The sequence below is a fragment of the Ulvibacterium sp. genome (assembly GCF_028285715.1).
Classification (GTDB): domain Bacteria; phylum Bacteroidota; class Bacteroidia; order Flavobacteriales; family Flavobacteriaceae; genus Ulvibacterium.
The window spans coordinates 346029-403699 of the sequence record NZ_JANQOO010000021.1 but is presented as its reverse complement, the minus strand read 5'-3'; the positions used below and the strand labels follow the sequence as shown (position 1 = coordinate 403699).

Annotated in this window: 44 protein-coding genes and 1 pseudogene (1 of these 45 only partly in view); 22 read left to right on the top strand and 23 right to left on the bottom strand. The window is 39.2% G+C overall.

All coding sequences use genetic code 11. The features are described 5' to 3' along the window. The 4 genes from Q0993_RS15790 to Q0993_RS15775 form a co-directional block, all read left to right on the top strand. Positions 1 to 4016, top strand: partial view of a translocation/assembly module TamB domain-containing protein gene (locus Q0993_RS15790; RefSeq protein ID WP_299534810.1) — the 3' portion only. It extends 391 nt beyond the left edge of the window; 4016 of the gene's 4407 nt are visible here — the last part of the coding sequence; its start codon lies off the left edge, out of view; its stop codon occupies positions 4014 to 4016. A 156-nt stretch (positions 4017 to 4172) separates the two neighbouring features. Further along, positions 4173 to 5159 (top strand): 6-phosphofructokinase, encoded by a 987-nt coding sequence (gene pfkA, locus Q0993_RS15785; RefSeq protein WP_299534808.1) that lies wholly within the window; start codon positions 4173 to 4175, stop codon positions 5157 to 5159. A 23-nt stretch (positions 5160 to 5182) separates the two neighbouring features. Next, positions 5183 to 6184, top strand: coding sequence for a type I glyceraldehyde-3-phosphate dehydrogenase (gene gap / locus Q0993_RS15780; protein WP_299534806.1), 1002 nt, complete (start codon positions 5183 to 5185; stop codon positions 6182 to 6184). A 79-nt stretch (positions 6185 to 6263) separates the two neighbouring features. Then, entirely contained in the window at positions 6264 to 7115 is an 852-nt protein-coding gene (locus Q0993_RS15775) for an N-acetylglucosamine kinase (RefSeq protein ID WP_299534804.1), read from the top strand. On the opposite strand, the gene Q0993_RS15770 is transcribed toward Q0993_RS15775, so the two are convergent. Together Q0993_RS15770 and Q0993_RS15765 are read right to left on the bottom strand one after the other, a co-directional pair. Continuing rightward, the gene (locus tag Q0993_RS15770) at positions 7108 to 7488 is read right to left on the bottom strand and encodes a RidA family protein (protein ID WP_299534801.1); all 381 of its coding nucleotides are present in this window, start codon (positions 7486 to 7488) and stop codon (positions 7108 to 7110) included. The genes Q0993_RS15775 and Q0993_RS15770 overlap by 8 nt on opposite strands. Before the next feature lie 47 nt (positions 7489 to 7535). Then, positions 7536 to 10253: a putative LPS assembly protein LptD gene (locus Q0993_RS15765; RefSeq protein ID WP_299534798.1), complete on the bottom strand. Its 2718-nt coding sequence runs from the start codon at positions 10251 to 10253 to the stop codon at positions 7536 to 7538. A gap of 142 nt (positions 10254 to 10395) precedes the next feature. Here Q0993_RS15765 and Q0993_RS15760 point away from each other — a divergent pair, with 142 nt between their 5' ends. From Q0993_RS15760 to Q0993_RS15705, 12 genes are all read left to right on the top strand, one after another. Then, on the top strand, positions 10396 to 11754 hold the full coding sequence (locus tag Q0993_RS15760) for an N-acetylmuramoyl-L-alanine amidase (RefSeq protein WP_299534795.1): 1359 nt from the start codon (positions 10396 to 10398) through the stop codon (positions 11752 to 11754). A gap of 54 nt (positions 11755 to 11808) precedes the next feature. After that, a complete protein-coding gene (locus Q0993_RS15755) occupies positions 11809 to 12777 on the top strand; it encodes an MlaD family protein (RefSeq protein ID WP_299534792.1) in 969 nt (322 codons plus the stop codon). Continuing rightward, entirely contained in the window at positions 12778 to 14109 is a 1332-nt protein-coding gene (locus Q0993_RS15750; RefSeq protein WP_299534790.1) for a (Fe-S)-binding protein, read from the top strand. It begins immediately after the preceding gene. A 1-nt stretch (position 14110) separates the two neighbouring features. Then, positions 14111 to 14902 carry a (Fe-S)-binding protein gene (locus Q0993_RS15745; protein ID WP_299534788.1) on the top strand — a complete coding sequence of 264 codons (792 nt, stop codon included), beginning with the start codon at positions 14111 to 14113 and terminating at the stop codon, positions 14900 to 14902. Between the two features lie 73 nt (positions 14903 to 14975). Next, entirely contained in the window at positions 14976 to 15458 is a 483-nt protein-coding gene (locus Q0993_RS15740) for an ABC transporter ATPase (RefSeq protein ID WP_299534786.1), read from the top strand. A 109-nt stretch (positions 15459 to 15567) separates the two neighbouring features. Further along, positions 15568 to 18480, top strand: coding sequence for a glycoside hydrolase family 3 N-terminal domain-containing protein (locus Q0993_RS15735; protein ID WP_299534784.1), 2913 nt, complete (start codon positions 15568 to 15570; stop codon positions 18478 to 18480). 120 nt (positions 18481 to 18600) lie between these two features. Next, a complete protein-coding gene (gene bshA, locus Q0993_RS15730) occupies positions 18601 to 19746 on the top strand; it encodes an N-acetyl-alpha-D-glucosaminyl L-malate synthase BshA (RefSeq protein ID WP_299534782.1) in 1146 nt (381 codons plus the stop codon). After that, positions 19703 to 20215, top strand: coding sequence for a hypothetical protein (locus tag Q0993_RS15725; protein ID WP_299534780.1), 513 nt, complete (start codon positions 19703 to 19705; stop codon positions 20213 to 20215). The genes bshA and Q0993_RS15725 overlap by 44 nt, the downstream gene beginning before the upstream one ends. Before the next feature lie 113 nt (positions 20216 to 20328). After that, positions 20329 to 21501 (top strand): OmpA family protein, encoded by a 1173-nt coding sequence (locus Q0993_RS15720; protein ID WP_299534777.1) that lies wholly within the window; start codon positions 20329 to 20331, stop codon positions 21499 to 21501. A gap of 103 nt (positions 21502 to 21604) precedes the next feature. Beyond that, positions 21605 to 22567: an ATP-grasp domain-containing protein gene (locus Q0993_RS15715; RefSeq protein ID WP_299534774.1), complete on the top strand. Its 963-nt coding sequence runs from the start codon at positions 21605 to 21607 to the stop codon at positions 22565 to 22567. Further along, positions 22564 to 23241 (top strand): metallophosphoesterase family protein, encoded by a 678-nt coding sequence (locus tag Q0993_RS15710; protein ID WP_299534772.1) that lies wholly within the window; start codon positions 22564 to 22566, stop codon positions 23239 to 23241. Before Q0993_RS15715 ends, Q0993_RS15710 begins: the two co-directional genes overlap by 4 nt. 149 nt (positions 23242 to 23390) lie before the next feature. Continuing rightward, entirely contained in the window at positions 23391 to 23780 is a 390-nt protein-coding gene (locus Q0993_RS15705; protein WP_299534770.1) for a transposase, read from the top strand. A 74-nt stretch (positions 23781 to 23854) separates the two neighbouring features. Here Q0993_RS15705 and Q0993_RS15700 read toward each other — a convergent pair whose 3' ends face one another. Next, a complete protein-coding gene (locus Q0993_RS15700) occupies positions 23855 to 24133 on the bottom strand; it encodes a hypothetical protein (RefSeq protein WP_299534992.1) in 279 nt (92 codons plus the stop codon). On the opposite strand from Q0993_RS15700, the pseudogene Q0993_RS15695 reads away from it, so the two are divergent. After that, positions 24044 to 24532 (top strand): annotated as a pseudogene (locus Q0993_RS15695) (integrase core domain-containing protein); the annotation flags it as partial. The gene Q0993_RS15700 and the pseudogene Q0993_RS15695 overlap by 90 nt on opposite strands. Positions 24533 to 24801: 269 nt before the next feature. Here Q0993_RS15695 and Q0993_RS15690 read toward each other — a convergent pair. The 16 genes from Q0993_RS15690 to Q0993_RS15615 form a co-directional block, all read right to left on the bottom strand. Continuing rightward, positions 24802 to 25272 carry a hypothetical protein gene (locus tag Q0993_RS15690; RefSeq protein WP_299534768.1) on the bottom strand — a complete coding sequence of 157 codons (471 nt, stop codon included), beginning with the start codon at positions 25270 to 25272 and terminating at the stop codon, positions 24802 to 24804. A 65-nt stretch (positions 25273 to 25337) separates the two neighbouring features. Next, complete coding sequence (locus tag Q0993_RS15685) at positions 25338 to 25997, bottom strand: acetyltransferase (RefSeq protein WP_299534766.1); 660 nt, start codon at positions 25995 to 25997, stop codon at positions 25338 to 25340. A gap of 85 nt (positions 25998 to 26082) precedes the next feature. Further along, the gene (locus Q0993_RS15680; RefSeq protein ID WP_299534763.1) at positions 26083 to 26298 is read right to left on the bottom strand and encodes a phosphopantetheine-binding protein; all 216 of its coding nucleotides are present in this window, start codon (positions 26296 to 26298) and stop codon (positions 26083 to 26085) included. A 4-nt stretch (positions 26299 to 26302) separates the two neighbouring features. Beyond that, on the bottom strand, positions 26303 to 27367 hold the full coding sequence (locus Q0993_RS15675) for a 3-oxoacyl-ACP synthase III family protein (RefSeq protein ID WP_299534761.1): 1065 nt from the start codon (positions 27365 to 27367) through the stop codon (positions 26303 to 26305). After that, positions 27364 to 27606, bottom strand: a complete 243-nt coding sequence (locus Q0993_RS15670) for an acyl carrier protein (protein ID WP_299534758.1) — start codon at positions 27604 to 27606, stop codon at positions 27364 to 27366. The genes Q0993_RS15675 and Q0993_RS15670 overlap by 4 nt, the downstream gene beginning before the upstream one ends. Positions 27607 to 27615: 9 nt before the next feature. After that, positions 27616 to 29142 (bottom strand): amino acid adenylation domain-containing protein, encoded by a 1527-nt coding sequence (locus Q0993_RS15665; RefSeq protein ID WP_299534755.1) that lies wholly within the window; start codon positions 29140 to 29142, stop codon positions 27616 to 27618. A 232-nt stretch (positions 29143 to 29374) separates the two neighbouring features. Then, positions 29375 to 30586 (bottom strand): UDP-N-acetyl-D-mannosamine dehydrogenase, encoded by a 1212-nt coding sequence (gene wecC, locus Q0993_RS15660; protein ID WP_299534752.1) that lies wholly within the window; start codon positions 30584 to 30586, stop codon positions 29375 to 29377. Beyond that, positions 30586 to 31707 (bottom strand): non-hydrolyzing UDP-N-acetylglucosamine 2-epimerase, encoded by a 1122-nt coding sequence (gene wecB / locus Q0993_RS15655; RefSeq protein ID WP_299534750.1) that lies wholly within the window; start codon positions 31705 to 31707, stop codon positions 30586 to 30588. Before wecB ends, wecC begins: the two co-directional genes overlap by 1 nt. Before the next feature lie 88 nt (positions 31708 to 31795). Further along, positions 31796 to 33037, bottom strand: a complete 1242-nt coding sequence (locus tag Q0993_RS15650) for a glycosyltransferase family 4 protein (RefSeq protein ID WP_299534748.1) — start codon at positions 33035 to 33037, stop codon at positions 31796 to 31798. 2 nt (positions 33038 to 33039) lie between these two features. Further along, complete coding sequence (locus tag Q0993_RS15645) at positions 33040 to 34833, bottom strand: alginate lyase family protein (RefSeq protein WP_299534746.1); 1794 nt, start codon at positions 34831 to 34833, stop codon at positions 33040 to 33042. Between the two features lie 263 nt (positions 34834 to 35096). Beyond that, positions 35097 to 37217 carry a bi-domain-containing oxidoreductase gene (locus Q0993_RS15640; protein ID WP_299534744.1) on the bottom strand — a complete coding sequence of 707 codons (2121 nt, stop codon included), beginning with the start codon at positions 37215 to 37217 and terminating at the stop codon, positions 35097 to 35099. A gap of 104 nt (positions 37218 to 37321) precedes the next feature. Next, the gene (locus tag Q0993_RS15635; protein WP_299534742.1) at positions 37322 to 38446 is read right to left on the bottom strand and encodes a glycosyltransferase; all 1125 of its coding nucleotides are present in this window, start codon (positions 38444 to 38446) and stop codon (positions 37322 to 37324) included. Between the two features lie 927 nt (positions 38447 to 39373). Continuing rightward, positions 39374 to 40651, bottom strand: coding sequence for a nucleotide sugar dehydrogenase (locus Q0993_RS15630; RefSeq protein ID WP_299534739.1), 1278 nt, complete (start codon positions 40649 to 40651; stop codon positions 39374 to 39376). A 45-nt stretch (positions 40652 to 40696) separates the two neighbouring features. Then, positions 40697 to 41695 (bottom strand): SDR family oxidoreductase, encoded by a 999-nt coding sequence (locus Q0993_RS15625; protein ID WP_299534737.1) that lies wholly within the window; start codon positions 41693 to 41695, stop codon positions 40697 to 40699. Positions 41696 to 42184: 489 nt separating this feature from the next. After that, positions 42185 to 43210 carry an NAD-dependent epimerase gene (locus Q0993_RS15620; RefSeq protein ID WP_299534734.1) on the bottom strand — a complete coding sequence of 342 codons (1026 nt, stop codon included), beginning with the start codon at positions 43208 to 43210 and terminating at the stop codon, positions 42185 to 42187. Further along, positions 43207 to 44604, bottom strand: coding sequence for a nucleotide sugar dehydrogenase (locus tag Q0993_RS15615; RefSeq protein ID WP_299534731.1), 1398 nt, complete (start codon positions 44602 to 44604; stop codon positions 43207 to 43209). The genes Q0993_RS15620 and Q0993_RS15615 overlap by 4 nt, the downstream gene beginning before the upstream one ends. 259 nt (positions 44605 to 44863) lie before the next feature. On the opposite strand from Q0993_RS15615, the gene Q0993_RS15610 reads away from it, so the two are divergent. From Q0993_RS15610 to Q0993_RS15590, 5 genes are all read left to right on the top strand, one after another. Then, positions 44864 to 45991, top strand: a complete 1128-nt coding sequence (locus tag Q0993_RS15610) for an aminotransferase class I/II-fold pyridoxal phosphate-dependent enzyme (protein ID WP_299534729.1) — start codon at positions 44864 to 44866, stop codon at positions 45989 to 45991. Further along, positions 45988 to 47928: an SDR family NAD(P)-dependent oxidoreductase gene (locus tag Q0993_RS15605; RefSeq protein ID WP_299534727.1), complete on the top strand. Its 1941-nt coding sequence runs from the start codon at positions 45988 to 45990 to the stop codon at positions 47926 to 47928. The genes Q0993_RS15610 and Q0993_RS15605 overlap by 4 nt, the downstream gene beginning before the upstream one ends. Positions 47929 to 47976: 48 nt before the next feature. Further along, on the top strand, positions 47977 to 48753 hold the full coding sequence (locus Q0993_RS15600; protein WP_299534725.1) for a polysaccharide biosynthesis/export family protein: 777 nt from the start codon (positions 47977 to 47979) through the stop codon (positions 48751 to 48753). 26 nt (positions 48754 to 48779) lie between these two features. Further along, positions 48780 to 51167, top strand: a complete 2388-nt coding sequence (locus Q0993_RS15595) for a tyrosine-protein kinase (protein ID WP_299534723.1) — start codon at positions 48780 to 48782, stop codon at positions 51165 to 51167. 994 nt (positions 51168 to 52161) lie between these two features. Continuing rightward, the gene (locus Q0993_RS15590) at positions 52162 to 53763 is read left to right on the top strand and encodes an Ig-like domain-containing protein (RefSeq protein ID WP_299534721.1); all 1602 of its coding nucleotides are present in this window, start codon (positions 52162 to 52164) and stop codon (positions 53761 to 53763) included. Between the two features lie 297 nt (positions 53764 to 54060). Here Q0993_RS15590 and Q0993_RS15585 read toward each other — a convergent pair whose 3' ends face one another. The 4 genes from Q0993_RS15585 to Q0993_RS15570 all read right to left on the bottom strand — a co-directional run bounded on the left by Q0993_RS15585 (position 54061) and on the right by Q0993_RS15570 (position 57522). Continuing rightward, complete coding sequence (locus Q0993_RS15585; protein WP_367279623.1) at positions 54061 to 54672, bottom strand: acetyltransferase; 612 nt, start codon at positions 54670 to 54672, stop codon at positions 54061 to 54063. Then, entirely contained in the window at positions 54669 to 55280 is a 612-nt protein-coding gene (locus tag Q0993_RS15580) for a sugar transferase (RefSeq protein ID WP_299534719.1), read from the bottom strand. The genes Q0993_RS15585 and Q0993_RS15580 overlap by 4 nt, the downstream gene beginning before the upstream one ends. A gap of 168 nt (positions 55281 to 55448) precedes the next feature. Beyond that, positions 55449 to 56627 carry a glycosyltransferase gene (locus Q0993_RS15575; protein WP_299534717.1) on the bottom strand — a complete coding sequence of 393 codons (1179 nt, stop codon included), beginning with the start codon at positions 56625 to 56627 and terminating at the stop codon, positions 55449 to 55451. Next, positions 56590 to 57522, bottom strand: a complete 933-nt coding sequence (locus Q0993_RS15570; RefSeq protein WP_299534715.1) for a hypothetical protein — start codon at positions 57520 to 57522, stop codon at positions 56590 to 56592. The genes Q0993_RS15575 and Q0993_RS15570 overlap by 38 nt, the downstream gene beginning before the upstream one ends. Positions 57523 to 57671: the final 149 nt, after the last annotated feature.

Sequence of the window (57671 nt, the reverse complement as noted above, 5' to 3'; positions counted from 1 at the left end):
CCGATGTAGAGATTTCCCAAAGTAATTTTAAGCTTATAGATGAAAATACAGAAACAGGGAAAATCCTGGATTTTAAGGATTTAAATATATCCGCTTCCGATTTTCAGATACTAGGGCCGGAGGTAACTACTGAAATTGAGGCACTGTCTTTTAAAAGCAAGAGGAATCTGGAAGTGGAAAAATTGGCCACGGTATTCAAATATACCAAACAACAAATGCGTTTTGACTCCCTACGTATAAAAACACCCGGGTCCGACTTAAAAGGAAATTTAGTTTTCAACTATGAACGAAAGGATTTTGCCGATTTTACGGACAAAGTGAACCTGGTCGCCAGCTTTCAGGATTCCAAGGTTGCCTTTAACGAAATAAATCAATTATACGATCAATTTGGAAAGGAAAAGGAAGCAATTTTTTCCTCTTCTTTCAATGGGGTCCTAAACGATTTGAATGCGGAACAGTTCTTTCTGCAATCGGATAATACGGGTATTCGCGGAGATTTTAATTTTAAGAACCTTTTCAGTAAATCGGAAACGTTCTCCATGCGTGCCAATATGAAGAACGTAACGAGCAGCTATTATGAACTCAGATCATTGATGCCTGATATTCTTGGTAAATCAATACCCTCCTTATTTCAAAAATTGGGGCAGTTTACGATTCGCGGAGATGCAGATATTACAGAAACCTCCATTGATGCCAAGGTGAATATCAATACGGCCATTGGAAGTAGCTATACCGATTTGGAGTTGACCAATATCAATAACATCGACAATGCAACCTATGAGGGTTTTGTGTCCCTTATCGACTTTGACTTAGGGGATTTTTTGGACAATAAGAAATTAGGAAAAACAACACTGGATTTTAATGTTGAGGGGCAGGGCTTTGTTCAGGATATTAATACCGAAGTAATAGGGCAGATTTATTCCGTGAATTTTAATGGGTATGACTATAAGGACATTAAGGTTTCTGGAATTTTAAAGGAACAGTTGTTTGATGGTAGCTTGGTAAGCAATGATGAAAACCTTCAATTTAATTTTAAGGGGCTGGCTGATTTTGGTGAAGAAAGCAACAACTTCAATTTTATTGCCTCTGTGGATTATGCCGACCTCAAAAAATTGAACTTTATAAATGATAGCATATCCATTTTTAAAGGTAACGTAAACATGGATGTAACTGGGAATACCTTGGACAACTTGATAGGTGACATCAAGTTTACCAAGACCATTTTTCAGAATAAGAACGATACCTACTATTTTGACGATTTTAAGGTTTCCTCCACTTTTGAAAATGACTCCATTAGGGTAATCGATATAAACTCCCCGGATATCATTACTGGTTACATGAAAGGTAATTTCAAAGTAAAGGAACTCGGTAGGTTAATGCAGAATTCTATTGGAAGTATTTATACCAATTATAGGCCTTTTGAGATTTCCGAAGGGCAGACGGTGTCCTTTAACTTTAAGATATATAACAAAATTGTGGATGTTTTTTTCCCTGAGGTCCAGTTTGACCCGAATACTTTTATTAGGGGAAATATAATTGCGGACAAAGGCGATTTTAAATTGAACTTCAAATCGCCCAAAATACAGGCCTATGGTAACGTTGCGGATAGTATCGATATAAAAATCGATAATAAGAATCCGTTGTTCAATACATATGTCTCCGTGGCAGATCTTTCAACAAGCTATTATGATGTTAGGGATTTTAGTCTCATTAATACCACTTTAAAGGATACCCTTTTTTTTAGGACAGAATTTAAAGGAGGCAGTGAATTTGATGATAGCTATAACCTGAATTTTTATCACACATTCAATCAAGAAAACAAATCCGTCATCGGCCTAAAGACATCGGATGTAAGTTTTAAGGGCAACCAATGGATTTTGAACAAAGACGGAAATCGCCAAAATAAGGTAATTCTCAATCGAACCTTGGACAGTATTTGGATAGAGGAAATTGTGATGAACAATTATGAGCAGGAACAAATACGGCTCAAAGGCCAACTGGCGGATTCTACCTATAAAGATTTGGAACTTCAATTTAAGATTGTCTCCCTAAACAAGATTACCCCATCTATAGATAGCCTAAAACTTCAGGGTGAAGTCAACGGAACGCTAAACGTATTACAGAAAGACGATGTCTATTTGCCTTCCTCCAATTTGGCCATTGCCGATTTTGCCATCAATGATATGAGAATGGGAGATCTTACCATTGGGATAGTGGGGAATAGGGATTTGACCGATTTTGTGGTCAATTCACAGATTACGGATAACGGCATAGAAAAATTGGGTATTGTAGGGAATATTAAGAATGAAGGGGAGATTCCACAGGCCAATCTTTTAATAAACTTCAATAAACTAGATCTTGAACCCTTTAGTCCCCTGGGAGAGGATGTTATCACCAATATTCGAGGCGATTTAAGTGGAAGTGCTAGAATAAGGGGGGGTGTAGACAATCCGGAATTCAGTGGTATTCTTACTTTGGACAATGCCGGTTTGGCCGTTCCTTACCTAAACGTGGATTATAGCTTTGCTCCCAATTCTAGGATAGACTTACGAGATCAGACTTTTGATTTTGATCAAATCCGCATTACCGATGTCGCAAAAAGAACAAAAGCGGTCTTGGACGGCACTATAACCCATAGATATTTCGAGGATTGGTTTTTGGATTTGAATATCGATACCAATAATAATCCCTTTTTGATTTTGGATACGGCGTTTGAGGAAGAAGTACTCTATTACGGTACTGGTTTTATAAATGGTCAGGGCAGAATTTTTGGACCTACCAATGCTTTGACGATTAAAGTGGATGCAGAAACGGCCGAGGGCACTTCCCTTAAAATACCATTGAGCGATGTGGCTTCTGTGGGCGATTACTCCTTTATAAATTTCATAGAACGCAACAGCATAAAAACAATAGAGGAACAGCGTGTTTTAGAGGATTTTGAGGGATTGGAGCTAGAATTCGATTTAGTAGTCACTCCGGATGCCGAGGTTGAAATCGTGACCGACCGAAAGACAGGTAGTTCACTTAAAGGAACTGGGGAAGGTATTTTACTGATACGTATCAATACTCGTGGAAAATTTGAAATGTTCGGGGACTTTGTCGTGGTAACAGGGGAATACAACTATCGGTTTGGTGGAATAATAGATAAAACGTTTACCGTTAGGCCCGGCGGGACCATTATATGGGATAGGGAACCTTTAGAAGCCGAGTTGCAACTGGAGGCCGTATATTCCTTGAATGCCAATCCTGCACCCTTATTGGATGACCCGGGGTATACCAGGCGCATTCCAACACAAGTGGTAACCAAATTGACCGGGGAATTGGAGAGTCCTGATATTGAATTTAATGTGGAGTTTCCGGGTACCAATACTATTGTCCAATCAGAACTGGAATACCGATTGCAAGATCCTACGGTCGAAGAAAGAAACGCTCTCTTTTTATTGGCACAAGGCTCCTTTGTGAGTGATCAGAACGGAATAAACCGACAAGCAGTAACGGGTAACTTGTTACAATCGGCCTCTGGACTATTGAATCAGGTTTTGGGCAGTGAAAACGATAAATTTAACCTGGGACTTTCCTATGAGCAAGGGGTGCTCGATAGAAATGCAGATGTGCAGACGGAGAATAGGATAGGAGTAACGGTCTCTACCCAAATAAGTGAAAGGATATTATTCAACGGAAGGGTAGGGGTACCGGTAGGAGGGGCTAGTGAAACGGTTGTTGCCGGTGATTTTGAAATTCAATTGCTTCTTAACGAGGAAGGTACCCTAAGTGCCAAATTCTTTAATAGGGAGAATGAAATCCAAGAATTTTTTGCTCAGAGACAGGGCTATACCCAAGGAGCGGGTCTTTCCTACGAAGTTGATTTCAACAGTTTCAAAGAGCTTTTTAAAAAAGTGGTGGGCAAAACGGAAACGCAGGAAAACAGATTTCCCGATACCGATGGATTACCCAGTTCGGTAATGGGCAAGGACAGCTTGTTAAGGTTCTATCCAAAGACCAAGGGTCGCCGTTAAATATCTCGTGGAAAAAAGCCCCAATGTTATATTTTAAACTTCAAAAATATGGGGGATGCACGAAAACGATATAGCTAATTTCGTTACCTAAATTATGGACATTAACAATTCCTAATTTGAAATAAGTTTGCTAATTTTGCTAGCTTAAAATTTTCGATGGTTTCCGAAATAAAGAAAATCGGTGTTTTTACCTCGGGTGGGGATTCGCCGGGAATGAATGCGGCAATTCGATCTGTGGTACGTACCTGCGCCTTTATGGGTGTGGACTGCGTAGGCATTTATAGAGGCTATGAAGGAATGATAGAGGGTGACTTTAAACCTATGGATGCCCGTAGTGTAAACAATATCATCAATAAGGGAGGTACTATTTTAAAATCTGCCAGATGCAATCCATTTCGAACCAAAGAAGGCAGAAAAAGAGCTTACGAGCAGCTTCGGGCGGAAGGAATAGACGCCTTTGTCGTTATCGGAGGGGATGGGAGTTTTACGGGAGCCATGATTTTTAATCAGGAATTTGATTTTCCGGTCATAGGAATTCCCGGTACCATAGACAACGATATTTTTGGTACTACCTTTACCCTGGGTTTTGACACGGCCCTGAACACGGTTGTGGAGGCTGTGGACAAGATTCGGGATACGGCCAGCTCCCACAACCGTCTCTTTTTTGTTGAGGTGATGGGAAGGGACGTAGGGCATATCGCTTTAAATGCCGGAGTGGGTGCCGGTGCAGAGGAAATCTTGATTCCTGAGGAAAACTTGGGATTAGATCGTCTTTTGGAATCCCTAAAGCGTAGCAAGGAATCCGGTAAATCTTCCAGTATAGTGATAGTGGCAGAAGGCGATAAAACAGGGAAAAACGTATTTGAACTAAAAGAGTATGTAGAGGAACACCTGCCGATCTATGATGTGAGGGTGTCGGTTTTGGGCCATATGCAACGTGGAGGGCCACCTTCTTGCTATGATAGGGTATTGGCAAGTAGAATGGGGGTTAAAGCGGTGGAATCCTTATTGGAAGGCAAAACTAGTCTTATGGTAGGCGTACAGGATAATAGACTTATATTGACACCGATAAACAAGGCGATTAAAGGACACACAAAGATAGACAAGGAACTCATACGGGTCTCAGAAATAATGACAACATAATTTTTAATCTAAAAACACTAAAAATGTCAAACTTGAAAATAGGAATTAACGGATTTGGTAGAATAGGCAGATTGGTTTTTCGATCTACCGTAAAAAGGGATGATGTTGATGTTGTGGCCATCAATGATCTTTTGGACGTGGAACACCTTGCCTACTTATTGGAATATGATTCCGTACATGGAAGATTTGATGGAACTGTAGAAGTAAAGGATGGGCACTTGGTGGTTAACGGCAAGACTGTCCGAATCACTGCTGAAAGGGACCCCAAAAATTTGAAATGGGATGAAGTGGGTGCAGAAATAGTAGCTGAATGTACCGGTATTTTCACAACCTTGGAAACTGCCCAATATCACATTGATGGTGGTGCAAAAAAAGTGGTGATTTCGGCACCGTCCAAAGATGCGCCCATGTTCGTGATGGGTGTAAACCATAAAGATGTAAAAGCATCGGATACCATTGTATCCAATGCCTCCTGTACCACAAACTGTCTGGCGCCACTGGCCAAGGTTCTCAATGATAACTTTGGAATAGAGGAAGCATTGATGACCACGGTGCACGCCACTACGGCTACACAAATGACCGTTGATGGTCCGTCAAAAAAGGATTATCGTGGAGGTAGAAGTGCTTTGTTGAATATTATTCCCGCCTCTACAGGAGCGGCCAAGGCTGTCACAAAGGTAATACCGGAATTGGAAGGCAAATTGACCGGAATGGCATTTAGGGTTCCTACCGCTGACGTTTCCGTAGTGGATCTAACGGCGAAATTACAAAAGGAAACTTCATACGAGGAAATAAAGAAAGCTTTCAAGTCAGCTTCAAAAGGTGAACTCAATGGTATTTTGGGATATACGGAAGAGGCTGTTGTTTCCCAGGATTTTGTGGGTGATGCACGTACCAGTATTTTTGATGCCGGTGCTGGAATCGAATTGAATTCTAAATTTTTCAAGCTGGTTTCATGGTACGACAATGAAGCTGGATATTCCAATAAGTTGATAGATTTGGCTCAGCACGTTCACAGTCTTTAAGTTTTGATACAAAAAAAGTTTTCCTGAAAATATACCGTATTTTGTGTATTTTCAGGATTCTTTTTTTAAAAGGATATATATGGTAGTAATTGTCGACAGTGGAGCTACCAAAGCGGACTGGATAGCTTTGGACGATAAGGGGGAACAGGTGTTTTTTACGCAAACTTTGGGACTAAGTCCCGAAGTATTGACACGTGAGGTAATCGAGGATAGGTTGGCCAATAACTTTGAGCTTTCCAAGAACAGCAAAAAGGTAAAGCACCTGTTTTTTTACGGGGCCGGATGTGGGACCGAGCGCATGAGAAGATTTCTAAAGAAAATTTTCAAGGTGTTTTTCCCCAATGCCAAAGCCGAGGTAAGGGAGGACACTTACGCGGCCATTTATTCCACTACAAAGGTGGGGCATCAAGGTATTGTCTGCATTCTAGGGACAGGTTCTAATTGTAGCTATTACGATGGACATCAAATGTTTCAAAAGGTAGTTTCCCTTGGCTATATTCCTATGGACGATGGAAGTGGTAATTTTTTTGGTAGGAAATTGATACGTGATTATTATTATCACAAAATGCCTCAAGATTTGGCCATGAAGTTTTCTACGGAATATAACTTGGATGCGGATGTCATTAAGGAAAACTTGTATAAACAGCCCAATCCCAATACATATCTGGCCACTTTTGCAAGGTTTTTAGTGGAAAATAAGGACCATCCCTATTGTAAAGGTGTAATTGACAAAGGATTTCAGCAGTTTATTAACAACCATGTAATGCAGTTTGAGCTGGCTACCAAAGTTCCCGTACATTTTGTTGGCAGTATCGCCCATTATTTAAAGGACGAACTCAAAGCAGTGGTAGAAAGGAATGATTTGGTTTTAGGTGTTATTCGTCAGCGTCCTATTGATGGACTGGTTGAATTTCACAAACAGACTATTTAACGGCTATCATAGAAATCTCTACGTTTACAAATTTGGGCAGATTGGCAACTTCCACGGTTTCTCGGGCTGGAGCGGTATCCGCGTTAAAATAGGATGCATATGCCTCATTAACTTGTTTGAACTGATGCATGTCCTTTAAAAAAATCGAGGTTTTGACTACATTTTCAAAATTCATTCCGGCCTCGTCCAAAATAGCCGCAAGATTTTTCATGGATTGATGGGTTTCCTTAAAAATATCCCCTTTTACCAATTGTCCAGTATTAGGGTCTATCGGAATCTGTCCGGAAACATACAAAGTGTCGCCACTTAATATTGCCTGATTATAAGGACCGATTGGGGCGGGAGCTTTGGAAGTGCTTATGATTTTTTTCATTGTAGTTTGGTTTAAGCCGTTTTGTAAAAAATGAATATTGTTTCACCTTATCTAGGAGGCGGTTGACTTCGGTTTTCCCATTTTAAATCGCTGAGTATGGAGCTTTTTATTCCGATAAAGAAATACCAGCGTTCAAAATTTCCAAAGGGTGTCCAGTTAAAACGGAGCTGGAAACTTTTTAAATCCCGTTCAAAACGAAGCTGGGTTAGGGTAAACCCTTTGTTCTTAAAATCGTATCCGGAGGAGCCACCGACCTTCCACCTAGGGGATAATTGAATATCTCCAGAAAACATAAGGGAATGACTGCTAAATTCATTTTGGCGCTGGTTGTTCGCATATGTGGCGGAATAGGCCAATCTAAAATTCCATGGAATTTTGGTGCCGTAAACCGGATTTTCCACATCTTCGGATTCCCTTTCGTCTCCCCCCCTGGGCGGTTCATTGAATTGATCCGCACGACCAAAAAGGTCATCGGTCCTACCGCCACTTTGAGCGACATAATCATAAGGGTTTTCATCATCCTCTTCACCTTCCTCCTTCTTTTTTTTACCAAATGTCTCGCTGTCAATGGAATACCCAATGTTAACATTGGCCCTGGTCAATCGAAAAAGACTGCCCCCATTATCTATGTTAAAGGTGTTTATCCGGCGACCATTATTATCTATGGCATAAGGATCCAAGCCGGCTGAGAAGTTAATGGCCATTTTATTGTTCAGAATATTGGTACCCCCATTAATGTTCAAAGGGCTTAATCGTAACGAATCTGCCTCAAAATTATAACCTGTGGACAAGTTTAGATTGCTAAGTAGCGGAATCTTTTTAGGTTCCGTGGCCGTCGAATCCTTATCCCTCACCTTGGCCTCAAAGACATTGGCCAGTGAAAATCCTATATTATTAGATCTCCCCAAACTAGGAGCTCCGTTTAAGGTCCCTTGAAACCTACTGTATTGCACTACTTCTCCATCTCCATCTATATACTCATCATAAAACTGTTCAAAGGAAGGAGCGAAACCATAACTTAGTGAAGGTCGCATGACATGACGGATGGCCTGTATTTTTTTATCCTCCCCGAAATTGAATGTTCCATAGAGCGTAGTACCTATACTTGCACTAAAATTGTAGGTATTGTAACGGTCAAATCCGCTTATCGTATCACGTACAACACGATCCTCCTCTGCATCAAAGCGCTGATTAAAGGTCTCAAGGGTCCATACATCCTCATAATTTCCTCCTACACTTACACTAAAAAATTTGGCTACCTTAAAGTTAGTGCTTATGGGAATCCTGTGCCGTGCCCCAACCCTGGCATTGTCGAACATCCTCCCTGTCAAAAAATCATCATCGTTTGTGGTAAGGCTATTTCGCGCATTTACATCGTATTGAAAATTGATATTTTGGATTACACCTTTTTTAATTCCATCGCGTTTGGCGAAGGGGAATATTCGCTCTAGACTACCTTGAAACGTGGGCAGGGTCATTTGAATATTATCCTCAGGGGCATTAGGGCTCGTATTCTGGTTATGCGTGGCCGTAAGACTTAAATTTACCGAAGGATATTCCGGAAAAGTCTTGGAATACGAGATGGATGAATTTAAGCTATTATTCTGGGTATTGGGTAGGTTTTGTTGTAATAACGAGTTCTGAAAATAGGTGCTACTCCCTAAGTTCACTGAGGCTTGGAGGCGCGAATTGGGATTGGCTTTGGCATCCTGGGAATGACGTATTTGAATATTATATATAGTCTGTCTGCTATAATCGCTGAAACCTCTTTGACTGGTGACTAGATTTTCATATCTGAAATTGATATTTCCCTGATATCTATAGCGTTTGGAATAAATGGATACACCCCTAAAGCCATAACTTCCATTGGTATAAAAGTCACCTGTAAGGGTGAGATCTACATAGTCGCTTATGGGAAAATAATATCCACCGCCTTGAAGAAAATACCCACGGTCCGGATCATTTCCAAAGGTAGGCATCATTAATCCTGCAGTACGGCCAACAGTAAGAGGGAAATAGGCAAAGGGCAAGGCTATGGGTGTGGGGACATCCGCAATATAAAGGTTGCTAAACCCGGCAATAACCTTTTTTTTGGGTACAAATTTGGCCTTTCTAACCCTAATGTAATAATCGGGATCTATGGTGTCCTTGGATGTGGTTAGTTTTCCCTCGTTTAAAAAATATACAGAGTCGTTTTCCTTTTTGGTAATCTCTGCGTATACCTTCATGGCATCACTTCCCAATTGACCTAGACCGGCCTGTTGCTCGGTACGTGAATTCCATATCAATGCTTTTTGGGTATCAAAGTTAAAACGGATAGAATCTGGTATTACCTCATTACTTCCCTGTTTAAAAAAAGGAATTTGCGTGTAATTGCCTAAGGAATCTTTAATGCGGCCGGCGTAAACCTCGTTTTTTATGTAATCCAGGATAATGATGCCCGCCTTTAGTTCGGTGTCTTGATAGTAGATTTCGGCTTCATTGTACAAATATATTTTTTGGTCTTTTTGGCTCAACTTAACATAATCCTTGGCCTTATATTTAATTTGATCCAGTAGAATGGATTCCTTCCTATTTAAGGAGTCCGTCTGGGTAGAATCATTGGGGATACTATCCTGTAAGGCAGTAATGGGAAATAGGGGGGCTATTATAGTGTCCTTTTGCGCTTTTATGGGCAATGGAATAATTTGGTCTTCTTGGGCGTTTAGCCAAATTGAACCAACCAAAAGCAGCAATAGGAAAAGAAAATGTTTATTTGATTGCAAGGCTATATATCCTATTTTTGTAAAGGTTTGGCTTCCCCCTAGCTTTGGGATTGGAGATCAAACTTACATATATTTTTTGTTCCCCTAATAGGGTATTACCATAAATTTAACCAAGTAGGGAGCATCAAAACGCTACGTTATTATGAAAGTAAAACGGTTTCTTCCTATCATTTTTTTATTGTCGGCGCCACTACTTATTGCCTTCAACAAGAACAGTACCGAACCGGATAATAATGACCCATTTGTTGTTGTTTTGGATGCCGGTCATGGCGGCCATGATCCCGGAAACCTAGGAAATGGATATTTGGAAAAAAACATCGCCCTAGGAATTGTCCTAAAGGTTGGGGAGATGTTGGAACGCCATCCGGATATTAAGGTGGTATACACCCGGAAAGATGATACGTTTGTAGATTTATTCGTAAGAGGTGAGATAGCCAACAAAGCCAATGCGGACCTTTTTGTATCCGTACATTGTGATTCACATTCTTCAGACGCCCACGGAGCTGGGACCTTTGTACTTGGATTACACGCCAACAAACAAAACTTTGAAATAGCCAAAAAGGAAAACTCGGTAATCTATTTGGAGGATAATTATGAAACGAGATATGCGGATTACGATATCAATTCTCCCGAATCCATTATTGGATTGACCATTATGCAGGAAGAATTTTTAGATCAAAGTATATTACTTGCCAAAATAATGCAGGAAAAGTTTTCCGAGAAACTAAAAAGAAATGATAGGAAAGTTAAACAAGCAGGATTCATTGTATTGCACCAAACATTTATGCCCAGTGTATTGGTGGAGACCGGGTTTTTAACCAATAGGTCCGAAGGAGCCTATCTAAATTCACAAAAAGGACAAAGCGAAATGGGTACGGCTATTGCTGAAGCCATCCTGAAATACAAGGGTAACGTAGAAGCCAATACGTCAAATGTCCCAATACAGGTACAAGCCACACCTACACCTGAAGTACCGCCATCAAACAATGAGGTTGTTATGGAGGCAGAAATGGAACAGACTAAAGAGGATGTGTCCGATATAAAGGAATCAGGTACCCCATTGGGAGAAACGCAAAAAAAGGATATCCCACCCTCAAAAACACCGGAAGATACTCCCAAGGCCATTGAGATTGCCCAAGAAGAAACCCCTCAGCAGAATAGCAGTAGCAGTACCATTGAAAATCCGAAGAGCATGACGCCTCCTAAGAGTAAGGAGACGTCCATTAAATCTTTGGCCAGTATCGTGTTTAAGATACAATTAATGGCAAGCTCAAAGGACTTAAGCCCTACACCGGGTAATTTTAAAGGTCTTAATAAAATTTCCAAAGAACCCTACTTGAACCTTTTTAGATACTTGTATGGCAGCACTAATTCTTATAAAGAAGCAGAAATGTTAAAATCTAATGCGGATTTAAAAGGGTACACAACATCCTTTATAGTCGCCTATAAGGATGGGAAGCGTATTTCTGTTCCTGAAGCCTTAAAATACGTTTCCGAATAACTCTCGTCTTCAAAATTTATTTCTAATTTTGTTGGCAATAGAAAATTTATCCTTTTGAAGCTGTCTAGGGAAATCAAAACAGGAATCATTGTTATTGGCGGAATCCTGTTGTTTGTCTTAGGATTTAGTTACTTAAAATCGACTCCTCTTTTTGATGACAACATAACGCTTTACGCGATTTATGACAATGTTGGTGGATTACAGCCCGGGACCCCTGTTTCCATCAACGGTTACAATGTAGGAACGGTCAATGACATTCGATTTAGTGATGATTCAGGGAGATTATTGGTTACCTTTTCGGTAAAAAGTGATTTTGAGTTTTCAAAAAACAGCTCTGTAGAACTTTATGATACCGGAATCATTGGGGGCAAGGGCTTGCAGATAAACCCGATTTTTGATGGGGCTCCCATGGTTACCAAATATGACACGCTACCCACAAAGACCAGGCCCGGCTTGACGGAATTGGCACAACAAAAACTAACCCCATTATTCAAGAAGTTTGAGTCAGCGGTTACCGATGCGGATTCTGTACTAATGAATGTAAACGATGTGCTGGATGACAGGGCCAGAGGTGATCTAAGGGATGCCATACATGGCCTCAGCGGCTTGGTAAATAGCCTTCAGGGAAGTGCCGAGGTGCTCAACAGGTTATTAAAGAATAATGAAGGTAAGCTAGATAGTTCTTTGACCAATTTCAAGGAGCTTACCCATAATTTCTCAAAACTTTCAGATTCCCTGAACAATGCAGGTTTGGGAAGAACCCTGGCCAATCTAGAATCCACTATGGCCAGTTTAGATAAGGTAATGTCCAAAATAGAGGAGGGTGATGGAACCTTGGGCAAACTTATGAATAACGAAGAGTTGTACATTAATTTGAGCAATGCCTCAAGGGAATTGGATTTGCTTTTACAGGATTTCCGGTTAAATCCCAAACGCTATGTCAATGTTTCCGTATTCGGTAAAAAGCAAAAGGAGTATACTGTTCCGGAGAACGACCCTGCTGAGAAAACAGATGAACAATAAATGCAATATCTTCCCAATATTTTGTTTGTTGCTGCCTTGGTAGCAGGTATTGGATTTTTTATCCGAAATGTTAAGAAATTGGCCCGGAATATAAAATTGGGTAAAAAGGCGGTTATAACGGACAATACCTCCATGCGCTGGAAGAATATGTTAAGGATAGCACTCGGACAGACCAAGATGGTCGTTAGGCCGATTCCGGGATTGCTTCATATCATCGTTTATTTAGGTTTCATAATCATTAATATAGAAGTCCTGGAAATCATTATTGACGGTGTTTTGGGAACCCATCGCATTTTTTCCTCTTTGGGACGGATTTACGACTTTCTTATCGCCACCTTTGAAATATTGGCCCTGTTGGTTATTATTGCCGTAGTTATTTTTTGGGTACGCAGAAACCTTATCCGTTTAAGACGCTTTATAAAGCCGGAAATGACTGGCTGGCCCAAGACCGATGCAAACTGGATTCTTTATATAGAGTTGATTCTTATGGTTCTCTTTTTGACCATGAACGGGGCGGATTATCAATTGCAGCATTTGGATGCTGCCCATTATACCAAGGCAGGGGCTTTTCCCATAAGTCAATTCTTCACAACTTTTTTTGATGGCATGTCCATGTCTTCTTTGATTTTGATTGAGCGTAGTGCTTGGTGGCTCCATATTTTGGGAATCCTTTTCTTTTTAAATTATCTGTATTATTCCAAGCATCTTCATATCCTGTTAGCCTTTCCAAATACCTACTTTGGTAAATTGGGCCCAAAAGGGAAGTTTAATAATTTGGAGTCTGTTACCAATGAAGTAAGGTTGATGATGGACCCTTCAGCGGATCCCTATGCCAATTCCTCCGAAGTTGAAACTGGAGAGGAAGTCCCTAAATTTGGTGCCTCCGATGTAATGGACCTGACAAGAATACAGTTGTTAAATGCCTACACCTGTACCGAATGCGGCCGCTGTACCAACGAGTGCCCTGCCAATCAGACCGGTAAAAAACTGTCCCCAAGAAAAATCATGATGGATACTCGGGATAGATTGGAAGAGGTGGGAAAAAATTTGGATGCCAACAAAGGGATATTCGAGAATGATGGAAAACAATTGCTCGACGATTATATAACTCGAGAAGAACTTTGGGCTTGTACTTCCTGTAATGCATGTGTGGAGGCCTGTCCCGTAAGTATAGACCCTTTGTCGATCATAATGGACATGCGACAATACTTGGTGATGGAGCAATCCGCGGCGCCCTCCGAACTTAACAATATGATGGGCAATATAGAGAATAACGGAGCTCCATGGCCATTCAATCAAATGGATCGACTCAATTGGGCAAAAGAAGATTAGTATGGAAAGCGAATTAAAGGTGCCTACCATGGCAGAGCTATCTGCTACAGGACAACAACCGGAAGTTCTATTTTGGGTGGGGTGTGCCGGAAGTTTTGATGACCGTGCCAAAAGAATAACCAAGGCATTTGTGAAAATCTTGAATCGGGCACAAGTATCCTTCGCCGTTTTGGGGACGGAGGAAAGCTGTACTGGAGATCCGGCCAAAAGGGCGGGCAACGAATTTTTATTTCAAATGCAGGCCGTGTCCAACATAGAAGTCCTAAATGCGTACGAAATTAAAAAAGTGGTCACCGCTTGCCCACACTGTTTCAACACCCTGAAAAACGAATATCCTGAACTTGGAGGGAATTACCAAGTAATGCACCATACCCAATTTCTGGATGAATTGATAAAGAATGGCAAGATTACCTTGGAAGGAGGGAAATTTAAAGGGAAACGGATAACCTATCACGATCCCTGTTATTTGGGTAGGGCAAATAACGTTTATCAAGCACCTAGGGATTTGATAGCGAAGTTGGACGCTGAATTGGTCGAAATGAAAAATTGCAAAAAGAAAGGATTATGTTGCGGTGCGGGTGGAGCGCAAATGTTCAAGGAGCCGGAAAAAGGGGATAAGGATGTGAACATTGAGCGGACGGAACAGGCCCTCGAGACAAAACCGGATATCATTGCCGCGGCTTGTCCTTTTTGTAATACTATGATGACGGACGGAGTTAAGAATAAGGAAAAGGAAGGTGCCATAAGGGTTATGGATGTAGCCGAATTAATTGCCAATTCGGAAGACCCTTAAACCTCGGGCACTGTAATAATCCCTTTGGGATTTGGTTTGGAGTTTATATTTTTAATCAGTAATTCTACAAAATATGTTAGTGCATTTCAACGATTTGCCGAATACCTCCAGAATCTGGATCTATCAAGCGAGTAGGAGCTTTAGCCAACAGGAGTTGGAGCATCTACAGCAGGAAATGGACGATTTTATCCAGAATTGGACAGCCCATGGCAGTGAATTAAAGGCGGGTTATGAGATTCCTTATGGCCGTTTTATTGTTATCGGTTTGGATCAGTCCAAAAATGCCGCTTCAGGCTGCTCTATAGATGCATCCGTTCACTTTATGCAACATTTGGAAAAAAAATATAACGTGGTGTTATTGGATAAAATGAACGTGTCCTACAAACAAGGGGAATATATAGCCTACAAACCTTTGATGGATTTCAAAAAAATGGCCAAGCAAAAGGCGGTATCCGAAAAGACTATTGTTTTCAATAATTTGGTAACCAACAAAGCGGAGTACAAAGAACATTGGGAAGTGCCGGCATCGGAGAGCTGGCATGCCCGATTTATGTGATTTGCCGGTTGGTGTAAAAGTTGTGCTAAGCGCAAGATGCCCATATCATCAAATAGATATAATGCAATAATTTTTTTGGTTTTCAGTTTTTCCCCTTAGATATTTTTATATGCGATTCTGCTTAGTTATTTCTTTGTTCTTTCTTGTTGTTTTAGATGTCCAAGGACAAAGGAACCCTTTGGTTGCAAAAGATAGTTTGGCACAATCTTCTTGGGTAGATGAACAATATAATAAGATGACCTTGGAAGAAAAAATTGGTCAATTGTTCATGATAAGCGTAGCTTCAAATCGAGGTAAAACGAGTACGGACAAGCTAAAGGATTTCATAAAAGAACATGGAATTGGGGGTGTTATTTTTTCTACCGGAGGCCCGCAAAGGCAGGCCAAGCTTACCAACGAATATCAAGCTATTTCCGAACTCCCTTTGCTTGTGGGTATGGATGCGGAATGGGGATTGTCCATGCGTTTGGATTCCACATATGCCTTTCCCTGGAACATGACCTTGGGGGCCATTGGAGATAGCTCTATTTTGGAGAAGGTGGGCTATCGGATAGGATTACATGCAAAACGGTTAGGAGTTCATATCAATTTTGCCCCGGATGTGGACATCAATATAAATCCACAAAACCCGATTATTGGCAATCGGTCTTTTGGTGAGGACAAAGAAAACGTGGCCCAAAAGGGGATTATGTTTATGAGGGGCATGCATAGGGCAGGGATACTGTCAAGTGGTAAACATTTTCCAGGACATGGGGATACGGCCACGGATTCACATCATGCGCTACCCCTTATTAATGTCACCCGGCAAAGATTGGATAGCATTGAACTATATCCCTTTCAAAAGCTTATTGATGAAGGTCTTAGTAGTGTTATGGTGGCCCATCTTAATGTTCCGGCCCTGGAAATAAAAGAAAATCTTCCCTCATCCCTATCCGAACAGATTATATCGGGCCTTCTAAAGGAGGAAATGGGATTCAACGGATTGGTTTTTACCGATGCCCTGAATATGAAGGGGGTAACCGCTACCCGTGATGAGGGCGAAGTGGAATTGGCAGCATTTTTGGCAGGCAATGACATCCTATTAATGCCCGGTAATATTATAAAAGCAAAGGAAAAGCTTTTGGAGGCCTATCAAAGGGGTCGAATCACGGAAAAGCGACTATCGACATCGGTAAAAAAAATCCTGATGGCCAAATATAAGGTGGGACTAAACAACTACGAACCTGTACAGGTACAGAACCTTTATAAGGATTTAAATTCCTTAAGAGATGATTTGGTCTATGAGGAAGCCATCGAAAATGCCATTACCGTGGTCAAGAATAATTTTCACCTTATGGGCATCAAGAAATTGGAAAACAAGAAGATAGCCTATGTTAAATTTGGAGATGCTGATAGTGACCCCTTTTTTGAAGAATTGAATAAATATGCCTCGGTAGCCCAGATCAACGGGAAGGATATCGTAACTCTGAAAAGAAAACTTACGGATTATAACTTGATCATCATCGGATATCATAGGAGCAATGATAGTCCATGGAAACCCTATAAACTTTCGGAAAGAGAGCGCGTATGGTTGTCGGAAATCGCAAAGCAGCGAACATCAAATACAATTTTGGCGGTTTTTACCAAACCTTATGCCTTAATGGATGTGCCATCTTTTAAGAGCATTGATGGGGTAGTAGTTGCCTATCAGAACAGTGATATGGCCCAAAGAAAAACCGCCCAACTTATTTTTGGAGCCATACCTGCCAAAGGAATCCTTCCAGTAACAGCGCACCCGGATTTTCCGGTAAATACTTCTATCCGTCTTGAGCCATTAAAGCGATTGGGATATAGTTTCCCTGAAAGTGTGGGTATGAGTTCAACGAAATTAGCCGAAATAGATAGATTGGTATCGGATGGTCTGGACTCATTGATGTATCCGGGAGCCCAAGTTTTGATCGCAAGAAAGGGTAAAGTGATTTATAATAAAGGATTTGGAAGGCCAACTTATAAATCTACCGAGAATATTACATCGGACCATATCTATGACTTGGCGTCCCTTACCAAGATACTGGCTACTTTGCCTTTGGTAATGAAAATGGAGGAAGAGGGGAAAATTGCTTTGAACAACACCTTTCAGGAGCTTGTGCCGGAATATTCGGATACAGAACTGAAAAACGTCACGGTTTTAAAGGCTTTATCCCATTATGGGCGGCTTCCGGCATGGATAGCTTTTTATGTAGACACACTGGACAAGGATAGGAAGCCTTCCAAGGATTTTTATAGAAATGAGCCTGCGGATGGTTTTTCCTTTAAGGTTTCGGATAATCTTTATCTAACGGATGCCTATCAGGATTCCATTTATAATAGAATTGGTAGACAAAGATTAAAGTCCAATAGATATCGCTATAGCGACGTGGCCTATTTTGTAATGAAAAAATACATCGAGGAGGCCTATCGAACCCGCTTGGACAAATTGGCCAATGACTTCTTATATAGGCCCCTAGGAGCCTTTAATACAAGTTTTAATCCTTTAAATAGATTTCCCAGAAACCGAGTTGTGCCTTCCGAAGTCGATGAATATTTTCGTTATCAAATAATACAAGGGTATGTTCACGATATGGGGGCTGCCATGCAGGGAGGTATTGGTGGACATGCAGGGCTTTTTAGCAATGCTAATGATGTAGCCAAGATAATGCAGATGTACTTGCAAGGCGGATTTTATGGTGGAACGAGATTCTTGGATTCAAGGACGGTCAAAAAATTTAATACCTGTTATTTTTGTGATAAGGACGTACGTAGGGGAGTGGGCTTTGATAAACCTCAACTAAAGGATAAGGGACCTACTTGCGGATGTGTTTCTCGAAAAAGCTTTGGCCATAGTGGTTTTACAGGCACTTATACATGGGCCGATCCCGAGGAGGAAATGGTATATGTTTTTTTATCCAATAGGACATACCCAACTGCCTCCAATACCCTTTTGGTCAAATCGGGACTGAGAACAAGAATTCAGCAAGCGATCTATGATGCCATTATCGATTAATTGAAGTTTTAAATCGGTATACTGCAATACTCAAGGACCGTTAATTTCTAAACTCATAAACTTTCCTTAATTACCAACTGCCATACTAATCGACAATTTCGTTTTCATTACATTTGAAAAATGAAAATCGCTATAGTATGTTACCCTACTTTTGGGGGTAGTGGTGTTGTAGCCACGGAACTGGGAATAGCTTTGGCCGGAAGGGGCCACGAGGTACATTTTGTCACTTACAGACAACCGGTACGCTTGGAACTTCTTGGCAATAGGATACACTTTCATGAAGTCCATGTTCCGGAATATCCCTTATTTCATTACCAGCCTTATGAACTGGCCCTATCCAGTAAACTGGTGGATACCATAAAATTATATGGCATAGAGCTATTGCATGTACATTATGCAATCCCGCATGCCTATGCCGGATACATGGCCAAAAAGATGCTGGAAGAGGAGGGTATTTTTGTACCTATGATTACTACTTTACATGGCACGGACATTACCTTGGTAGGCAATCATCCGTTTTACAAGCCGGCGGTAACCTTTAGTATCAATCAATCCGATGTCGTTACTTCGGTCTCTGAAAATTTAAAGCAACGTACACTGGAGTTTTTTGATATCCAAAGGGAAATAGAAGTAATCCCCAATTTTATTGATAAAAGTAAGTATAGTGTCTCTTTTAAGGATTGCCAAAGATCCTTGATGGCCAAGGATGAAGAAAAGATTATCACGCACATAAGTAACTTTAGAAAGGTAAAGCATATCCCCGATGTCATTCATATTTTTTATCGGATACAGGAAGAAATGCCGGCAAAGTTGATTATGGTCGGAGAAGGACCCGAAAAAGAGAATGCAGAACTACTTTGTGATCGCCTTGGGATAAGTGAAAAGGTAATTTTTTTAGGGAATAGCCACGAAATAGATAGGATACTTTGTTTTTCGGATCTCTTCCTTTTACCTTCAAAGTCGGAGAGTTTTGGTTTAGCCGCTTTGGAAGCTATGATCAACAAAGTGGCCATAATTTCTAGCAATACTGGTGGAATTCCCGAGGTAAATCAGCATGGTATAACCGGTTTTTTAAGTGAGGTGGGTGATGTGGAAGACATGGCCAGGAATGCAATAAAAATCCTTGAGGATGAAAAACGGTTGGAGGAATTTAAACAAAATGCTTATAACGTAGCGTTGAAGTTCGATATTCTAAAAGTATTGCCCTTATATGAGGCCATTTATGAGAAAGCCTATAAAAGCAGATACAAGAATTCCTTTATGTAGGATACTAGGTAGTAGCTTTATTGCTCTTTTAACCTTGTTTCTACTTTCCTGTTATGGTCAAAAGAGAGCATTGGAGCAAGATCAGGAAAAATCAAATACAGACCCTATACTTACCTTATTGTTGCAGGATGATTACAGCGGTTTGGATATTGAGGAAACAAGTATTATCACCAACACCAAAACACTACAAGCTTTTTTTGTAAATGTAAATAGAACCAGAAAACCGGGCCTTCCTCTGCCAGAAGTTGATTTTTCAAAGGAGACAGTCCTAATTTATTGTAGCGGTGAAATAAATCAACATGTCCGGCCCAAACTGTCCATAGCGGATGTAACGGACCATTCCATCATTATAACTCCCACTTTGGAAGAGAAGCAAAAAAAAGGTGCTTCCCTCGTCATTACAAGCCCATTTAGCATTTACAAAATACCTTCTACCCAAAAGAAGATTATCTTCCAAAAAAATCGATGAACGAAAACCCTCATGTAGTCCATCGAAAAAAATCGCTTTTCATGGCTAAGGCTTTTAGTAAATAACTGTTTGCCATACCTTTACCTTAGTATTAGTCCTAAATTTTTGAACCTATGAAATGCTATGCCCTACATTTATTTGTACTAATCTCATTTGTTTTTAATCCTGCTTTTTCACAAGAAGAGAATCTGGAACTCACCTCTAAGGATAGCGTTGTCGTTAGTTCCTGGGTGGTAGGTCTGGGCATTAACATTGTAGATGATTCCGCTACACCCTTTGGAGAAGGCATTTTGGATATTGGTGATACTTGGCACACGGTTCCGTATCCTTCCAGAATAAGTATTGGTAGGTTTTTTAGAAATGGAATTGGCGTAGAAGCTATTGGCACCTACAATAGATATAAGGAAGGTAAGATTGTGGATGGTGCCATAAATAACAGTCTTAGGGAATACTTTGCTATTGATGGAAAGATCAGTTATGATGTCAACAAGATTATCGGAGAAACCGGATGGTTTGACCCTTATCTTCATGTTGGTGTCGGCTATAGCTCAATAGGCTCGGTTGGGAGAAGTACGGCAAATGCCGGTTTTGGCTTTAATACTTGGTTTAGCGATCGATGGGGTTTAAATTTTAATACTATGGGCAAATGGGGAATTCCAGAGGAGTCTACAAAACAATTACAGCATTCAGCGGCGGTGGTTTATAGATTTGGGATAAAAAAGGAATTGTCCAAAAAAGGGTTGGAAAAACTAGCCCTCATTGAAGCAATGGAAAAAGAGAAACAACGTGTAAATGATTCCATAGCTGCAGCGAATCGGGCGAAGGAGGAAGCGGCACTAGCCCAACGATTGGCGGAGGAAAAAGAAAGGGCCTTAGCGGAAAAGGCGAGGATTGAGGCAGAGAAACAGCGAAGGCAACGCATAGAAGATAAAATAAAGGAACTTGGGCACGTATATTTCAATTTTGATTCCCACTCCCTAAACAACGATTCCAAAAAAGCCCTTGAAGGATTGGCAAATATTCTAAAGGAAAATCCTGACCTTAAAATCAAAATCGCCTCGGGTACGGACTCAAGGGGACCATCTACTTACAATTTAGGACTTTCCGAGAGACGTGTTGCGAGTACCAGGGACTATCTATTGAGTTTAGGAATAGATGCTGCCAAACTATCCACAGAGGCCTATGGTGAGGACAATCTACTAAATGAGTGTGATGATAACACCTATTGCCCCGAAGCGAAGCACAGAATCAATAGGAGGTCCGAATTCATTCTGATATTTTATTAATAACTGGCAGACCTTGTTTTTATGATGTATGGTCGGTTTTCTATGGACTATAACGTGTGTATGTCATGTTTATAAATAAATTTGTAAATCGAATGAATTATACATGGCCAATATTTGGGTAACGGGTGCGAGTTCACTTATAGGATATGGAATTTTAAAATCAATTAGGAGCACAAAGAAACCGTACAGATTAATCGGTACTACAATTCATAAAGACTCCATTGCACCAGCTTTTACGGATATTTGCATTAAAGCACCTTTTAGCGGTACGGACGGCTATATCGACTGGGTTATTTCAGTAATTAAAGACCATAATATAGATTTGGTAATTCCCAGTTTTGAAGAAGATGTCTTTTTTCTAACTGACCATCGAGAACAAATAGAGTCAACTGGTGCGAAATTAGTTCTGAATACTCAAGACTTGGTTTGTTTATGTAAGGACAAATGGGAATTTTACCAAGTATTGGAAAATAGTGCTTGTCCCCATGTTATACCTAGTTCGCTTTCTTCTGAGTTTAGGGAATTGGAGAGCAAATTTGGTCTGCCACTACTATTAAAACCAAGAAGGGGCAATGCTTCCAAGGGGATTGTTAGGGTTTTGAAGGAAGAGGATTTTGAACTTCACAAAGGGCAGATTGGCAAGAATTTAATGGTCCAGCCCCTAATTGGCAAGGATGATGAGGAGTTCACAACCAGCGCATTTTGTGATGGAAAAGGCGGATATTATGCGATAATTACCCTAAAGAGAGAATTGTCCAAGGGAGGGTACACCAATTTGGCAGAGGTTGTTGATAACAATCAGATTAAAGCAGCTGTTCGTAACATCTGCAAGATTTTGAAGCCCATTGGTCCCACAAACTTTCAGTTTAGGATACACAATGGAGCGGTTTATCTATTAGAGATCAATCCGCGTTTTTCCTCGTCAACATCAATGCGATATGCCTTTGGGTATAATGACGCCTTAATGTCAATCGAATATTTTTTGGATGAAAAAATTCCGGGACAACCAAAAATTAGAAACGGAAAGGCAATTAGATATATTGAAGACTACATAGTTTACTCATGAAAATAGGAGTTATATCGGACATACATGGAAATTACGAGGCACTTAAATCGGTATTGCGTGAATTGGACAGATTGGGAGTGTCGGAAGTTTATAGTTTAGGGGACGTAGTAGGCTATTTTTCCCAAGTCAATGAGTGTTGTGAAGAACTCATTAAACGTGAAATCCCAAATTTAATGGGCAATCATGACTGGTATTTGTGCAGTGGTGGCTTTTGTTCGAGAAGTAGAAGTGTCAATGATTGCCTAGAGTATCAGAAGAAGGTAATCACCAAGGCTAATATGGATTGGTTGAGAAAAAGCCAAATTCAGAGATTTGTTAGGAACATTCATATGGTACATGGAGGTTGGTCCAATCCAATTGACGAATATATCTGGGAACCTTCCAAGGACTATTTTTCAAAAATTGCTGGTAAAGTATTTATGTCCGGCCATACGCATATTCAAGTACTACAACAATACGGAGACAAAACATATTGTAATCCCGGGTCCGTAGGACAGCCACGGGATAATAACCCAAAAGCGGCATTTGCTATTGTCGAGGATGATTCTATATCATTGCATCGTGTTGAGTACGATATGGAAAAAGTATTTCAACTAATGAAAAGGGCCGGTTTTAGCGATTATTATTACGGTAGTCTAAAGACAGGTGCCAAAAACTTATGTCGACTTGAATAAGAACATTGTAGTTTGTAACAATAATCAAATGCTTTAAAGCTAAACTAAGTGTAACCCTCCCTAAAATGACCCCCTCTCTTTAAACCGTACAGTTTTAATTTAGAGGATTCCGGGCGAATAAATGTTTAACTTTAAACAAGTATTTGCTTATGAAACGATCAAAGTATTCGGAGTCGCAAATCGTATTTGCGATCAAACAGGTGGAGACAGACACGCGTATCCAACAGGTCTGTCGGAAGATGGGTATCAGCGAGGCCACGTTCTACGATTGGAAGAAGAAATACGGTGGCCTGGGGGTCTCGGAACTACATAGGTTGAAGAACCTCAGAGAGGAGAATTCACAGTTAAAGAAACTGGTAGCCGACCTGAGTTTGGATAAACAAATCTTGAAGGACGTGCTGAAGAAAGTTCTGAAACCTTCCCGAAAGCCCGGGATGGTCAATAACATCAGGATGAAGTACAACATCTCCATTCAGCGTTGCTGTGAGCCCGTATTGCTGCACAAAAGCGTGTTCTATTATAAGGCCAAAGGGGGGTAGTGATGAACTTTTTTGTATTTGGATGAACGAGATTGCTTCCGTACGATTGCGTTTCGGACGTTTTGACCTTAGATTCAGTCCTTCCTCACAAATAAACCCGTATACATGCGCTTGAGATTGTCCATAAAGCCTTCTCGCCTTAAAAGGATATGGATACGCCAGAACCCATAGTGCAACCGTTCCGCCTTACATAGACGACCAAATGAGGGTAACGCCTTAAGTTTGAACGAGTGTTGGAGCATGCCCACCTCTCGGCAGACGGGGATTTTGTGTGCTACCAGCTCTATAATGGTAGACATTTCAGGGCCTTGGCCGTAGTGGCTAATTATAGTCGCAGGTGTCTTGCGACCCATGTGGGAAAGTCGCTTAAGGGAAGTGATGTCGTATAGGTGATGGAAACCATTAGTTTAGGGAACGAAGTACTCCCTAAACGCATCATAGTGCATAACGGGAGCGAGTTCATCAGTATAATATTGGACAAGTGGGCATACTGGAACGACGTGGAATTAGACTTCTCAAGACCAGGCATACCTACTGAAAACCCATTCATAGAAAGTTTCAATAGCTCAATCAGGGACGAATGCTTGAATGCCAACTGATTCTTTTCTTTGGAAGATGCATAGGAAAAGTTCGATATTTGGAGAGAGGATTACAATGGTTTTAGACCGCACAGCTCGTTGGGGATATGTCCCATGGAGTACATTGAAATGAATCAAAATAGCTTGGATTCTCTAGTTAGCACTGGTACCTAAATATGGGAGGAGGTCATCATCAAGACATTTATTTTTAAAGAAAACTGCCCTAAGGATGAGGGGAATTATAAACATTTGACAGAGTTTAATTTACACTATCCCCAAAGTATCCGAAAAATAACCCTTCTTCCCTGGTAAGAATGTTTTCCTATAAGGATTTATATCTCAACTCCAGTTTTGCCTTGAAAAGGTTGGTGCTAATGTTTCCATTCAAATTCCTAATGCATGATTATAACCTAAAACTTTTGAAGCATGCACCTTAGTGGCTTTTATTTGGGAAGGTATTTTTTTGGTATTGGGTTTTGAGGTGTTTCGCGTGTCCAATAAAGATTAACAATCCACCACCTATTGTCATGGAACAACAACTGAAAACTATTAATGCCTCTCATGTAAGGAACTTCATCTTCTTTGCTGTGAAACGATTCATAGGTACTCCATCCGTGGGCTATCGGACCAAAAACCTCAACAGTCTTATGAAGTTCGTTTTCAAAAAAATCCGTGGTTCTTTTATTTTCCAACCAATCGCCAATGCCGTTTACGTAATCGTCAGGGGACAAATAGCGCGGGCGCACGATTCCTTCAAGGTCTCTTTCGTAAAGTACACATTTTGCATCCTCAAGAAAAAGATATCTGAAGAGATCCCAGTCTCTTTTCTCGCCTTTTTGTCCGCTGATAACGGAATATAACGTCTCTATGATTGCATCAATAGAACTTACATTTTCTTTATATTTATTTTCCATTTTTTGGTTACAATTTACAGGGTGTTGATTATTTTTTATTTCGATTTATAAAACTATGGCATATATTATTTTGGAATCGCCAAAACTTGCTCTTTATATCGATAAAAGACCGTAGTATCATCTTTTACACTTCTATTGACGATCATGCCAGCCTGAATAACATTGTGATTTCCAATTTCAACCCTAGGAACCACGGTAGATCGAATTCCGAAATAGTTGTCATCCCCAATTTTGACATGTCCAGCTATACCCGAAGTCGACAAGAAATTATTTCTTCCGACTATACAATCATGGCTAATGAAACTGTAGGTGGTCAAAATGTTATAATCCCCTATAGTGGCATGGTCTTCAATGACACAAAAAGGATACATTATGATTCCCTTTCCCAAATCGGCATTTTTCGGAACAATAGAACTAGAGTGTATAAAGCTTCCTATATGGGCCTTCTTTTTTTCCAAAATTTCAATAATTTTTTTTCTAAAATCAACATCCGCAATACAAATCAATACTTCGTGGCCAGATTCCGGGATGTATGAATCTATATCCCCTAATATGGCTGCTTTGTAGGGATATTTGTTATAATATTTAGTAAGGTTTTCCTCATATTCTAGGTATCCCAGAATGTTTATTTGCTCTTCTGCATTCACTTTGGAGTTGTTGTCTTCGATATAGAAGGTAACCTCGGATGCGCATCCGCCGGTTCCAACAATTACTACATTTCTCATTGCTAGTTAATTTGTTTGTTGATACTTAATATTAGTAATTTTCATAAACAGCTCTATTGTAGTTTTTACTCTTGTTGCAAATGACCTATATCTTACTTTGTATAAGTTCCTTTAAGCCTCCTATTGTATTAGAGTCATTTATCTCATCGTTGGATAATGCGACCTTGAATTCCGAATCGCAGTAGGCGATTATTGATAAAATTGTTAGGGAATCCCATACCTCAAAAGAAGTAAGTTCATCCTCGAGGGAAATAGAATCTACCTCTAACAACTCTGCTATTGCGTTTTCAAAACCTTCCATTATATTATTTATAATCAATTATTTCACAAAAATCTAACGGCCCCAGACGTAAAAGGATCGATGCCCAACTTAATCCAACACCAAAGCCGGCCAAACAAATCGAAAAAGACTCCTTTTCCAATTTTTCACCAATATTGAATGCAATTGTCGTCGGAATCGAAACACCGCTTGAATTGCCAAATCTTTCTACAATGTTGTTCGGCATTTTTTGATAGGCAACTTTCATTTTGTCAGCCAGTTTTTTTAACATGAACTTATTGGGTTGATGAAACATGAAGTAGTCTACTTCGCTTTTTTCGGTATTTGCCTCGGCCAAGAGTTCCTCAACCATAGTTGGAATCTCCCTTTGAACAAAGTTGAACACCTCATCTCCTTTCATCATAAGATGGTCTAAAGATCTGACATTACCTGCATCGTCCTCTTTCATCAACGACGTCTCGGCCGTTGAAGGTGTCTTATAGCCACCTGCAGGAATGATTAGCACGTCAGCTCCTTTTCCTTCGACCTTTACAGTACCATAAATCGTACTTTCTTTCTGATCCTTTTCAATTATGGTAATTGAAGCACCGTCCCCAATTTGTGGGTTGTTGTTGCGATCTTTGGGAGAAACTTTTTTGCTTAGGGTATCTGCATTAAGGAGCGCTACCTTATTGATTTCCTCTTGATTGAGCAATTGAAAGGCTTGGTTAAGTCCAATTACATAACCTGAGCAACCTTGATTGATATCCATACAGACCATATCTTGTTTGAGCCCTAAAGCACCATGGATCACATGGCTGGTTGGGGGCATAAAGTAATCCGGGGATTGTGTGACCAAAATCAAGGCATCCAAATCATCTTTTTTAAGTACCCCTTTCTGAAAAAGATAATTGAATCCACAAATACATAGATCTGATACGGTTTCTTCTTTTACAATTCTTCTCTTGTCATAACCCATGATGAGCTTAAGCTTCATCGATTGAGCCCTAGAGAAATTGTAGTTGTCAATATTATCTTCAAACTGTACCTCTCTGGAGGGCAGAATGTTTAGTATTCCCGTTATTTTTTTATTGTTGAATTTCAGTTTCATGTGGTAACCCCATTTTTATGTAACAATGCCATTATCTTATCGACGGAACCGAAATTTTCAGGCAATATGTCCGTGCCATCGATGGAAATGCCAAAAGTTTCGTCCAGACTGGTAACCAATTGCACAACATCGAAAGAATCCAACATTCCATCGGTAATGAAATCTTCAGAATCCTCAAAGTCGAATTCTGGACGGGCCTCTTGCAATAGTGTAAGAATCTTATCCTCTACTGTGTTCATATTAAAGTTTTATGTAAATTCTTTTTTTTTAAGTCTATTTGACAAGGCTTTTCTATCAATTTTTCCACTGGCGTTCAAAGGCATTTTCTCCAATCTGAAATATTGTGATGGAATCATGTACTTTGAAAGTCCTTTAATGAGTTGTTTTCTGAATTCCGCGACCGGGATCTCATTTTCGGACTCGTAAATCAAGATGATTTTTTTGTAGTCATAATCATAGAGCACGCAGGCAATAATACCTTCAAAACTGCTTGAAATCGCGTGCTCGATCTCACCCAATTCGATGCGATATCCCAAATGTTTGATTTGATTATCTATTCTCCCAACAAAGATAATTTCCCCTGCATCGTTTTTGTAGACCACATCCCCGGTTCTATAAATTTTTTCAGGATAGGAAGTATTAAGGGGGTTTTGTACAAAAACTGAAGACGTCTTATCAGGATTTTTCCAATATCCCAGGGCAAGGGAAGACCCTCGAACGCATAATTCGCCCTCTTCATTGATAGTACATGGTTTGTTCTGTTGGTTTAAAATCAGTACATCACTATTTTTACAGGCCTTTCCTATGGGAAGGACTTCGTCATCTTCGAACTTTCTATCTACAATGTAGAAAGTACAATCAACCGTGATTTCGGTGGGGCCATAGAGGTTTGCGAAGAGCACTTCGTCATCGGTATTGTATATCCAATAATTTAAGGGTTTCATGGGCATTACCTCTCCTGCAAACAGCAATTTTCTAAGCGAAGGTATTTTAATGCTCTCTAGTAATCTCATTTTGGCTACGTTTATCAAGACAGAAGGTACCCAGAAAACAAAGTTCACCTTATGTTCATTGATGTATTCGAGCAATTTGGCAGGAAACGCAAAGAGTTGTTCTGGAATAAGACATAGGGTTGCTCCCGTAAATACCATTAAATGGATATCCAAAGTCGAATTGTCAAAAACCAGTGGGGCCTGATTGCCAATTATCTCTTGCTGACTGATGTCAAAGGTGTCAATGGCCCAATTGATATAATCAAATATTGAACGGTGCGAAATGACGACACCCTTCGGTACTCCTGTCGACCCAGAGGTATGAATAATATATGCAGGGTCAGTATCAATGCATTCCATATAACCAACTGGTGCCTCATCGTCATTGTTGAAATTGAGTTGATCCAGATTAATAATAGGGAATTGATCTTTAAGGTTATGTAGTTTTGACTCGTTTTGAGAATTAGTGATAATACAAGCTGGTTGTAGCTGCCCACAAATTGCATGAATGCGATCAGCTGGATTGTGAATATCCAGTGGCGCATAGATATTCCCACTATATAGTGTCCCAAGTATGGCGGTAATAGCAATCGTAGATTTAGGTAGGAAAATCGCTATAGGAGCATTAACTCCTTCATATTTCTGATTAATTTTATGCCCAAGATTTTGCGCCCTAGTCTTTAATTCAGAAAAACTAAGCTCTCCCTCCATATCTTTTACCGCAATTTTTTGGGGATATGTATCTGTAGTGCGGTTGAAATAATCAATGATGTTAATGTTCACAAGTAATATTTATCTTTAGATAAAGATATGGAGGCTTTACTTTCAAACCTTATTTTTTCGACTAAAAAACATTTTTGTCCTATTAAGATGAATCAAGGATTGAGAATTCATTTACATTCCATATCAAACCATAATATAATTCTCCAAGCAAATAGTATAGTTGAGTTAAGACTAATCTTTAGTTACTAAAAGATCAGCTATCAAAAATATGAATTACAAATAAGTTAAAAATCTACCTAAGGATTCCACAAAAATCCAATACAACCTTCTCCGGACTTTTAGGTAAGGATTTAAACTCTTCATGGGCGACCAGAAAAACAACAATGTCCGCCTTCTTAAATGCTGTTTTATAGCCTGTGAGTTTGAACACATTATGCTCATTTATATTGGGTTCCACGATATAATATTGCTCGTTATTCGCATTTTGTAATACGCGCTGAACAATGTATTTTGCCGGGGACTCTCTTAAATCATCAATATTTGGTTTAAAAGCCAAGCCCATTAAGGCAATTTTGGGCTTTCTCCCATGTTGCAATTCAAATTGTAGCTTGGTATTTTGGACCTTCTCCGCACACCAAAATGATTTATAGTTGTTCACCTCCCTGGCCGTACCTATTATTTTGGACTCCATAGGATAGTCGGAAACGATGAAATAAGGGTCTACTGCGATGCAATGGCCGCCCACACCGCATCCGGGTTGCAAGATATTTACTCTTGGGTGCTTGTTGGCCAAGTTTATCAATTCCCAGACATTAATATCGGCTTTGTCTGAAATTAATGATAACTCGTTGGCAAAAGCGATTTGTACATCCCTAGAAGAATTTTCCACCAATTTACACATTTCGGCGGTCCGGGCATTGGTCTTGTGCAATTCACCTTTAACGTATTTGGCATAAAAAGCTACCGCCTTCTCAGTTGAGGCCTCATCGACTCCACCAATGACCCTATCATTATGTACTAATTCATACATTACATTACCCGGTAATACACGTTCTGGACAATATGCAATATGCAACTTTCCATTTAGTTCCGGACGTTCTTCATAAATGTACTGCATCATCTTCTCTGTGGTTCCAACAGGCGAGGTAGATTCAATGATATATAGATCACCTTCCTTGAGTAAGGGTAGTATCGCTTTCGTTGCGGCATGGACGAAAGAAATGTCGGGTTCATTTTTGTCCTTAAAGGGCGTGGGTACTACTATCAGGTAGTTATCCGCCGCTACAGGAGTTGTATCGGCTTTTAAAAAACCTCCACCCACAGCTTTTGAAACCGCAGTATCCAAAGAAGGTTCTACAATATGAATTTCACCTCGGTTTATGGTGTCCACAACTTTCTGGTTAATGTCCACGCCATGGACATAGGTTCCCCCTTCCGCAATCAATGCTGCTGTAGGCAGGCCAATATAGCCTAGGCCTATCATTACTACTTCTGGATTGTTCATTAATCTAAGTTTTCTATAAATTTCACAATTCGTTGACATGCTTTTCCATCCCCATAGGGGTTGTGCAATTTGCTCATTTTCCCATAACGTTCAGGGTTCCCCATTAAATCTATGGTTTCGTTTACAATTTTCGCTTTGTCGGTACCAACAAGTATAACCGTACCGGCATCAACGGCCTCCGGTCTTTCGGTCGTATCCCGCATTACCAATACCGGTTTACCAAGACTGGGAGCTTCTTCCTGAACGCCCCCGCTATCCGTAATTACGAGCTCACATTTATTCATTAACCAAACAAATGCAGGATAGGCTAGGGGAGCAATTAGTTTAATACTTTTTTGCTCTCCAAGAATATCATATACTGGTTTTTGTACTTTGGGATTCAAATGCACAGGATATACGATTTGCACATTTTCAACTACTTCCCCTATTTTCTTTAATGCTTCACAAATATTGATAAAACCCTGCCCATGATTTTCCCTTCGATGACCCGTAACCAAAACAATTCGTTTTGTGAAATCAAGCTCATTCTTCAACTGTGTTATTTCATGGTCCTCAATAGTATCTACTCTGGAAACACTCTCAAAAAGGGCATCAATTACGGTATTGCCGGTAATTAAAATATTATCCTTTGGAATTCCTTCGTTCCGCAAATTATCAAACGAAGTCTGTGTTGGTGCAAAATGATAGTCTGCAATATGCCCGGTAATGGTTCGGTTTATTTCTTCCGGAAAAGGGGCCAATTTATTAAAGGTACGTAGTCCTGCTTCAACATGACATATCTTTGCACCGGAATAGAATCCCGCGATACTGGATCCCATTGTTGTAGTGGTGTCCCCATGCACATAAACATAATCTGGTTTGAATTCTTCAAGAACGGGCTGTAATCCCGTAATGATAGCGGCGGTCAATCCGTATAAATTCTGACCGGGTTTCATAAGGTTAAGGTCGTAATCCGGAGAAATTTCGAAAAAATCCAGTACCTGATCCAACATTTCACGGTGCTGCGCGGTAACACACACCTTGGTTTCAAAAGTTTCATTTTTTAAAAAGGCTTTGACCAATGGCGCCATTTTTATAGCCTCGGGACGTGTTCCAAATATGATTAGGTTTTTCTTTTTCATTCTATGATTTTGTTGAATTGTTATATAGAAATATTATGTGAAACCAAATTATCAAAATACAATTGGGCCCAACTGCAATGAATTGCAATTAAGCCAAAACTCTTTTCATTTCCTCCAAATACTTATCTCCCAGTTTTTCTCTATCAAAATGTTCTTTAGCATATCTATAACCATTTTCACCTTGTTCCTTCAAGTCAAAATCCCCACGAATATACTGTCTGACCTTTTCTGCGATATCGTCAGCATTCTCTGGCTCCGCAAAAACCCCACACTTTGCCTCATCAACCACCAATTGTCTGGAAATACCGTCTATGGCTAACAAAATGGGTTTTTTGCAGGACATGTAGTCAAAAGTTTTATTGGAATATATTGTTTTAAAGGTATCTACTTTTTTAAGGACCGCTGTTCCAAGATCTGATGCAAGGATATACTCGAATGCTTTGGTTTTGGATACGGAATCCACGAATCGAATGTTTTTAAGCTTTCTGGCCTGGGCCTCGGCCACCAAATCCTCCTTTTTCATTCCGCCTCCTATCAACTGGAAAAGGACATTGGTTTCCTGTAGCTTTTCGGCTGCGTCGATCAATTGTACAAGATGATTGGCAACCCCATGGGCACCAATATAGGTTATGACAAATTTGTCATCAATCCCTTCTTCCCTTCTGAATTTTTTTGGGTCAAAGTTTTTCGCCACCTCTTCGGCCAAGGAAAAGTCGGCCGCGTTGGGAATATAAATGATTTTGTCCTCCGGGATGTTTTTGTTATGTATTAACTTTTCCCTAAATGCAGGTGTGAGTACATTGATCCGTTTTGCCTTTTTATATATGGTCTTTTCAAACCAATATGAAAATTTTATAAGCCACGGATTGCTGATAACTCCAGTATCTATGGCAGATTCTGGCCAAAGATCTCTTACCTCGAATATCAATGGCAATCTTTTGAACACGGATAGAACATAGGCAGAGATACCGACAAACAAAGGCGGAGAGGTTACCACAAGCACGTCATATTTGCCTTTAACCTTGAAAAGACCTGCCCAAATACTGGAAAAGACAAAAGTGAAATATGCCCAGAACCTACCTAGGAAGTTTACGTCATAGGCTTCGGATACATGGCAGCGAAAAACGTCAATGTTTTTGTGATAATCCTTTTCATGAAAAACATATTTTCCTTCATAAAGTGGATTTTTTTTGCCTCCGACACTGGGCCAACTGGCTATAACGGTTACTTCATGGCCTTGATGCGACCATATTTTTGTCATCTCGTTAAAACGTGACCCACCTCCTTGATTTTTACCTAAAAAATATTGATGGATTAATAGGATTTTCACACTTACTTTATTTTAATTATGGTTTTAAATCCGGTTTTCGAAAAATAGGTATATCTAATGGAAGGTTCAATTTCTCCATAATAATTGGAACACCATTTTTCCTCTATTTTTGGATTCAATATTTTCCCATTCCCATCTTCACAATGGACATGGATTTGGTCATACGTTTTTGGATTAAAATGCCAATATTGTTGTGAGACATGGTTATTGGCATTTTTTAAGGTGTCGCGAATCACCCACTCGTTTTTCTTCTTGGTCTTAATCACCCTTCTATTATGCACAATTTTGTTTCCTAGTTCTGGAAAACCCGTGTACTCTCCATCAAATTCAAAATCATCTTCTTTTTCGGTTAATGTTGCGTTTGCTTTTTTAGTCCAATAATTCCAAATAAACCTGGATCCCCTTAACATTTGGTCCTTGCTACCAACAGAAACGGTATTATGTCCAAAACATTGTTCAAAAAATCCACCATACTCTTCTGTGGTATTATATTTATAAGACCCAGTGTCCCAGATGTAATTATGGCCATTTAACCATATGTCCAAATGTAAATTGTCCGCATGTCCGGGTCTGTCCTTGTATCTGGCGCACTTGACAAAAGTTTTTGCAGAATCGTCATTTATAACGTAATGACCACCCATAGGAAATGATGCCAATCTATCTTGGACCGGGGACTTTATTCGGCAATTGTCAATTCCATACCACAACTGGCTTTCATCCTGCTTGGAAACTTCATGATGCAATACGGCACTTAAATCATTGATTTGGGAAGTATATATGCGATAGTCATCATCGGTCAGTTTGAAAAAAAGTGCGCCATCGTTGGCTCCATAATTTGGTAGCCTCCCGCTTTTTTGGTCATGGCATGTCCATAAATAGTGCAACGACTTTTTAGCTCTATCATAGACGGTTAAATCAAAGCGTTCTTTATGAATTTCTGCAAGTCTTATACCCCATGTAAGCAATTGAATAGCAACCCGGTGATAGTTCATTGAGAATTGCAGGAACGTACCATCCTTGTAAATTTGATAAGCGATTTCTTCCTCGAACCATTTTTTGCCCTTTTTGGACCATTTGCTCACGTTTGGTAGAAAAGGAAATAACAAACCGCTTAAGAAAAGCATAAGGGTTTCGGTTAAGGCATGATTATTCCGTACGGCTATCCTCGAAAAATGGATATTGTGATATACGTGGTGAAGTTGCCAATAAATGCAGTTCATGATCTTATTAAACCGCTCTTCGGACAACTCCTCGGAATTTCTATAGTAGTATAATGCAAACGTCCAATTTAATATTCTTAGACTTATTTCTTGGCTGCACTTGTAGTTTGGTCCCAGATTAATTGGATTATGGTCTATAAACGAGTCGATTTCCTTGAAGACGAGAGAAGCGCAATCTTCTTCAAAATGATAATCATAGCGAATTAGGTCGTACAAAAAAGAGAACCGTGCTTTCTCCCAAACATACTTTATATCACCGGCCTCTTTCGATAGGTCCTTAATCTTTGACCAATGTTCCAATTGGTATTTATAGTTCGTAGATGGGTTGGTCAACCAACCGTAATTTTTACCTAATGAAATTTTTGTTTTACCAAAATAGGTATAGATATTATTCTTAATTTCATCAAAAGACCTTTTCAAATCGGAATTTCTACTTTTGGGAATAACCAATGATTCCCTGGAATCAAAAAAGAACAATGGAGCTTCTTTACGCCATTGATCCCTTGTCATCGAAACTTTCACAGTATTCGGGTTACTGGGAAACTTTACTATCAAAACCCCAATCTTTGCAGCCATTTCGTAAAATAGGCGAAATCGAGTATAACGCATACCCATGTTTCGAACTGTATTGAGAAGTCTAAGGATTTTCAATTGCGACCTAAATATATATATATTGTTAACTACCTTGATTTTCTTTGTAATCAGTGAGCATGTGACTCTAGCATAAATCCGTTTGATACATATGATTAAGTCAGGTATTTACGCTGAATTAAATCCGGTTTCGATTTTGTTTGGGCATAGATGATTTAAAATATGGGTACTTGTACATAATACCTGATTTAAACAGAGATCCAAGATTTAGTTTTCAAGCTCTCTATGGCCGCAATTGAAGCTCTGGAGGTGTTCATAATGGATTCAAAATCTATCAATGATCCATTTCCTTCACTAACGCTGTTAATATAATTTTCGAACTGGGAAAAATGTCCTTTGTTCATTTTGGTTTTGAGTTTACCGAAGCCTTTGAACCCGTATCCTTTTGTGGATATAAAGTTATCCATAATGAGGGTGCGTTCCTGGGAATACACTTCCAGCCTTTCCTTTGAATAACTCTTTGAGCCGTTTGCAAAGTAGTTGATAACTGCATTTGAGCCATTTTCAAATCTCAAAAGTATGCTTGCGTTATCCGTATTTTCTTTGGGGTGCTTACCCATGGAGTTCAGACAGACCGATGTCACTTTTGACCCTGTTAAATAGCCAAGAAGGTCAATGTAATGGCACGCCTCACCTATTATTCTTCCGCCACCAATTTCCATATCATGTACCCAAACATTTTCGGGAATAAAACCTGCATTCATGGTGGCGATTACGTTGATTGGCGTTTCAGATGAACCTAACAAAGATTTCATTTTACTGATATGGGGTGAAAATCTGCGGTTAAACCCAACCATCAAACTTCCCTGTGACTTATTGTACGCCTTTTCAATTAAATCCAATTGACCATGATTTATCGCCAATGGCTTTTCAACAAAAACATGCTTATTGGCCTTGAGACCATCAATTACCATTTCACTATGCAGGTTATGTTGGGTAGTAATAATAACAACATCCAATTCAGAATCTTCCAAAACATCCGAGTAACTGGTCGTGCTTCTAGATATCCCATATTTCTTAGCCAAACCTGTGCCACTTAGGCCTTTGGAACTTACGATGTATTTTATTTCTGCGTTCGCCTTTTTGAGCATTGGCAATAAGGTCATACGTGTAAAGTTTCCCGCACCAACAATTCCTATTACTCCCTTTGAATTCCCAAAATCCCTTTGTTCCGATACCACGACAGTGGTTGCACTGTCAGGAGATGAGCTGTATTCCAGAATACTGGCTATAGCTTCCTTGGATTTCATATTATCATAGATTTCAGAAAAGTCCTTAATAGGAACCCGTTGAGTTATTAAGGACTTAACGTCAACTGATTTATTTGAAATTGCCTTTAGTATTGCTTCAAAATTTCGTTTTTCAGTCCAACGGACATATGCTATGGGATAATCTTGACCTTTATTTTCATAACTACTATCATAGCGCCCTGGACCATAGGAACATGAAACCTGGAAATCAAGCTCTTTTTCGTAGAAATCCGATCTTGAAAGATTAAGACCTATTACCCCGACCAAAACTATTTTACCCTTTTTTCTGCTCATTTTGGCCGCATCGGAAATAACAACATCAGATTTTGTCGATGCTGTGATTACAACGCCATCACATCCAATACCATTTGTTTTATCCATTACAAACTTTACGGGTTCTGAACCTTCGCCAGGATTAAATGCCGTGATACCAAAAGAAGATGCCAAATTCACCTTATCCTTATCCAAATCGTATCCAATTACCTCGCAACCATTGGCCTTTAGCAATTGCGCAGTTATAAGTCCAATAAGACCCAAACCAATGACAACAACAGTTTCCCCAAAAGTTGGCTTCAATAATCTAATTCCTTGCAACCCAATAGATCCTATAACCGTAAAACAAGCTTCCTCGTCGGTAACATTCTTAGGAATGGGCACCACCAAATTTTTTGGGATACAAACAAATTCGGCATGCGCCCCGTTCGATGCTACCCTATCCCCAATTTTGAACTCGCTGACTCCTTTTCCAATCTCTTCTACAATCCCCACATTGCAATAGCCCAGTGCAAGGGGTTCACTTAATTTGTTGAAAACGGCATTGACTGTTGGCATTAAACCATCCGACTTCACTTTATTTAGAACCTCCTTAACTTTGTCTGGTTGTTGTTTGGCCTTTTGCAGAAGGTTAGCTTTTCCGAATTCGACCAACATTTTTTCCGTGCCTAACGAGACCAAGGTTTTAGTGGTCCTAATTAAAACATGACCGGGTTTCACTTGTGGTTTTGGTACATCTTCCAGGATGGTTTCTCCTGTTTTGAATGATTGGATAATTTGTTTCATAATTTTTGTCGGCCTATTTTAAATGTACGCGTATGAACTTTTCTATTTAATCGATACTTTCTTTACGTAAAAATCTCGTATGGCGTCTTTACTTTTTAAAATTATCACTTAAAAATGCTATCAATAAGATTTACCTGAAAATTAGGATTATAGTACTCATCCATTATCTTATAGCAATCCTTTCTCATTTGCAGATTTGATTTAGCCTTAATAAGTTTTATCATATTTTTTATTTGTTCTTTTAAATCTTCAGCGTTTCCGTATTCAAAAAGGACCCCGTTGACGTTCGGCAAAATTGCCTCAAACTCTGGCATTTGCCTATTCATGTCGCTATGAGAAATGACAGGAACGCCAAACATTAATGAATGCATTGCGGTTAAACCTATTTCTCCGGGTGCAACACAGCAATCACTTGATGAGAGTAATTTGTAATTTTGCGTTTCATCGTAGGAGGCGCCATAAAAACAAATTTGGTTGGCAATTTTATACCGGTCTATTTGAGACTGTAGTTCTTTTTTTTGATCCCCATCTCCTACAAATAGTAGATTCACATAAATATTTTCGTCTTTTAGTAATTTAATAGCCTCTATAAGTAAATTTAATTTCTTTTGGACCGTTAGACGGCCAATGAAAACAAGTTGGTCATTGTTTGGGCTGTCGAACAAACTAGCCCTTATGCGCTGTCTTTCGTTCTCGCTTAGTGTTTCCCTTAATTTAACTTGCTCTTTGTAATCCAAAGAGTTGTAAATAACCTTTACTTTTTCTTTATTAAGTCCTAAGTTAATTAGATTTTGTTTGGCTAAATTTCCATAGAGCAATAATCCATTAAAGAGATATTTGTAAAAAACGAAATAAATCCTATTCTTTAGATTTTTATGATTTGTGAGAATTCCATGCGTCCAATTAAAAACTTTTACTCCTTTTATTCTCAGTATAAAAGCAGCAATAATAATGGAAATCCAATTGGGAGGGGAATGTACGATGGCACCATCAGGTTTTTGAGAAATCACATAACGGACTAATCCCCTACTAAAATAAAAGGGACCAATTTTGTACGACGGAAAATCCTTAAAATCGGCTGAATCCTTAAAATTATACGGCTTTACATTATTATACCCTTTTTTATCCCCGAAAAACATGTAACGGTTACGGGTCGAATTCATAAGGGCTTCTATAATACCAACTCTATAATGCGGAAATCCTGGATATATGACTAATATTTTATTCATTGGCTATAAAATAGTTGTACGAAACATTAAATTCAATTCTATACGGATACATACAACAGTTTAAAGTTGCTATTGTTGTACAAATTGTGGGTATTTTTTAAAATTGGTCTTTTTCATTTTAGTGTTTTAGGCTAAAACATGTTGAATTTGGACTTGTCGCACCGATTTCTTTTTCAAGGATATAGTCTGCCATTGGAGCCTAATTAATTTTAGCGGATTTTATTTCTCTCCTTTTCTATATCAAAAAATCCACAAAGACATCACAATTATCTAAGTATTTTATAAATATTGCTACTTAAATTTGATGGCAATATTAGCCTATTTTGTGTAATGGAAATAAAAAACCGAATACTTTGTACATAAATTCGATAAACGATATGATTTGTCCCAAAAAATCAACATAATAGACTAGTTCGGTGGAAAAAACTTTTTTATTCCAGGGTAAGATTAATTTGCCGTGTGTTATGGAAAACATATAGAATTTGAGCACGGATTGTGATTATGGTAATTTTGGGGCGGTCTACCCATTATCTCAATAACAAATTTTTCCGGCCTTGATTATTTGAGCTTAAATAAACTCTGGTGAGAACCGATACTTTTTTAGTCGCTGTACTGAATGCGGCGTGAAAAGGTATTCCTGGGCCCAAAAGAATAATATTTATGTAATGGATTGAGATCCATTCATCCGGTGCAAACTATCAGTTGAAAGCATTTCGGCGAATATCAGGCAGAAGATTCAATTCGAACGACCAGGGTATTTAACGTATTTGCATTCCTGAAAGGCTAAGTTAGATGTCAAGAACCCCACTTTCCCATCTAAAGCGTCAGGCAACTGAAACACCCGGCAAATACGTAGTGCAAAGAATTATAAGGAAAATAGTTTAAGTTGAGCACTAGTGCTTTAACTTATATTTACTCTTTGAGCAACTAAAGCCTGGCATCCACCTGCTCTTTTAAAACTCCTTTTACATCATAGAGTACCCCATTTGCCGAAAGCATATCCCTTAGCTTCATTTGCAGGAACTCATCGTGGGCAACTGTCAACACCAGGGCATCATAAGTATCACTAGGAAGTTTGCCCATAGTATCCAAATCATATTCGCGTTTTACTTCATCCCGCGAGGCCCAAGGGTCAAAAATTGTGATATCAGTGCCATAGCTTTTTAAATTGTTTATAACATCAACGGACTTGCTATTCCGAACATCTGGACAGTTTGCTTTAAAAGTGATTCCTAAAACCAAAATTTTAGCCCCCTTTATTTTAATATCCTTTTGTACCATTAATTTTACAACTTCAGAAGCTACGTATTTTCCCATTCCGTCATTCATACGTCTACCGGATAGGATAATTTCAGGGTGATACCCATATTGTTGTGCTTTTTGTGCCAAATAGTAGGGATCTACACCAATACAATGTCCTCCCACCAACCCGGGCCTAAAAGGCAAAAAATTCCATTTGGTGCCTGCCGCCTCCAGAACAGCATTGGTATCTATGTTCATAAGATTGAATATTTTAGCCAATTCGTTCACAAAGGCAATATTGATATCTCGTTGAGAGTTTTCAATGACCTTAGCCGCTTCAGCCACTTTTATGGTGGGTGCCAAATGTGTTCCGGCGGTAATCACAGAGGCATAGAGCCCATCAATTTTTTTACCTATTTCAGGAGTCGAACCAGAGGTGACCTTTAATATTTTATCGATAGTATGTTCCTTGTCTCCCGGATTTACACGTTCTGGTGAATATCCTACAAAAAAATCGATGTTAAATGTTAAACCACTAATTTTTTCCAACACGGGGACGCATTCTTCTTCGGTAACCCCAGGGTATACCGTGGATTCATAAATTACGATATCCCCTTTTTTCAATACTCGCCCTACCGTTTCACTTGCCATATACAATGGCGTCAAAATAGGTCGGTTGGTGTGATCAACAGGCGTGGGTACGGTAATGATATAATAGTTGCAGTCTGCAATTTCGCTCAGTTGATCCGTACAGTACAATCCCATATCCATGTTGGGGTCAGTGACCAAAACTTCCTGAAGGATAGTATCTTCTACCTCTAAGGTGCTATCATGGCCGGCCATCAAATCTTTGACGCGGGCGTTGTTGATATCAAATCCTACTACAGGATATTTGGTGGCAAATAGACGCGCCAACGGCAAGCCTACGTAGCCCAATCCTATTATAGCAATTTTTGTATTCATGTTTTCCAATTATTTTTCATTGGACATAGAAATGACCAAAGAGAACTACCTTAGATTTTCCCAATACCAACCCACCGCCTCCCTCAAACCTGTTTTAATGTCAAATTGAGGATCATATCCCAAAAGCCGTTTGGCTTTGGCTATGGATGCTAGGGAATGCGGGACATCACCCTGACGTTTAGGACCATATTTTACAGGTATACCCGCTATTTTAGTGTCAAATTCACTCAGATATTCTTTCAGCAGGGTTACGAGTTCATTTAAATCGGTTCGTTCCCCATAAGCCACATTGTAAACCGTATTCACCGCTTCTTTTTTGTCAACAAGCATTGAACGGATATTCATTTCCAATACATTATCTATGTAGGTAAAATCTCGGGAATAGCTACCATCTCCGTTGATTGTTGGGGATTCATGTTTCATTAACTGCATAACAAATTTAGGAATCACTGCAGCATAAGCGCCATTAGGGTCTTGTTTCCTACCAAAAACGTTGAAATAGCGAAGACCTATAGTTTCTATGCCAAAGGTTTTGCTAAAAATATCGGCATAAAGCTCATTTACATACTTAGTTATGGCATACGGTGATAATGGCTTACCGATAACCTCCTCAATTTTCGGCATGTTTTTGGAATCTCCATAAGTAGATGAACTCGCCGCATACGTAAAACGCTTAACTTTTGCATCCCTAGCCGCAGACAGCATATTCAGAAAGCCTGACACATTTACGGCATTACTCGTTATGGGATCATTGATGGAGCGGGGAACGGAACCCAGTGCTGCTTGATGTAAGACATAGTCCACACCGGTACAAGCTTTGTGACAATCTTTTAAATCTCTAATGTCTCCTACCAATAAGTCGAAATTAGGATTGGACAGTAATTGCTCAATATTTTCTCTTTTCCCAGTAGCAAAATTATCAAGACAGCGTACCCGATTACCATTTTCCAAGAGGACATCACAAAGGTTAGATCCTATAAATCCAGCACCTCCGGTGACCAAAACAAGAGATGTGGGGTCAAGACCAAGATATTTTAAATGCATAAGTAATCTTTATTGTATGTCGTCTATTTTTACTAATAATCCATTCTTCCGTTATGTAGAATGCGTTCGAGAAATCTTGCCGAACTTTGTTACGCCAAGGGGACCATTATTCGAATTTTAGCCCACTGCTTCAAATACCAATACCTTATCAAGGAATCTTAATCCCTTAACTATTGGCAACAAAGATGTAAAATGTTAGTGTAAACACCATATCTACTACTTTAAAAGAAAAGGATTTCACCCTTTTCCCCAGTAATTGGCAAAAATTTGAATTGAGCAATTTTCGTATGACCAGCTAATTCCGAAGCTTATGTCATTCTACTTAAGCGAACATCCCTTTCCTTTGTCCCTCAATATATTAAGTTGAAAAATAAGTGAACATTTATTAAAGACAGGCTATACTATAGATTTCAAATGAGTTCAATGAAGGTAGTTGAAGACCGGTAGAAATGTCTTAAACTTTTGCGGTGCCCAAAAAAATATGGACTTTTACATACCATAATAACCTTTGTACCAATCCACGAATTTCTTTATACCAGTTTTAATGGGCGTATTGGGCCTATAATCGTAGTCCGCAAGTAGTGTATCTACATTGGCCCAGGTAGCGGTAACATCCCCGGGTTGCATGGGAAGCATCTCTTTTTTGGCGGTAATCCCTAGGCTTGATTCTATAGCCTCAATAAAATCCAGTAGTTTTACCGACTTGTTGTTTCCAATATTATAGAGCTTGTATTGTTCGCTATTCATGATTCTTTCTTTGGTGTCCTTTTCAATGATACGAACAACTCCTTCAACGATATCATCAATATAGGTGAAATCTCGTTCCATGTTGCCATTGTTGAATACCTTGATGAGGTTGCCTTTTACCATAGCATCCGTGAAAAGAAATATGGCCATATCCGGCCTGCCCCAGGGACCGTAAACAGTGAAAAAGCGCAGGCCCGTAGTCGCAAAACCGTATAAATGGCTATAGGTATGGGCCATCAGTTCATTGCTTTTTTTTGTAGCGGCATATAAGCTTATTGGGTGGTCAACCGAATCTGAGGTTTTGAACGGTACTTTTTCATTCTTGCCATAAACACTGGAACTACTAGCATATACCAAGTGTTTTATGCCATAATTTCTGCAGTTTTCCAGAATATTCAAAAACCCTACAACATTACTATCCACATAAACCTCTGGATTCTTCAAACTGTAGCGTACCCCAGCTTGGGCCGCTAAATTACACACGGTATCAAAAGCTTCTTTTTTGAAAAGCGAGGATAAATTGTGTCGATCTTCCAAAGTTAGGCGTATAAAGGAAAATGACGGATAGATTTTACTTTGAACTTTATGGCTGAGCTTCTCGGCAGATTTTTGATCAATGCCCAACTGGGCAAGCCGGTCATATTTCAACCGTACATCGTAGTAGTCGTTAATATTGTCCATTCCAACTACGGTGTGGTCGTTTTCAAGAAGTTTCTGGCAAACGTGGTACCCGATAAACCCGCCTGCCCCGGTCACCAATATGTTCATGATTGCCCTATTTTATAATATTTGAAACCAATGGTGTTCATCTTGATAGTATCCAATAGGCGTCTTCCGTCAAAAACAAATGCTGGTTTCAACATGTTGTCAAAAATCCCTTGCCAATCATAACCCTTAAATTCATCCCATTCTGTAAGAATTACAATGGCATGTGCATCCTTAGAGGCCTCATAAGGTTTTTTGACCACTTTGAGCAAACGTCTGTTCTCTTCTGGTTCTCGGGTGTTTAAATAGTCAAGGTCGGCATAAATACGCTTTTCGGAAACTTTGGGGTCATACACCAAAATCTCAGCCTTTTCCTCCAAAAGGGCATCCGCGACATAAATGGCGGCAGATTCCCTTGTATCGTTGGTGTCCTTTTTAAAGGCCCAACCATAAAACACCAATTTTTTTCCAGAAACCGTATTATATAAAGTAGTCACGATATTATCTGCAAAACGTCGCTTTTGATAATCGTTCATTAGGATTACCTGTTCCCAATAATCCGCTACTTCATGCAGTCCATAATTCCTAGCTATGTAAACCAGATTAAGAATGTCCTTTTGAAAACAAGAGCCGCCAAACCCAACGGATGACTTTAAAAACTTGGGGCCTATCCTACTATCAAAACCAATTGCCCGGGCTACCTCTTGAATATTTGCATCTGTTTTTTCACACAATGCGGATATAGAATTGATTGAAGATACACGTTGAGCCAAGAAGGCATTGGCCACCAGTTTGGACAGTTCTGAGGACCACACATTGGTCTGTAGGATTTTTTCCTTGGGAAGCCAACGCTCATAAACTGAGCTTAAGGCATCCTTAGCCTCTTGCCCTGATGGCGTGTCATCTCCTCCAATAAGTACGCGATCGGCGTTTAACAGATCGTTAATAGCCGTGCCTTCTGCCAAAAACTCTGGATTGGAAAGTATTTCAAATTTTACCTGATTACCAGTATTCTGAAGTATGTTCTTAATAGCTTGGGCGGTCCGGACGGGTAGCGTTGATTTTTCAATAACGATTTTGTCATCTTTTGCTACTCTGGCTATATTTCTTGCACAAAGCTCTATGTATTTTAAATCAGCAGCTTGTCCCTTTCCTTTGCCATAGGTTTTCGTAGGCGTATTTACTGAAATGAAAATCATTTGTGCCTTGTCTATGGCCTTATCAATTTCTGTAGAAAAGAAAAGATTTTTTCCCCTGCTTTGAGCAACTATTTCCCTGAGTCCCGGTTCGTATATCGGAAGATTCTCAAGGTTCACATGGTTCCAGTCATCAATACGGTCTTGATTAATGTCTACCACAGTGACATTAATCTCCGGGCATCTATTAGCGATGACCGACATAGTCGGCCCACCTACATAACCTGCTCCAATACAACAAATTTCAGTAATTTTTTTCATTGATGTTTACAACTTTTGATTGCAAAGATTAGTAAATAACTCTATATCCAATAATATATTATCGATGAAAAGTATTTTTTGGAGCATTTTAGGAAAGTTATAGATTCAGGTTCAAAAAATTGAGATTTAAGTACCAAAAAAGTCTTTTAGCCGATGTTTTTCAATTCTTAAACGAATTATAACCCGTTTTTGATTGTATAAATGAAACTATGGTTACTTTTGATGATGAAATCGTAGTTGAACTATAACCTAACTGTTTTTGGAAACACTGACTAAGATTTGGCTTTCTTCACCTCATATTGGAAGTAGTGAGCAATACTACGTTGATGAGGCATTTAGAACCAATTGGATTGCTCCATTGGGTCCAAATGTGACAGGTTTTGAAGGCGATTTGGAATATTACCTCCAAGAAGAAGCTCATGTTGCGGCCTTGAGCTCTGGGACAGCGGCAATCCATCTTGGACTTAAATTATTAGGCGTAAGCAACGGTGATGAGGTGCTTTGCCAAAGTTTTACCTTTTCCGCGTCCGCTAATCCAATTACCTATCTAGGTGCCCGGCCCATTTTTGTTGATAGTGAAAGCAAGACATGGAACATATGTCCTGAACTTCTGGAAGAAGCAATTAAGGAGAGAATTCGAACGGGTAAGAAACCTAAAGCCATAGTGGCGGTGCATCTTTATGGAATGCCCTATAAAGTTAACGAAATTCACACTTTGGCCGAAAAGTATCAAATTCCTATTTTAGAGGATAGTGCCGAGGCTCTTGGCAGTACCTATAAGGATCGCAAATGCGGAACTTTTGGTGATATCTCAATACTCTCTTTTAATGGCAATAAGATAATAACTACCTCAGGAGGTGGGGCCTTGGTGTCCAAAACCAAAGAGTATAGGGATAAGGCCGTTTTCTTGGCGACCCAGGCTCGAGACAAAGCGGTTCATTACCAACATTCCGAAATTGGTCACAATTATCGCATGAGCAATGTGTTGGCTGGAATTGGTAGAGGGCAAATGCAAGTTTTGAACGAGAGGGTCAAAGCAAGACGAAGAAATTATGAATACTATTTACAAGCATTGCGCGACTTGGACGGAATTTCATTTCTTAACGAGCCGGATGGGATGTTCTCCAATAGATGGCTGAGTTGCATATTGACCCCCTCATACGAGGTTCGCGAGAGAATTCGGTTGGCTTTGGAAAATGAGAACATCGAATCTAGACCACTGTGGAAACCGATGCATTTGCAACCGGTTTTTAAAGGACAACCTAACTTTACGAATGGTATTTCCGAAGACTTATTTCAAACAGGACTATGTTTACCTAGTAGCTCCAATCTGCTCTTTGAGGATTTGGAGCGAATAGTTGAAATCATTAAACTTGCCCTAAAATGATACAAAACTATCTAACCAGTACAGTTGAAAGATTTGCTTCCAAATGGTTGGTATTGGGAATTGATATTGCTATCGTGGCCATTTCCTTTGTACTGTCTTATTTTATCCGCTTTAATCTTACTTTTGATTTCGACGTAGATATGTTGTTCGTGCAGTTGCCATGGGTGTCTTTAATAGCACTATGTTCATTTTTACTAGTAGGCTCATATAAAGGGGTAGTAAGGCATACTGGTTTACGGGATGTTTATAACATCTTCAACGCTGTATGTCTAGCGAGTATTTTGTCAATTTTTTTGATTCTGGCGAATAGAAAGTTTCAATTGGTTGATGATTTTACCATTCCTCTATCCATAATAATTTACAACAGTTTATTAAGTTTTATCGCATTGGTTTCTTCCAGGTACATCTTTAAAACGATGTATCAGAACTTAATAAGTCAAAGTAGCTTCAACTCGACCAAAAACGTTTTGATATATGGTGCTGGGGAATCCGGAATACTAACTTACGGTGCTATTACCAACCACTCCAAAAGTAATGTTAAGGTTATCGGTTATATTGACAGGGACAAGAAAAAGATTGGAAAACTGATCAATGGTGTCAGTGTTTATGCCCCGGAAGTCCTAACAGAAGCTTTTATTCGGAAGAAGGGTATTGCCGAGATAATCTTTTGTATCCAGAATATAGATCACAAAAGACTAAAGAGCTTGCTCGAGGGGTTGGTAGATTTTCCAGTGTTGGTAAAAATAGTCCCTCCGGTTGAAGATTGGATAAATGGTGAATTAAAAGCCTCTCAAATCAAAAAAGTCCAGATCGAGGATTTATTGAATAGGGCACCTATTGATATTGCAAACTCTAAGATACGCGAGGAAGTGAAAGACAAAGTAATATTTGTCACTGGCGGTGCGGGTTCCATAGGCAGCGAAATAGTTAGACAAATATGTAATTATAATTATAGTTCTCTTATAATTATAGACCAAGCGGAATCAGCACTTTATGATTTGCAACAGGAGTTGAAGCAAAAAGGGCATCATAATTTTGTTCCACTGGTTGGAGATGTACGGGATAAAAATAGGATGAACAGTATTTTTCAGGAATACAAACCTGATATCGTTTTTCATGCCGCCGCTTATAAACACGTGCCTTTGATGGAATATAATTCCTATGAGGCCATAAAAATTAATATAGCAGGCACAAAAACTATTGCTGATCTAGCACTTAATCATAATGTTGAAAAGTTTGTGCTTATATCCACAGATAAAGCGGTTAATCCCACCAACGTGATGGGGGCAAGTAAGCGAATAGCCGAAATTTATGTGAGTTGTTTGCAACAAGAAAACGATACCAAATTTATTACAACACGTTTTGGAAATGTTTTGGGTTCCAATGGTTCTGTAATTCCCTTGTTCCGGAAACAAATTGAAAATGGGGGTCCAATAACGCTTACCCATAAGGAGATTACCCGATACTTCATGACCATTCCCGAAGCTTCACAACTTGTCTTGGAAGCGGGTGCTATGGGCAAGGGTGGTGAAATTTTTATTTTTGACATGGGGGAATCGGTCAAAATCTACGACTTGGCAAAAAATATGATTAAGTTATCCGGATTGAGTTACCCGGAGGATATTGATATAAAAGTTACAGGGCTGAGGCCAGGCGAAAAACTGTATGAGGAATTATTGGCCAATGGCGAGAATACATTGCCTACCTATCATAAAAAAATCAAAATAAGTAAAACACGAGAATTGGATTACATTGATCTTAGGTCCAAGATAGATGAACTTTGTATTACCAATATGTTCTTCAGTAAAAACACGGTTAGACTTATGAAAAGCATTGTACCGGAATATATATCCAAAAATTCCAAGCTTTGTGAATTGGACGAAAAAGAGAACTCAAAAGTGGGGAACGCTACATCCTTAAAAGTTGTGGAATCCTAAAATAAATCCATTAACTTGCGAAGCTTTAACCAATAATAAAGTTATCTAATGCTAAAGACAGGTATTTCTATCAGAGTCGTTTTCCTTTTTTGTGTCATTGCAATATTCGTTGCCTCCTGTGCTTCCAGGAAGGAGGTGGTATACTTTCAGGACACTGGCGACTTTGAGACCTTGGTAAACAACAGTGGATTTATATCCAAGTTCAAGGTAGATGATCTTATAGATATTCATGTTTCTTCGTTAAACCCTGAAGCCAGTGGCCCTTTTAATTTGTTCAGGGGTATGCCAGGAATGGGAGGTCAACCGGAACAAGTGAATTACTTAGTGGATCAGGCAGGGGAGATTGATTTTCCAGTTATCGGTAAATTAAAAGTGGAAGGGCTTTCTCCGGATGAACTGCGTATACTTCTAAGAGAAAGATTATCGGAGTATCTGAAGGATCCTATCATAAATATTAGACTAAGGAACTATACGGTTACCGTTTTAGGAGAGGTGTTAAGGCCAGGAACCTACCCCGTTAACGGAGAGCAAATCACCATATTGGAGGCATTGGGATTTGCTGGCGACTTGACGATTAGGGGTGTCAGAACCAATGTTTTGGTAATACGGGATTTTAACGGTACCAAAGTTTATACGCGTATTGACCTTACTTCAAAGAACGTAGTAAAGTCTCCAGTATATTATCTTACTCAGAATGATGTGGTGTATGTAGAACCCAACAAATCTGGGATTTCTGCTACGAGTCTGGATCAAAGGACTACTATTGCCATTTCAATCGCCTCAATTTTAATTACTTCGACTATTATTTTGATTACCCGTTCATAAGAAATTGACCTATAAATGAATATTAAATGAGTTCGAAGCCCTTAAATCATTCTCAAGAAGGTCCTGATTATAGAGAAATTCTGAAACCGTATCTAAAAAGCTGGAAATGGTTTGTAATATCGGGATTAATGGCCTTAATATTTGGATTCATTTATATCCGTTATGCTGTCCCGCAATACGCTGTACAAGCTAAAATTCAAATATTGGACAATAATCAAGGATCCTCCCAGCTTAATGTTTTTGAGGACTTGGGCATCTTAGGTGAGGGAGGCATCGAAATAGAGGATGAAATCGAGATTATTAAATCAAGATCTAACCTAATCGCCTTAGTGGAGAAATTAGGGCTCAACATAAATATTACCGCTTTAGGTAATATTAAGAATTCCCCTATTTATCGTAATCCAGACCCTCCATTCAACATAAATTTTCTTGCTCCGGATTCCCTTGTCCATAATTCAAGAGCAGGTTTCTTCATTACGTTGTCATCGAAAACAACTTTTGAATATGCTGAAGACGACAAGGGCCCGACCACACTGCATTCGTATGGAAAAACAATTTCCTCTCCGGTCGGAGATATCATTGTAACCCCAAATAATGTAGACTCTCACAAGTTTGGGACAAATTATGTAGTATCTGTCAATCCTTTATCCACTGTTGCGGCAAATTATCAAAAAGCTCTGGAAATCACAGTTGAGAATCATAGATCCAAGATTCTTACACTCTCCTTAAACGATGCTATCGTTCCTAGGGCGCAAGATATCATTAACACTTTAATATCAATATATAACCAAAATGCCGTTGACGATAAAAAGGCCCTTGCCGATAGAACATCTGAATTTATAGATGATAGAATAGCTCAAATTTCATCTAGTTTGACCACCGCGGATGAATCGGCCGTAGAGTTTAAATCGGATAGGGGTCTAACTGACATTGCCACTCAAACCAACCTTAATTTAAATCTTGGGGCTCAAAATCAACAACAGTTGCAAGATGCATCCATACAATTGGATATTGCCTCTTCAATGAAGAACATTATTGATAATGATGACGGGTATGATTTACTTCCCTCGAATATTGGACTGGAAGACCGTTCGATAGCAACAACCACCCAGAGATATAATGAATTGGCTCTGGAAAGGAAGCGCCTGTTAGAGAGTTCCAATGACAAAAATCCGATAATTGTAAATTTGGACCAACAATTGGACGGACTTAAACGTAGCATGCGAACAAGTTTAGATGGTATGACCAATAGTTTGGGCCTCCAAGTCAATGATCTCAGTAGTCGATTATCCAGAATCAATTCAAGAATATACTCAGCTCCAAAAAACGAACGTGCTCTTAGGGATATATCAAGGCAGCAAGAAACTACCGAATCCCTATATTTATATTTGTTGCAAAAACGCGAGGAATCACAGATAGCGTTTGCATCTTCCGAACCAAAGTCCAACATACTTGATGATGCCTATGCCGTAAGTGAATTTCCAATTTCCCCGAAAAAGAAACTTGTACTATTGGCTTCTTTACTTCTTGGATTATTGGTGCCATTTTCCGTAATATATGTAAATTCTTTATTGGACAACAAAGTTCATAACAAGATTGGTTTGGAAAAATTGACTGGGGATATTCCTGTATTAGCCGAACTCCCTAAAATTTCTAAAAAGGAAAGCAAACTGGTGAAACCAGGGGAGCGAACAGTATTGGCGGAATCTTTACGTATCCTAAGGACCAATCTCGACTATCTGCTAAAATCCAAAAATAAAAAAGAGAATAGAGCCAACATTGTCTATGTAACTTCCAGTGTCTCAGGTGAAGGCAAAACTTTGGTAGCCTCTAATTTAGCTATGATTTTTGCAAATACAGATAAAAAGGTATTGTTGATTGGAGGCGATATTAGAAATCCAAAAATATATCAGTTCTATTCCGGGAAGAATGTTGACAAATTAGGTAGGGCTACAAGGAACAAAGAAGGCAACGGACTTACCGAATACTTGGTAAATCAAAATTTGGAGGGAAAAGATATCATTTCTCCCATGTTGGCTTATGATCAAACGGTTGATGTAATCTATTCTGGAAAAATTCCACCTAATCCGGCAGAACTTTTGATGAACGGCCGAATGAAAGAATTATTGGAATGCATGTCCTTACAGTATGATTATATTATCGTAGATACAGCGCCATTAATGGTAGTGACCGACACGCTATTGATAAGTGAATATGCAGATCGGATTTTATATGTGACGAGAGCGGGAATGACGGAAATGAAAGTATTGGAGCATCCTCTTAGACTTTATAAAGAGGGCAAACTTAATGGATTATCTTTCATCGTAAATGGAGTTAACGATTCCAATTTGGGATATGGAGGAAAATATGGCTACGGCTATAATAAATCCATAAAAAAATGGTGGAAGTTCTAAGGTTATTGATGCCGCTTCTATAAATAGGTCCTTTTTTGAAGAATTAATCATTCAAAAAAACACTGTTCCTGAATTCAAAAAAATGAAGAACTAGACTTTGGGGAGTTACTCCTTTTAAAATTAATTGAAGCTTCAGTTTTTTGTATAGTGGGCATAGGGAGTAATCTTAATGGCACACAATGATTGCAATTTCCTTATTCTAGATTTAAAATAATACCCCAGTATTCTCGTCTTTCTTTGTCCAAACTAGCTAGGGCTACTTTTATATAGACGTTCAAGTATTTGGAAGCCTCATTAAATGGTTTAATTTCAAACTGATTTACTTTTTTTGTTTTACTTCTTCATAACTGATTACCCAAATTTGAAAAAGCACTTTTACCTCCCTAAAAAGAGTGTGGGATCTAACATTTCCAATTTAGCTGTAGTTCAGGTAGATAAAGTAAAGTTTTAAATTTGAGAAGTTTGGTAGGGCTAATACCGAAATTTCACCCAAACTATTACTTTTTCCAAATTGAAAAAGATCGTAGGAAAACATTCCTTTGGCTCACCTATTGGGTTGTCTTAAAATATTGTTTCAAAGATTCCCTACTGACCTCGGGATGCTAAATCAAGAAATCAACTTTTTAATTTAAGTCATGAATTGAATTACCTCAATTCAAAAAAAGGGGACTACCTAGATTACATTACCGTATAAATGGGTACATAGAAAGCGGACATGGACTTCATGTTTTGTAAAACAAATGTTAAAAAAAACTACAGTTCATCGAATAAAGAATATCTGGGCATCCAAAACAACAAGTTCATCCGTACAGTAGTAATAAAAAAATGCAGTTCATCGAAAAAAAAATGAATTTTATCGAGGACGTAGAATTTTTAAATAAATTTATCTAACCCAAATAGAAAAATAAACCTACAAAATTCTTAACCTATCATGATATTGGACACTAACTCCCCACTGAAAGTGTTACCTCTTCTTATTATTTTATTGTCAAGTATGTCTTGCTCCAAAGACTCCGATTTGTTGGCAGAGTACGTAGTTGCTGATACCCGGATTCAGGGTCGTTTTGTTGTTGACGACTTCTTTTTTGTTTCCCTCAGCGGAAGTACCACGTTGGATGTTCTAGCCAACGATGGTATAGATGAAGAGGATTCTGCCACAATAACCGATGTAACCCAACCCGATAATGGTACGGTAACCCTCAATGACAATAGCACAATTACCTATACGCCGGATACTCCAAATTCCCCAGATACCAGCAACGATGCTGAGGAAACCGCCGATACTTTTACTTATACGGTAGAGGTGGATAATGGAGATGGTACTGCGACAATGTCAGAGGGTGATGTAATTGTTAATTCCTCCAGGCAAAATCCCGAAGCAGCAAGCCTGCAATCATACGGTGCAGTGGGGGATGGGATAACCGATGACACTGCTGCAATACAGAGTGCCTTCGATAATGAAACGGACATTACTTCGGACCCTAATAAGACCTATTTGATAAGCAGCAGTCTTGTCTTAGACCAAAACATGGCGCAGATCATCGATTTAAATGGTTCCACCATCACCAGGAATGGGCACGTTCATTGGATGCTTTTCATTGATAAAAGAGAATATAGCAATTCATTGACCACTATAAGAAATCTAAAAATAGATGGTAACGATAAATCCGGCAGTACAATAGATATTAAGTCGAGAGTGCATTTTGAAAACATAGAGATATACGATGTTATCCATGACAATGCTAATGGAATAAGGATTCTTGTATACGATGAACCAGGTATATATGGTCAATCTGTGTTCGATAACGTTAACATCCATAATCTTGAAAGTGTTAATAGCAACGGAAGTTCGGGTGATAACCCCGGAATGGTACATGGATTTTTGGTAAGTGCACAAGAAACCCCAAGCCAAACTACGCAAATTGTATATAAAAATTCTGACCTCTTTAGGCTTTGGGGCGAGGATGCAGGTGGTATAACCCTTAATTCGCCCGGTTTTGATACAAGTAACTCACCCCTGTCCTTTTGGTTCGAGAACATTTCCGTAAGGGATGCTCAAAGAAGGACTGTAAAGAGTTTTATAGGTAATACCACTTGGATAAATTCAACATTTGTTTCGGCCGCAAATGACAATCCAAAACTGGTTTCTGCTACTAAGGGAGGTTTAAATCCAGCAGGGTTGTTTGTAATTGCTTCAAGCAGTAGTGCAACCGGTTCTACAAACAATCTGGTCTGCGGATGCAGCTTTGAGGGACATCCCGATGACCCTTTTGACTCTTGGTATACACAGGTTTTAATCCAGAACCAAAACGGCCCTGCCGGTGCAGAGATAAGAAACAGCAGATTTACAGGTGGACACGGTGGAAGATGGAAAGCAAACGGAATTACCGCGTTCGGTGGTCTAGAAAGCCTTACCATAGCTAATACTACTTTTGGCACTACCAATACCATTAAGGCTTTAGGTTCCGTAAGCGGTACTTTTAAGTTGGACACAAATAATACTTATGCGGACGGCAAATCAACGGTGCTCGCACCTTCGACTATGTCATATACAGAAATAAATATGCCTTTTGAGGCATGTCCAACCATAGATTAAACCGATATTACGGGTCTTATATGAGAAGGAGAAGACTACATTTAGGATGAAGGCTACACTACCACAAAAGGCACGTTCGTTAGATAACCTCATCATTTTGTACCACGCAGGAATAAATCAACCACAGATGAAGAGAGGCAGTACCTTTACTAAATATATTAACTTCCAAACATGTTTCAAATCCTCTTCAAACCCATGGATGTTAAGTTCCAAAGGAGCAGCCCAATTGGTATGAAAGACTTTTATTACATACCCTAACTGCTTTCCCCTATGGGAATAAAAAAGTCATATTTAGGGTTATCCACGTTTTTCTCCCCCGTATTTTATTATTTTTCCTGGGTTGCCCACCACAACTGCATAATCCGGAATATCCCTTAGGATAACGGCACCTGCTCCAACAACCGCCCATTTCCCGATTTTTATACCGGGAATTACGACCGCATTTGCCCCTATATGGGTGCCTTCCCCTACGCTAACCCCGCCCGCCAAGGTAGCGTTTGGGGAGACATGCACAAAGTCTTCCAATTCACAATCGTGCTCAACAACAGATGAAGTATTAAGGATACAGTTTTCACCTATTTTTGCCGAATTGTTAATGACTACATTGGCCATCACTACGCTGCCTTTACCAATAAAGACCGCACCCCCTACTTGTGCGGAAAGATGCACCAAACCGGCTGCCAAAGTAAGGTCTTTTCCCTGTGCAATCGTTTTCCTTACAGCGTTGTTACCTATGGCAATGATGATATTAGGAATCTTTACCCCTTTTTGAGGTTGTTGAATGTGAAACCCAGCAATCTGCTGAAGGGAGACATCGTCATCATAAACCCCTACTACTGGTAAATCTATAGATTTTGCAATATCGAGTACAACTTTGGCATGCCCGCTAGCCGCATAAATATTGATCATAGGTTTCCTTTAAAAGGTGTGGCGGTCGCTTCCCCGGTTTGGTTTACCCCTTCGCGGGCAAACACCTTTTTGATGGTGAATAAAAGTATTTTTAAATCCAAAGTAAAAGATTGGTTTTCTACATACCAAACATCAAAATCAAACTTTTCTTCCCAGCTTATGGCGTTTCTACCATTTACTTGGGCCCAACCGGTAATACCGGGCCGTACATCATGGCGTCTAGCCTGATTTTTAGTATAAAGGGGCAGATACTCCGGCAGCAAAGGTCTAGGGCCAACAACGCTCATATCACTTTTAAGCACGTTGAGCAACTGAGGAAGTTCGTCCAAAGAAGATTTACGGACCAATTTCCCTAAACGTGTAAGCCGCTCTGAATCAGGCAGGAGCTTTCCTTGGGCATCTCGTTCGTCCGTCATAGTTTTAAACTTGATGATACTAAAAAGCTTTCCGTTTTGCCCCGGACGGAGTTGGAAAAAAAAAGGAGACCCGTTGTTAGCAAAATATAACCCGATAGTCAAAATAATCAGGATAGGACTGAATATGGATAAGAGCAAAAATGCGACTAAAACGTCCAATACTACTTTTACATGATTTGTATAGGAAATCATAGGCTTAAGCTGTGTTTATACCACCAAGATATTCTTTTGATGACATTTTGTAATATAAGTTATTCATTGAATGCAATTTTTCCTTGCACCCACATATTTTATCTCGTTCTGCCCATATTACTAAATTCTTTTATAGATTCCCGGCGTACAAATCAAAATTTTAAGCAATTAGCTTCGCTCAGTCAACCAATTCTCTTGCTTGGCCGAGTTCATTTTATCTATCACACCTGAATACAAATCAATTAATTTGTTCTTTTCTTTAGTAAGAAGGCTTTCTTTGGAGGTGTCTTCAATTACCAGGGTATTCAATTGGTTAAAAAATTCAATGTCAGGATTTGTCATAAAGTCTTCAATAAATGCTCCTGCTCTATAATCGATTATAAAACTATGTAATACTGGGTTATCCTTATTCACTATAATCGGAAGACCCAGAAAATAGGATAAATACATCCTATTGGGCGCACAAAGTCTATTGTTCGTGTATGTGGGCAGGTACATTACGATGCTGGCACAACTTTTTTTCCAGAATAAAGGTAATACTTCGTAGTTAACCTGACCTATAAAAAGGAATTTATCATTTTGTAGCCCATATTCCTCTTTAAATTTAATAAAGTCCGTTTCCGTACCTCCCAATAAGAGGATTACATAAGGTTCGGGCAGTTTTTTGCAAAATTCCGCCATTTTTTGTCTTCCCCTTTCAATTTTTAGGGGCCCCTGATGAATTATAAAACGGGTACCCGCTTTTTTTAGTTGTTGCAGTTCCCCCAATTTTGATTCCAATGATGACGACGTGACTATGTCGGGACTATAGTCAAAATAGGGTAGGTTCAAAAAATATGAAAGACTATTTGTTAGTTGTAACCTTTCTTTTAAATAGACCATTCTCTCCTTGTTTGCCATTATGACCGCATCAGAATTTCGTATCAAAAAATTTTCCAACGCATCCACGATTTTTTTAGAGTAGGATTCGTTTTCGTTTGGCACCTCATGATCATCATAAATTAAATATAGATTTTTGGGATATAACAATTTGTACAATAGTACCGGAAGAATTATTGCAGAATCTTGGGCATGAATAATACTAGGCTTCAATTTTCTTAATAATCTAAAAGCCTTATAAGTAAATTCAAGTACGGTAAAAAGCCTTAAAAACTTATTATGTCTTAGCCTGTTGTTAATTTGATGTAACCTAATGGAATCGTCAAAAGTAATGGTCACCTTTTTATCGGGAAACACAATAAGATCAACTTCCATATTCTTGTTCCATTCCTTTAGAATTCTTAATTCATTTAAAATTCTGCCGTCCGTATTAATATCCGTCTTCGCTATGAATACTATTTTGTTCATGAATTTGAGCTCTTGTGATAAAGAAAATTAATGCTATAAATAAAATTGAGTTCAGCCGTAAGATAATATCAAGGTTTAAAGAAGCAATTAGGTATAAGATCAGAATAGTTCTAAAGAACAGATTGTTTGAAAACGAATATAGTTGCTTTAAAATAAGCAAACTCAATAGTAAAGGTATGATACCATATCTTAGCAGGATTGTGAAAGCAGACGTATCGGTGACTCTAATATCCCTTTCTACGTCAGTTGACCAGCGTGGGGGCCAAGTAAATATTGGAGTTTTAAAAGGCAATCCAACAACATAATATCCAGATGTCACTTTTTCTATCACAGCGGAGTATATTATGTCTCTGTTATCTTCGATAGTTTCCTCGGCGATAGATTGTTCTCCTAATAGTATTGAGAAGATTCTTTTATCCATCTGATTTCTCATAGTTTCATTAGTGGAATATGCACCAAAAAAAATCAGCAATACCAGAATGCCATATGATACGATTTTTCGAAACTTCTTGGCATCAAATTTGACCCACAATAAAAAAATGGTCTCAAGAAATAATAGGGCCAAGAAGGTTCTGTTAAAAGTTAGAATAAGCGCAAATATGCTCAGAATGGCAGTGATTTTAACCAACTTTCCCTTACTATACCAATTATTCCTGTCTTGAATTAATAGATACATGCCTATCAACCCGAAAAAGAAGTTCGCATTGCCCAATCTTCCACGAGTTTCCGTTAATACATCAGCGCCACTTTCCATTTCGTAGTAAATAGGCAGATTAATAACCAAAGAAAGGACAGATATTATTACGGAAGCACTAATTGCAAATAATAGCGTATTCCATACGATTCTAATATCGGCCCTTATTCCTTGAGTAATTAGAATTAGGGATGAAAACATAGGCAATCCCCACCTTAAGGTCTTAAAACTGTCCCCAAACGACTGACCGTACATAAGGTTCTTAACAATAACTTCAGTAAAGACAGTAACTATAATCAAAAGAACAATATTTCTTTTTAACCGAATGTTTCTGACTATTGCACTATTCT

What these genes read in the sequence shown, in the direction of transcription:
- Q0993_RS15715 (WP_299534774.1), top strand. Translation starts at nt 21,605, where the DNA reads ATGGCCAATATTTGGGTAACGGGTGCGAGTTCACTTATAGGATATGGA.
- Q0993_RS15680 (WP_299534763.1), bottom strand. Translation starts at nt 26,298, where the DNA reads ATGGAAGGTTTTGAAAACGCAATAGCAGAGTTGTTAGAGGTAGATTCT.
- Q0993_RS15600 (WP_299534725.1), top strand. Translation starts at nt 47,977, where the DNA reads ATGCTAAAGACAGGTATTTCTATCAGAGTCGTTTTCCTTTTTTGTGTC.
- Q0993_RS15575 (WP_299534717.1), bottom strand. Translation starts at nt 56,627, where the DNA reads ATGAACAAAATAGTATTCATAGCGAAGACGGATATTAATACGGACGGC.
- Q0993_RS15630 (WP_299534739.1), bottom strand. Translation starts at nt 40,651, where the DNA reads ATGAATACAAAAATTGCTATAATAGGATTGGGCTACGTAGGCTTGCCG.
- wecB (WP_299534750.1), bottom strand. Translation starts at nt 31,707, where the DNA reads ATGAAAAAGAAAAACCTAATCATATTTGGAACACGTCCCGAGGCTATA.
- Q0993_RS15770 (WP_299534801.1), bottom strand. Translation starts at nt 7,488, where the DNA reads ATGAAAAAAATCATAAGCACTTCCAAAGCTCCCGCCCCAATCGGTCCT.
- Q0993_RS15735 (WP_299534784.1), top strand. Translation starts at nt 15,568, where the DNA reads ATGCGATTCTGCTTAGTTATTTCTTTGTTCTTTCTTGTTGTTTTAGAT.
- Q0993_RS15625 (WP_299534737.1), bottom strand. Translation starts at nt 41,695, where the DNA reads ATGCATTTAAAATATCTTGGTCTTGACCCCACATCTCTTGTTTTGGTC.
- Q0993_RS15595 (WP_299534723.1), top strand. Translation starts at nt 48,780, where the DNA reads ATGAGTTCGAAGCCCTTAAATCATTCTCAAGAAGGTCCTGATTATAGA.
- gap (WP_299534806.1), top strand. Translation starts at nt 5,183, where the DNA reads ATGTCAAACTTGAAAATAGGAATTAACGGATTTGGTAGAATAGGCAGA.
- bshA (WP_299534782.1), top strand. Translation starts at nt 18,601, where the DNA reads ATGAAAATCGCTATAGTATGTTACCCTACTTTTGGGGGTAGTGGTGTT.
- Q0993_RS15685 (WP_299534766.1), bottom strand. Translation starts at nt 25,997, where the DNA reads ATGAGAAATGTAGTAATTGTTGGAACCGGCGGATGCGCATCCGAGGTT.
- Q0993_RS15585 (WP_367279623.1), bottom strand. Translation starts at nt 54,672, where the DNA reads ATGATCAATATTTATGCGGCTAGCGGGCATGCCAAAGTTGTACTCGAT.
- Q0993_RS15635 (WP_299534742.1), bottom strand. Translation starts at nt 38,446, where the DNA reads ATGAATAAAATATTAGTCATATATCCAGGATTTCCGCATTATAGAGTT.
- Q0993_RS15670 (WP_299534758.1), bottom strand. Translation starts at nt 27,606, where the DNA reads ATGAACACAGTAGAGGATAAGATTCTTACACTATTGCAAGAGGCCCGT.
- Q0993_RS15580 (WP_299534719.1), bottom strand. Translation starts at nt 55,280, where the DNA reads ATGATTTCCTATACAAATCATGTAAAAGTAGTATTGGACGTTTTAGTC.
- Q0993_RS15620 (WP_299534734.1), bottom strand. Translation starts at nt 43,210, where the DNA reads ATGAACATATTGGTGACCGGGGCAGGCGGGTTTATCGGGTACCACGTT.
- Q0993_RS15675 (WP_299534761.1), bottom strand. Translation starts at nt 27,367, where the DNA reads ATGAAACTGAAATTCAACAATAAAAAAATAACGGGAATACTAAACATT.
- Q0993_RS15740 (WP_299534786.1), top strand. Translation starts at nt 14,976, where the DNA reads ATGTTAGTGCATTTCAACGATTTGCCGAATACCTCCAGAATCTGGATC.
- Q0993_RS15615 (WP_299534731.1), bottom strand. Translation starts at nt 44,604, where the DNA reads ATGAAAAAAATTACTGAAATTTGTTGTATTGGAGCAGGTTATGTAGGT.
- Q0993_RS15745 (WP_299534788.1), top strand. Translation starts at nt 14,111, where the DNA reads ATGGAAAGCGAATTAAAGGTGCCTACCATGGCAGAGCTATCTGCTACA.
- Q0993_RS15760 (WP_299534795.1), top strand. Translation starts at nt 10,396, where the DNA reads ATGAAAGTAAAACGGTTTCTTCCTATCATTTTTTTATTGTCGGCGCCA.
- Q0993_RS15645 (WP_299534746.1), bottom strand. Translation starts at nt 34,833, where the DNA reads ATGGCTGCAAAGATTGGGGTTTTGATAGTAAAGTTTCCCAGTAACCCG.
- Q0993_RS15775 (WP_299534804.1), top strand. Translation starts at nt 6,264, where the DNA reads ATGGTAGTAATTGTCGACAGTGGAGCTACCAAAGCGGACTGGATAGCT.
- Q0993_RS15640 (WP_299534744.1), bottom strand. Translation starts at nt 37,217, where the DNA reads ATGAAACAAATTATCCAATCATTCAAAACAGGAGAAACCATCCTGGAA.
- Q0993_RS15605 (WP_299534727.1), top strand. Translation starts at nt 45,988, where the DNA reads ATGATACAAAACTATCTAACCAGTACAGTTGAAAGATTTGCTTCCAAA.
- wecC (WP_299534752.1), bottom strand. Translation starts at nt 30,586, where the DNA reads ATGAACAATCCAGAAGTAGTAATGATAGGCCTAGGCTATATTGGCCTG.
- Q0993_RS15570 (WP_299534715.1), bottom strand. Translation starts at nt 57,522, where the DNA reads ATGTTTTCATCCCTAATTCTAATTACTCAAGGAATAAGGGCCGATATT.
- Q0993_RS15705 (WP_299534770.1), top strand. Translation starts at nt 23,391, where the DNA reads ATGAAACGATCAAAGTATTCGGAGTCGCAAATCGTATTTGCGATCAAA.
- Q0993_RS15720 (WP_299534777.1), top strand. Translation starts at nt 20,329, where the DNA reads ATGAAATGCTATGCCCTACATTTATTTGTACTAATCTCATTTGTTTTT.
- Q0993_RS15710 (WP_299534772.1), top strand. Translation starts at nt 22,564, where the DNA reads ATGAAAATAGGAGTTATATCGGACATACATGGAAATTACGAGGCACTT.
- Q0993_RS15750 (WP_299534790.1), top strand. Translation starts at nt 12,778, where the DNA reads ATGCAATATCTTCCCAATATTTTGTTTGTTGCTGCCTTGGTAGCAGGT.
- Q0993_RS15690 (WP_299534768.1), bottom strand. Translation starts at nt 25,272, where the DNA reads ATGGAAAATAAATATAAAGAAAATGTAAGTTCTATTGATGCAATCATA.
- Q0993_RS15725 (WP_299534780.1), top strand. Translation starts at nt 19,703, where the DNA reads ATGAGAAAGCCTATAAAAGCAGATACAAGAATTCCTTTATGTAGGATA.
- Q0993_RS15590 (WP_299534721.1), top strand. Translation starts at nt 52,162, where the DNA reads ATGTCTTGCTCCAAAGACTCCGATTTGTTGGCAGAGTACGTAGTTGCT.
- Q0993_RS15700 (WP_299534992.1), bottom strand. Translation starts at nt 24,133, where the DNA reads ATGGGTCGCAAGACACCTGCGACTATAATTAGCCACTACGGCCAAGGC.
- pfkA (WP_299534808.1), top strand. Translation starts at nt 4,173, where the DNA reads ATGGTTTCCGAAATAAAGAAAATCGGTGTTTTTACCTCGGGTGGGGAT.